This window comes from Bradyrhizobium sp. 138 (assembly GCF_023074075.1).
Classification (GTDB): Bacteria; Pseudomonadota; Alphaproteobacteria; order Rhizobiales; family Xanthobacteraceae; genus Bradyrhizobium.
In genome coordinates, this window is record NZ_JADPKT010000017.1 from 1 (window position 1) to 57,671 (window position 57,671).

Below are 57,671 nucleotides of genomic sequence, written 5' to 3' on the forward strand. Positions count from 1 at the left end.
GGCAGATCGAGCTCTCAGACGAACAAATTAGTCAGCTGCGTAATCGGGTACGACACACCAAGCATTCGAAGAAGGAGGCATCATGAAGTCATCGGCTCGCCGAACACGCTCGGCCATTCGCCGAAGGCGAGATTGGTGGTCACGATGACGGAGGCGCGCTCATAGAGCCGGCTGACGAGGTGGAAGAGAAGCTGGCCACCGGACTGGGCGAAGGGCAAATAGCCGAGTTCATCCAGCACGATGAAGTCCATCCGGGTCAGATGCTCGGCGAGCCGTCCTTGCCGTCCGTTGCGGGTCTCGGTCTCGAGGCGATTGACGAGGTCGACTACGTTGAAGAAGCGGCCGCGGGCACCGGATCGGATGCAGCTTCTGGCGATGGCAATGGCCAGGTGGGTTTTGCCCGTGCCGGTGCCGCCAACCAGCACGACGTTGCGTTGTTGGGCGATGAAGCCGCCGCCAGCGAGATCATTGACGAGAGTCTGATTGATCGGCGTGCCGTCGAACTGGAAGTCGGCGATGTCCTTGGCAAGCGGCAGCTTGGCAATGGTGAGCTGGTATTTGATCGACCTGGCTTGCTTCTCGTTGATCTCGGCGTTGAGCAGGTCGCCGACAATGCGCTGAGGTTCGTGCTGGCGCTTGACGGCAGTTGCCATGATCTCGTCGAAGGCAGCCTTCATGCCGTAGAGCTTGAGTTCGCCCATGAGGTCGAAGATTTGGGTTCGTTCCATCAGATGGTCCTCCGGAGGTTGTCGTAGCGGGCACAATCTGCGATCGGTGCATGACGGAGCGTCAGTGCGGCCGGCGTCATGATGTTGGCCGGTGGGGCGGGTTCACGTTGACGGGCCAGGATATTGAGCACGACATCGGAGGAATGGACGCTGTGACTGAGCGCTTCGGCACAGGCCGCTTCCACCGCGGACAGATCGTCAGTCAGCACCGCGTTGAGGATGTCGACCATCTGCCGATTGCCATCGTCGGTGCTGGCAAGCTTGCGCCGGATCCGCTCGATCGCGGCCGGCAGCACCCAGTCTTTGAAGGGAGCACCGTTGCGCAAGGCGCCGGGTTTGCGGGCGAGCACCGGCACATAATGCCAGGGGTCGTAGACGGTATCGCCGCGGCCAAAGGATCGCGGGTGCTCGGCAACGATGCGTCCATCCTGACGGATCACGATGCGATCGGCATAGGCTTGAACCTCGACCGGTCGTCCGACTGCGCTGGCTGCGACCGAGTACTTGTTGTTGTCGAAGCGCACCAGGCAGGTCTTCGAGACCGATGCCGTCACCGCATGGAAGCCGTCGAAGCGGCCGGCATAGGGAACGAGTTTGGGGCGTTCGGCTTCGAACACGTCCCAGATCGTCTGATCGACCAGCTCCGGATGGCGATGAGCCTTGGCGTAGGCGATGCATTTGTCGAGCAGCCAGGCGTTTAACTCGTCGAGGTTTTTGAACCGCAGCCGCGGCGTGAAGAAGCGTTCCCTGACCAGCCCGACCTGGTTCTCGACCTGCCCCTTCTCCCAGCCCGACGCTGGCGTGCAGGCGACCGGATCGACCAGATAGTGGCTGCACATTTGTAGGAAGCGGCGATTGTAGAGACGCCCTTTACCGACGAAGATCGTCTCTACGGCGGTCTTCATGTTGTCGTAGATGCCGCGGGTGCAGGTGCCTTTGAACAGGGCGAACGCCCGGTCGTGGGCGTCGAACACCATCTCCTGCGTCTCCCGCGGATAGGCCCGCACGAACAGCATGCGGCTGTGACAGAGCCGGACATGGGCGGCCTTCACCATCACCGTGGTGCCGCTCAGCAAGACCACCTCGTGGCTCCAGTCGAACTGGTAGGCTTCGCCTGGGGCAAAGCTCAGCGGGACATAAGCGGCCGCGGTCGATTGCCCGCGTTCTTTGCTCCACCGCCTGGCGTAACGCCGCACCGCATCGTAACCGCCGTCATAGCCGCGGCCGCGCAGCTCTTCGAAGATCCGGATCAACGTCAGCTGTTCACGAGCCGATTTAGCCGCGTTCGCCGCCAGCAATCCGTCAAGCTCTACTGCCCATCGTCCCAGCTTTGGCCGCGGCTGCACCTGCCGCTCGTACTCGAAGGAGGTCTCTCCCGACCTCAGCACCTTCCGAACCGTGTTCCGCGACACCTTCAGGTCACGGGCGATCTCCTTGATCGTCTTGCCCTTGATGAAGTGCTCGCGCCGGATCCGGGCCATCGTCTCCACGATCAGCATCCCCCACCGCCTGCTTCGTTCCAAAGCAGGCAGCGCAACAGACCAATCTGTAGGGGGTCAATTTTGGACGCCGATCCCCCGGCTTCGGGGGGTCAATATTGCAGGCCGAATGACAGAAGCGCCGCGGCGGCGTTCAACATGTGCGCCCGCATTCGTATCGCCATCGCCCTCCGCAATCGCCTGCACGATGGAATCATGCTCGGCGCGGGACTTGCGGATGCGATCTCCCTGGCGCAATTGCGTGCGGCGGAAGGCGCCGAGACGCGCACGGACCTCCTGCACCTGCGCCGCCATGAACGCGTTGCGCTGTAGATGCCCCTGTGGAACAGGCGGTTGAACCTGTCGTAGGCATCGACGTCGTTGGCGTCGACCATTTCCGATAATACTGGTGAAACAGTGCCGCCATATCGACCGAAATCTCCTCAATGGGGGCGTTCGACGGCAGGTTTTGAGAGAAGTTGGAATTGGAAGAAAACAATTATCCCACCCAGCAGACAACGATCCGATCCCTGCATCCGCTCCCACACCATCAGGGCGGTCAAACAAGTCGATCCGCTCCTGATCAAGTCGGCCCCGGACGATGGTGGCGATGCCGCGACAGTTATTCCGCAAGGGTAGCTTCTCAAAGGTCTTGCCCAGGCGGCGAAAGCCGCGCGGCAGAGGCGCTGTCGGTCCCGCCGACGCGCAAGTACGAGAGCGATGGCGGCCCGGCATGGTGAAGCTTCTTGATCTGCTCAAAGGCAGCGATACCCCTCTGAGGATTCGTCAGTTTGCAGGAAATGCCGGCCTTACACCTCGGCGATGCTGTAGTGGTTGTTCGTCCCCAGCGACATTGCGAGCTTCATTTGCTTGCGCTGGATTTGGCCTGTGGTCGAGACGGGCCCCACCGCAGCGCTGGTTGACAGCGTATTGGCTCGGAACCTTGATGGAGCTTTTGTCTCTACATCGGGATAAGCGATCCCGTAATGGGTGAGCAACGTTGCACAGAACAAGGAAGGGTAGCTCGAATTTCCTCACGGCATACATAAAGGGGGCATACGTGATGGCGAAACGCTGCATCCTTGCGCCGAGTGGTTCGCACGGAGGCTCGGCACAAATTTCCGGCTGTTGAAGAAAATGGCTTCGACGAACTATTTGCCGACCTCGGAAGAACTGGTAGGGCACGACGGCTGCACAGCCGATTAAGCGATGCGTCTGCGCAAGCTTCGCGGGTGCAGGCGTTTGACGAACGCGTGGTCCTTAAATTGGCTGCGAGTCAATCGGAGCTTCCTGTTAAGCAAGGTTGCACGCCCCTCGGATGTCATCATGAGGACGGATGGAAAGGACATACGGTCCCAGCGTGCGCAGATGAAGCTGGCGCCCTCGAAATCTGGTGGCAAGGCGACGGCTCGATCGATACCGAAAAGAGCGAACCATTCATCTTCGTTCCTGCGTTCAAGCACGAGGTCTCCACTGGCCGGGTCGGCCCGCAGACGAAACACGTCATGGCCAACTATTTGCTGCTCCTTCGTATCGATTCGTAGCGGTGCAATCGGTGCCGGACCGGGAAAGCCGGCATCGGCAAGCCAGTCGCAGTCCTCTATGGTCACGATCAATGCCTGATGTGTGCGTGGGCCACCTTCCGGAGCTCCCATGGGCACCCTGCAAAGAATGGGCCGGACCGTGAAATCGAGTGCTTCGAGCGCCAAGCCAAACAACTTGTTCAATTCGAAGCATAGCCGCCTCGCCGGGCATCGATCAGTTGGCCCAGATCGACTTTTCAGTCAGATCGGGGATATCGCCTAGCAGAACATCAAAGTTCTCATAGGGGATCGCACGCATTTGAGCCTGCTGTAGCGCGAGAAGGCCATCAAGCGTTGTCGGGACTTGAGCAAGGCCGATCCGATCGAGATAGGTCGCAATTTTAAATGCCATGGCACGTCCTTGATATCTGGATTCGTGTGATTAAGGGGCCGGACGCCCGATGACTTCGCAGGGCAACGTGAAGAAGGTGGCCATCTCTCCTATAGAAATGAAACAGCCTGAGCACTCCGCCGACAGCCTCAGTGCCGGTATCGAGCCAACGGGCCATTTGTGCACGGCCAGAACAGCCCGTAGGACTTCCGATCCGCGGCGGTTTGCAACGGCGATCTTCCAGCCTTGCGAATCATGTCATCTCGCCTCGCCGCGAACGCTCCGCGTTTCCCGATCCACAGGGCGCCTGGTTGCCAGATACAGGCGTGGCGTTTACGAATTGCTTGCGTTGAGCTCATCAAATATCCTAGCCGGGCGCTTTGCTTCGCTCTTGCGCGAACAAGTTGATCTGCGGGCGCTTCTGCATTTCGGCAATCCACATGTTCCCCCCTGGCCGTCGGAACGGCCGCTTGTCGCCACCTGATCTGCGATTACCTGCCGCGCTGGCCTTGAGATCCTGGATGATTTCGAGATTTCCACCGTGTGGGCAATATGGCCGGTCGCGCGATGCCATCCATTGTGTTGCGTAGCGCCGCCAACGTTCGAAGAATGACGGAGTTGCTCGATAGAATAGATAGCTTTCATCTGGACTCTTGAATCGTGACGGCGAGAGACCGCTGTTCTTGAAATGCGTCGTCCTTCACCGTCGCTGCAATCAACATGCCGAAAGCCGTCATGCTAGTCTTGCTGCAAGACAACAACACCATGTGCTTTGCGAGCGCGCGCGGAAACATTTTGGCCTGATGTCAGCGGCCGGGCATGAACGTCTTCAAGACGACACGGCTGAAAACAAACATAGGGGAGTCAAAACATGATACGGTCCCCTTGCCGACCTCGCTCGCGTCTGCGCCATGTGCCTGAACTACATTCTGTGAAGTCTAGCCCAATCGTGCGAGCTTCGTTCACAAACGCCTCCTCATTTATGTGACGCTTCAATAGCCTTCACTTTGCGCATCGATGCCGTCACGGAGCGTTTACCCCTTCAAAGCGGCAACAACGGCGGACAGCGCTGTTCGCTCCGTGACATCAAGGAGATCGGAGCGCGCTCGAGTTCAAACAGCAAACAGGGCCCGATGGTCCCTCGGTGGGGCGTCCAGTTCGCTGAACGTCTTCGTTCTTCAGCGTACGGTTGGGACTGCCGCTTGAGGATTGGACAAAGATATTCCCGCCGCGGCAACAGTCGCGTAACCCTCTTTGCTGCGGCTTCTAGGCGGAGCACCGCGGGATAGCGCCCATCAGGCACCGTGCCCACCAAAGCTGACTTTTGGTGGCCGCCATCTCGGAAGTCCGGCAGCCGGATCAGGGCGCCTTTTTCGAATCACACACTTCGTCTGCCAATCTCGGCGAAGCCTCATGCGCGCGAAAGAGGGCTTGGTACGAGCCTTGCTTGCTGAGGCGCGAAACCATGTGCTTCTCGCGAGCCGACGGATTACCTCCGCTCGGTGTCGGTTCCAGACATTGGATGTCTGCAACCGGACAGGGTGGAAAACAACAACGCGCAACGCGCGATATCCATAATCGTCGATCACGGAGACATAGCATGTCCGGTGTTGCAGGCGCATTTCTGCTGCCTTCAAGCCGCTCACAAAGGACGGTTTACGATCAGCTCAAGCACATGGTGCCGAGGCTTGAAAACCGTGGACAGGAGGGGTTCGGCGTTGCCGCGTTTATGCATGAAGAACGGTTTCAACATACAAAGTCATGCCGGCCAGCAGGCAAACTAGCAGGTGTTGATTTCACTGAGCAGGACGAGCATTTCAGACCGCATGTAGCTATAGCACACGTTCGCACTCCCTCTCACAGAGAGAAGAGTGACGCCGACTTTCAGCCCTTTGACAATCATAAAACCTCCTGCCGCCGTTTGACGGTTTGTTTGAACGGGGCTCTGGTCAACGCTGATGAACTTAGGAAAGAACTGCACGCCGAAGGTCATTCCATCAGCTGCAACACCGATGCGGAGCTCTTGCTCAAGCTCATCGAGAGCATTTGTCAAAGAGATTATTGGCAGCACGGTCTGCCGGTTAACTACCAGAAGGTCTTCCAAGACATTGACAAGGGTATTGACGGAGCCGTCAGTGCACTCTTGTTGGATGGCCTAGGAAATCTGACCGCCTTCCGCAATCGCAGGGGTTTGCGGCCTTTGGAATTCATGCAAACCGAAGATGGCTTTTTACTTTTTGCCTCAGAAAACAGTGCTTTTTCTGGTCTACAAGGCCGAGTCGACGAAATTCGGCCAAGTCACATCAAGCATGTGAACGGCAGAACGGGAGACTGCCTTGATCACTTTGTGGGCCAGGCTCAGCACAGTCCCAAGCTTTGCGCCTACGAAACGCTTTATCTGGGAAATGCAAGAACGTTGGTGCAAGGGCAATCTCATCTAGCAACTCGTAATGATATAGGCATGACCTTGGGCCGAATTGTCTGGCCGCGATTAGCGGTCGAAACAAGCTCCGCTCCCATAATCGTTTCTTCCATGCCGCGCACCGGGACACCGTATGCCGACGGACTATTTGCATCGCTGGCCAAGCAGCAAAGTGCGCTCGTCCAACGGCACGAGGTGATCGCAGTAAACCGCTCTCAGCGCACACTTATCGGGTCTCTTGGCGAGCGCAACTCGCTCATCTGGCAAAAGTACCGCGTCGAAACGAACGACGTCAGGGATAGAATCATCGTCGTAGCCGATGAAGCTCTTATTCGTGGCGATACAAGCCGCGCAGTGACGGAGATGCTCCTTGCCGCTGGGGCAAAGGCTGTGCATTGGGCAATCGGTTCGCCGCCTATCGTTGCACCAAATTACTACGGCATGGGTATCGAGACCATAGATGAGCTAGCGTTTTGGAAAATATGGAAAAGCCTGGCACCCGAAACGCGGCAGGATAGCTTGCGCTTTCATAGGATGGCGCCGCAAACGCTTCGGGTGATCGAACGCAAAATTGCTCTATCGATCAACGCTGCTACCATTACGTATTTGCCCTTTGAAGATCTGCTTTCCTTGCTGCCGCGGGGACATGAGGGAATCGATTTTTCTGCGTTTACGTTCGAGATGCCGACCCCTGGCGGGCAAAAACGCGCAGACGAGAATTTGAATAGATTGATCGCCGATCTCACCTCAACGAAAACGTCTGCAACATGAGGCCATGATGAAACCTGCTCTTGTATTCGACTGGAACGGCACCCTCCTCGACGACGCCGACGCCTTGCTACAAACGACGAACACCATTTTGGACCGCTTAGGCCGGGCTGCCATCGATATGCAAACCTTTCGGGATCATTTCGATGTTCCACTTTCGGTTTTTTTCCGCAATCTAGGAATGTCGCAGAGTGAAATAGAAACGGTGGATAGCCATGACAGTGCTATTTTCCACGACACCTACGAACCACTGGCGAGCAACGCCGCTCTGCGCGAAGGCGCGCGTTGCATTTTGGAAACGGCACGTCAACAACACGTTTCCAGCATTATTGTCAGTAACCATATAGTCGACCCCCTTGTTACCCAATTGCGAAGACATGGAATCGAAGATTGTGTCGCGGAGGTTCTGGCGTTTGAAAGCCGCGCTACTCAATATAAAGGCATAAGCAAAGGAGAGCGGCTTCGTCTGTATATGCGAGCATACAATCTGGACCCCAGCTCAACTTTCATCGTCGGGGACATGCCGGTCGAAACGGATATTGCACGCGAACTTGGCTTGATCAGCGTAGCCATTACAGGCGGATTTGTTTCCGAGACGCGTCTGCGAGCGGCGCAGCCGGATTATCTCATCGAGAACCATCATAAGCTGCTGCCCATTCTGCAGGAGCGTGGCCTTTTTCACAACTCATAACGACGCAGAGCATGACTGAAACTCCGTCAACTGAAACGCCTGGGAAAGTCGGACAACGAATCGGCCTAATCGGCGCAGGGCGCATGGGAACAGGCATAGGAATCAGTCTTTTGCGTCATGGCACTGAACTTCATATCAAAGTCAACAGAACCCGTGTTGGCGCGGAACGCTTGACTGGCATGGGTGCTCATGAGCACACCGCAATTTCCGAATTGGCCCGGCATGTAAGTGCCGTCGTTTTATCCCTGCCCTCAAGTTGCGAGGTCGAGGAAGTCTGCCTTGGGCAACATGGGCTATTTGCACATTTGCCCCGACAGAGTTTGATACTTGACTGCACCACGTCCTATCCTGCTTCAACCCTCACTCTAGCCGAACAGGCCAAAAAGCATGCATTGCACTTCATAGATGCCCCCGTAACACGAAGCCCTGAACAAGCAGAGCAAGGGCGTCTCAACGCCATCGTTGGATCTGATCAGAACACGTTTCCTATGGCGGCTCGTGTTCTTACCGCATTTTGCGAGAACATCGTCCATGTGGGTGATATTGGACAGGGCCATAAGCTCAAACTTGTCTATAATAGCATGACGATGGGCATGGCGGCGGTGGTAACGGAAGCTTGCCAGCTTGCCGATGCCATTGACGTCGACCTCGCAATCTTACGCTCCTTGGTCAGTCGCGGCGCGACCAACAGCGGGATATTCCAAAACTTTGCAGCCTTTTTGTTGGACGAAAAGCCGGATGCTTTGGCAATCTCGATCAGAAACGCCAAAAAGGATATTGACTGCGGCGTGCGATTAGCGAACGAAACCGCGTTGAAGGTGCCAGTTCTGACTGCCGCCGCGCAAAAGTTCCAAACCTGTCTCGCCGAAGGCAAAGGTGAATTGACCTTGCCTCATCTTGCGCTTTCGTCAAGGGATGACGAATCACGGCAGAATTAGCAGCGACGCACCCAAAACAAATCTCTACAGTCCATGTCTTCCTGTTCTCCAGCGTCGCCTTCACAAGGATGGCGAAAGCATCGGCTAGATGCTTTTGTACTTCAAAGCGATGCTCGATCCCGGGCTGCTGTTTTGAGCACGCAGGCCCAGCCATCGTTCCCGCTTTCTCCAAGCTCTTTGAAGAATACCAGGCGATCACGAGAGAGGAGATCGCGATTTGGCGCAACAGCCACATACGGACGGTGAAAGAGCCTCGAGGACGTCACCGGCCACAAAGCGGTTGCATAACTTTCTGACGAGGCCGGGTAGACTATGCGGAATGGCCCGCGAACGTGTCCTGGCTGATGCGGTCGTTGAGGCGAGCGTTTGGAATATGTCGATGGACATGTTTAGCCGGATGCTCAAGGAGCTGAGCATCAGACATCTCTACCGCAAAGCTTTAAGGAGTTGAGGGTTGTTTGACGTCAGACATTGTGCGCGGCGGCATTCGATGATCACTGATGGCCCATCATCGATGCGTCAAGACCATCATTGCGCAGCTCGGTGGTCGTTCCGACAGGCAACCTTCGGAAGGGTCTGATGCCTTCAACGCCTTCCGAAGTTAGTCGACGATGCCCAAGATCGGAACCCGCTGCTCATGGACCGTGGACGCGCATTTCGTTCTCGGGCGCTTTGCCAAGATCTGCACTAACTGCGCTCTTTGATGCGAGCCGCCTTCCCAAGTTGGGCAGCTAACTCCCACGTGCCTGAACCAATACGCGCATCAACGTTAAACTTCTGGAAATGGCGGGATTCTAGCTCCAGTACCTAACGCAACGTGAGATTAGGGCGATTTCGTTTCTGAGGAATGTTGTGATGAAGTTACAGCAATTCACGATGATGTTGCCAAGACGCGCAGAGCCGGGCTCAAGTGTGGAATAGCAATCCAATGAAGAATTTTCTGCTTCTGACTGCAAGCATCATCGCAATCAACGCGGCGGACCCGCACTTGGCGCGGATCTCGCTCCACAGCCTGTCCAAACCAACGCGCCGCAGCTGTCGGTCGCTCCCGCGATCTGTGACTGGACCGGTTACTATATGGGCATTAACGGCGGCTGGGTTCGAGCCATAACTGCTAGGATTTCGCAGGCGTTACTCCCGAAGGCTGCCATGGTACGACCGCCGGCACTATCGGTGGCCAGATTGGCTATCGCTGGCAGATCTTCAATGTGGTCTACGGTCTTGAAGGCCAGGGCAACTGGGCAAACTTCAGCGGCTCCAAATATCAGCACCGCTTTCCCGTCGAACATCAATCGAACCAAGACGGATGCGTTCGGCTTGCTCACCGGCTAGCTCGGCTACGCTTTCAAAACCGTGCTGCTTTAGGCCGAGCGCGGTGCTGTGATGACCAGCAAAACAGACCAGATCAACTCCGACGGTCACTGGGGCGGAGCTTGCTAAAAGCGATAGCGCGCGCCGTAGGGGCTGGCCTGGAAAGTTAACTTCGCCCCCAGCTGGTCAGTTGGCGTCGAGTATGATCACCTGTCATGCCGGAGAGCAACGTGACCTTCCCGCTGTCGGGACGGATCGCATTCACCAGGATGTCGATATGACGACCCTTCGGCTTAACTACAAGCTGTTTCCAGTGGTTGGAAAATGGCGATCTCAACGTTTGCGGCGGATCGAGGAGCCCCGACCTTCGGCCGGGGCTTTTTCTTCGGAGTGCTCTTTCGCGCAGCGCTAACTGGCCGCTTTTGCCGAAGCGCCGCCTTTCCAAGTTACGCAAGGGATATGATCTTCTGCACTGACGCCGGCGACATGCGCCCCGTCGGCTGCGGCACACTGGGTGTACGCGCCAGATCCCAGCCTTCGACTTTCGACGGCGTGGTGTGTACGGTCAAGGCTAATGACGCGATTGTCAGGTTCGAGATATCGATGTTTCCAATCTACATGAGGCGACCTAGAGAACCTTCAGTTTTCAAACGGCACGCTGCTTGCTTCATTTCGTACCGCCGTCACCGATGCCGGCTGCCCGGCGCTTGGCTAAAAACCGGATGCGCGCAATGGAGTGTTTGATGTGATCTGGTGTTCGTCCTTCCGGAGCCGCGATGATTGCGCCCATCGCTAGCTGCGAGGTCAATTCGGCAGGCCTTGGCCCAGCGATAAAGCTGACGCCCGTTCTGTGGAGCTGGTCAGAAGATAAGATGGCGCGCAGCCGGCGACGGTTACGGCCGGTCGTCCTTCAATAATCCTTCGCCGACTAGCGACGTCGCCCCCTTGTTTCTGGCGGCGGTTTGCTCGACAAGATGAAGGTCAGGCGCAGTATGCGAAATGATTCGAAGTAGCAACTGCCACCCGGATCTCTCACCCCGTACAGCCAACGCTCGGATCAGACTCCGGTTTGAGGCGCTGCTGCGCTGGAACGATCCGCTGCTTGTCCAAACCGTGCTCTCGAAGCACATGCGAAACTGCCCCTTAAAAGGAAGAGGCTTGATGGCAAGTCGCTACATGCCACATATCGGGATGGTCGCTTTGGCCAGTCAGCAGTATCTGGCCATCGCGTTGATCTATTCGGCCATTCCGGTGATCCTTTCGGGGCAACGGCGCCAGCCTGGAACTGGTCGGCTTGTATGGCACGGTCTTCTTTGCCTTCACGGTTAACTTTCTTTGGGCCCCATCGTGGATCGATGGAGCCTCAATCGTCTCGGGCTGAGGCGGTCATGGATCCTGTTGACCCAAATCGCCACTACCACTGCGCTGGCACTGATGGCATTTTTGAACCCAAAGACCGATTTCGTGCCGGTTTTTTTTGGTTCTCTCGCCTTTGCGACCGTCGCGGCCACACAGCGGATCGCAACATTGGGCTACACAGCGGAAGACCTCGGTTCCGGCGAGCGTCCGCTCGGCGCGGCGCTGCTGGGCTGGGGATGGGTCGTCGGCCACGTGATCGGTGGCGCGGTCTGCCTCCAGCTGATCGAGATTGTCGGTTGGCGTCCGGCCTTGCTGGGCTTAGCGCTGCTGCTAGCCGTTTTCGCTGGATGGGTGTTCGCGATTCCTGAACCGCTCCATTGCATGAGCCGAGTGCGCTCACCGCAGCGTCCGTCTATCTTCCCGATCCTTCTCAACAACGGCATGTGGACAACGGCTGCATTGGTCGCGCCCGGCGTTATCAGGATCGCGCTGGCGTTTGCAATGGTGCAGTTGCGGCTCGTCGATCTCGGCTTTGCCGCGGCAGATATCGGATGGATTGGAGCGCTCTCGAACGTAGTCACGTATACTATCATCGCGCCAGCGACCAGCGCGATCCTGACCCGAATGGCGCCGAATCGGGGCGTGATCTGGGGCTGTGCAGTCCTGGCCATCGGTTTTGGAGCGCTTGCGATTATCGATCGCTATGTCGTCGTTCGCGTGAGCGCCGCCGCGAGCGTCGGGATCGTGTTCGCGGCACTCGCAGTCCAGCATGTTATATTCACAAATTGGTTTCTCGCGCTCGCCCGGCCGGGCAAAGCTGGCACGGATGGCGCGTTCTGACTTCGGTGATGTCGGCGTTCGCATTGATGGGCTTCGCGGCGAGCGGTTTTGTCGCGGCGAGATTTGGCTACAGGATCACGCTGATATTGCCGGGTCTCGGCTATGCTCTCTCAGCCTTGCTCGCTGCGGCATTCATCCGCGCCGCCGATCTGACACCGCAGCGCGTGGCGAGAGACTGATGATCTGACTCACGCACTAGCCAGTCTTCCTGAGTCACAGCGTCGCGGTCGACAGCAATCCGTGGTGCCAGCCCTCGCGGCGGAGCAGAACGTGGACACGGCGATAGCCGTAGCGAACGCGTGCATGACAGATCTCCTTGATCCGATGTTCGAGGGCAGCCTGGCCGGAGCGACGCGATTTGTAATGGTAGGTCGACCGATCGAACTCGAGGGCTTCGCAAGCCTTGCGGATCGAGACTCGCCATTCACAGCAGTTTTCATACGCGAACTGGCTTCGATACAATCATCGTCCCATCAAGATGCTCACGCAACATGGACGTCAAAGATAAGGTTGAGGCGGATCGCCACAATGGCGGCTTGGATCCGGCTGGTCGCGCCCAGCTTTCGCATCGCGTTCTTAAGATGAAAGTTTACCGTATTCTCGCTGATTTGTAATATCCTACCGATTTCCCATGACGATTTGCCCTCTGCCACCCACCGTAGACAATCTAGTTCCCGCTGCGATAACGCAACTCTCATATTGCAGTTATCTTCGGCCGGACGTGTGATCTCCACACAAGCGGTGTGAAAGTGCCAGGCTAGTGCGTTGAGATGGCCTTTGGAATGTTGAGGATCGGCATCGTCGAACCGAGATGCAAACGATACGACGGATAACCGACCCAATGGCCCAAACAACGGTACACTCATGCCGTGCTTGAGACCGGCCTCTCTGGCCTCATCAAGTACGCGCCGTTCGTCGGGCTGTAGTTGATATTGCTCGGCGAGTTGATCCCACAGAAAGGGCCGCGAAAGCGTCGGTGTCCGCCGGACTACCGGATCGATTTTGTGGTACTTTCGCTTAAAATATCGTTCACACCATTCGGGCGGCCACTTTACGGCCACCGCCGGTGGCGGATATTCCGGTAGACGAAGTGGCTCCACGAAATTGAGCGCTCCGTAAGAGACTTCGCTGAAGCCTTCGTCGCTCGCACAGCTCACGAGAAGCTCGAAAAGCGATCTGAGGCATTGTGTTCGCGTCGCACATTCGGTGAAGCTGAAAAGATCCATTTTTTGGCGCCTCAGCAGGCTGGCCCAAAAGGTCGGTATTGCGCCGCTCCATTGAGCTGGTTTTGAGCGGAAGCAAGTTCCAATCCGTCGCCGAGCCGCTCCGTGATCCCGAGCTCAAGGAGCCCGGTGTCACCGCCGATGTTCGGCTTGCCGGCGAGCATGAAAATTCTGCTTGGTGCAGAGGGCACCTTGCATACGCATCTCCGGAAGGGCGAGAACCTGGGGATGAGAACAGCAAGTGTTGTACCAGTTGCACCGCTCCAAAAAATCGGATTTAACGACAATGACTTGAGAGAATTGGGATAGATGTCGCGGGCGCGTGCGTTGAAGAATTCGCGACATCAGGAGGAAAGGCGACAGCGCCATTTGGCTTAGTTGTTCGTGACGATTGCCTGACTGGATTTTCTCTTGACGTCTGATCGGTACCTCTTGTGCAAGGCACCGCTGAATCGCTCATTATTGCCTGTCGCTTGCCAAGAAACTCGAAACAAGCGGAAAAGTTCAAGGGCAACGCATGCAGGCTATCTGACTCATCTATGAGCCGAATCCGCTCTGACCGACCAATACATGCAATTCTGAGGCACCGACAGGAGATGAGGCGCAGATGCTCGTTGGTACACTTGCGCGCCGACGCTTCAATCCGTCACTGCGGATTTAGCGGCTTAGCAACGTTTCTCAGAACAGCGGCGCGGCAGTTGACAAACATCTTCTTCGTGTAATTCCCGCCGAAGTAATCCAGTACGAAGGTGCCGGTATAATCCGGATCATCGCCCACGCTGCAGATTATGCTGTCGAGAATCTCGCCGATTTCGGGAATGCGCTCGCAGTAACGGGCACGGAGAACATTAACAGCGTTCATCGAGTGAACTGCCTCGTCGGCAATCACCTCTGTCAGGCAACGAAAGAAGCTGCTGCCAAGTCCTGCATAGAACTCTCTATCCGCAGCATAGGCGCGGCAAGTACACATCTCATCAAATGCGATCATAACGATCACAGAGAATTCGTCCTTCAAGTATTCATTTATTGCAGAAAAACTATGCGATCGAGCTTCCAATCTGTCTCGAAGATCTTTTTCGGATTCACCAGCGACAAGCTCCATGATCCGGATGAAAGCATCGGTGTGACGCTCTTCATCCGCGGCCCAGGCACTAAAGAACGCCTCAGCTTCGTTGGTGGCGATCAGATTTCGGTTGAACAATTCTTGTTTTAAGTGCCTCGCGTCGTATTCAGTATACAACTCAGGCCACAACTTGTCCCGACGTGCGCGCACAGCCGATGGTCCGGCCGTGAACATCGCCGGCGTCAACTCATCGAAAAAGTCTTTTGGATTCCAGTTACGTCGAATCGGCGCAATCATCCGACTGTCCTTCTCTGCGAGCGGCCTAGCAGACGACGCTCGGAAAGCATACTTGCCCCACAACAAGTATGCTGTCGCCCCCTTGTTTTGGTGGGCAATTTCGAGACGCAACTCATCAAACGGTTTGAAACTCGCGATCATCAACAGAAGCTCATAGGGGCCATCAACGGTTTTGGAGTTCGCGTGTAGTGTAGGCTGCGGTATCCCATCGCTTTCTTGCAAACCGCTCCCTTTGATTGCGCGGCGGGGCGAGTCGAGGAATCTACGATTTGGCTCAATACACATCCGTATAAGATCGGCTGTGTGTTGTAGCTGCCAACTTCCCGGCAGCCCTGTGTATTAGGACGCATGCTCGAAGTCTGCCAGACAGACACCTTCGGGAATTGGCTCCGGGCGCTGAAAGATGCGAATGCCATTGCTCAATTGCCGCCCGCATGCGCCTTCTCGAACTCGGCAATCTTGGACAATGTGAGACCAGTTGAAGGCACTTCCGAATTGCGGTTCGACGACGGCCACGGTAATGACTTTAGTTCCTTCAGCAGGGCAACACCGGGTCGTGTTCCCGGTGGTGGTGTAGCTCGGCAGAGCAAAGCCGCCCGGACGCGCCCCCAATAGCGCCGTAGCGGGCGGGCGGTCTTGCGCTGGTGACCGGCAGTTCTCCGGTAAGATCGGGTTGCGACACGCCAACGCAACCGAGGAACCACCGATGACCGACGACATGATGAACCTGCGCATACTCGTAGAGAAGACCCTGATGCCGGTCTGCTGCGCGAGATGATCGGCTTTGCCGCCTAGCGTCCATGGAGTTGGAAGTCGAGGGCCAGACCGGGGCGAGCTACGGCGAGAAGAGCCCCGAGCGCCTGCCCAGCGCAACGGTTACCGGGAGCGGATCTGGGAGACCCGCGCCGGCACGGTCGAGCTGCGCATTCCAAAGCTGCGCAAAGGCTCCTAGTTCGCGGGTTTCCTGGAGCCGCGCCGCATGGCCGAGAAGGCGCTCACCGCCGTGGTGCAGGAAGCTTATGTGCAGGGCGTCTCGACCCGTTCGGTGGGCGATCTGGTGCAGGCGATGGGCCCAAAGCCAGGTCAGCCGGCTGTGCGGCGAGATCGGCGACAAGGTGAAGGCCTTCCTCGCCCGCCCGATCGACCGCCGAATCTCCGGCTGAAGTAAACCGCGCCGTGCTTCCATGCCCCGAAGGAAGCGACTCCATAATACCCTCAGCGCGAACATCATTCCGATCCTCGAATTAAAGCTGGCTGAAGAGCTCTCTTCAAGTTCGGGGCACTGAGCCACCAATTTTCTCAGTACGCCACCGAGGCGTCTCCCGCCCCTAAAAAGCGACGGGTATGCCGCCGCTGCGGGGATCAGAATTTGGCGCACTGCGCCCTCCCCAAACCTTAGGCGCGCGCGTCCACAATGAATTCGCGCCCTGACTTGCTTGAGCCCGCACTCTCGAGAATGCTATCGACTTCAGAAGCCTTCGCGCAGATCGCGCAGTCTCAAAACCGCGTGGACAAATGCAAGATTGATGATGCCGTTGGTCGGCGCCTCGACCAGGGCACAACTGTGCTTTCAATTTGTGCCATCACTCAAATGATCGGCGGAGCTTATCAGTGATTCTCGAGCACTCCGAGACGGAACACGTTTGCTGGCCCGATCAACTACCAACCCTCGTAATTGATCTAGACGACGGAAGCATATCACCTATCGATTGATGAAATCGGCCGGTCTACACGTTACGCCGGTCATCACAAGGAATTGGCATGCAACACCGATTACCATCTGTTCTCGCCAACGGCCCTGATCAATCCGCCGGTTCCTCACGTGCTGAAATCCTGCGCGCCGAAATCTGCTCCCGCAGAGAGCTATCGTTCCTCATGGAAGCGCATGATGGTCTCTCCGCCGCGATCGCTGAGCGCGCAGGGTTCAAAGGCCTCTGGGCGTCTGGCCTGTCTATTGCCTGCTCCCTGGGCTACCGCGATGCCAACGAAGCGTCGTGGAGCCAACTCGTAGACGTAGTCGAGCGGATCGTGGAATCGAGCGAACTGCCTGTGCTCGTTGACGGAGATGGCGGCTTCGGGAATTTCAACAATGCACGCCTCGTGACACGCAGGCTTCGTCAGCGTGGAGCAGCCGGCGTCGCGCTCGAGGACAGCTGCTTTCCGAAGATGAACTCGTTTGTTGGGGATCGGCACCCCCTCGCCGACATAGACGAATTCTCTGGCCGCCTCCGGGCAGTGAAGGATACAGTCGCGGGCGACTTGATCTTGGTGGCAAGGATCGAGGCATTGATCGCTGGGCATGAGATGGACGAAGCACTTTCGCGCGCTCACGCCTACGCCGACGCGGGAGCCGATGCGATCCTTATTCATTCGCGAAAGAGCACCGCGGACGAAATCCTTTCGTTCGCACACGCTTGGCAGAACAGATTGCCGGTCGTGATCGTTCCGACGAAATACTATCGAACGCCGATCTCTGCATACCGCAAAGCCAACATCTCTACGGTGATCTGGGCCAACCACTCGATGCGAGCGGCAACGGCGGCAATGCGTCAAGTCTGCGGTCGCATCATCGCCGAGGAAAGCACCGCGAGCATTGAGCCGCATATTGCTACTCTCGAGGAAGTCTTCGAACTGTTCAAGTACGACGAACTGGCCCGTGCGGAAACGCGCTATTTGCGGCCCGACGCTGAACTGCGCAAATAGGGTTTCGTCGACACAGGAGCGCATAGTCATGGTCGAAGACCTACTGTCCTGGACTTCCTCCTAGCTGGCCAGGTTCGATGCAATCTCAAATCCCTAACCATTGCACTGAGATGTCCTTAGATGGCGTAGCACGCCTCACTCAACCGAAATGCGCACTTTGCCATCTCGGCAGCTCGAGGCACCGGATCCAGCGCCTTCCTTCTCTCTGGAGAAAGGATCGACGAGGACCATTTGCCTGTCTTCACGCTTGGGCTCCATTTTCAGATGGCTCCCGCAGACCTGATGTCGCTTCAGCATGCCTACGCTTGCGACGAAGAAGCCGTCGGTGTTTCACCTTAGAGGCGCGACGAAAAAGGAACTAAACGGTGATCGATGCTCCCAAGAACGCCGTCATTCTCGCCGCTGGCTGCGGCTCTCGCCTGCGTCCTCTGACAGATCTGCGGCCGAAGTCGCTGGTCGAGATCAACGGCACTTCGATTCTTCACAACGCTCTGCGCAATCTGGAATCTGTCGGCGTGGAAGAGGTGACGATCGTGGTGGGTTACCGCAAAGATGCCATTCAATATGCCTGCGGTAGCAACTTTGGCGAACTCAAAATCAAATATGTCGAGTCGACCGTCTTCGACCGCACCGGAAGCGCCTATTCTTTGTGGCTGGCGCGCGACGCTCTTCTCTCCGGAGACTGCTTTCTTCTTGAGGGCGACGTCTTTTTCGAAGAGGATGCGCTGCGACACTTGATGGTTTGCCGGGGGACTGACGTAGCTGCAGTCGTTCCCTTCGATGATTCAATGGAAGGGTCGGCCGTTCTGTTGTCGCAGAACGGTTTCATCTCAGGTTTTCGATTGAAGCAAACCGCGGCAAATCTTGTTGCGGATGGCCCACAGCTTTTCAAGACGATGAACCTTCTACGGCTTTCGGCGTCGACACTCAAGGCAACGGTCGTTCCGACACTGGACGATATCATCGCCGCTGGAGCTCGGCAGACCTACACCGAAGAACTTTTTGGTTATCTGATAGAGAGGCGAGGCCTACAGCTCGCCGCGGCGCGATGCGATGGCCTCAGCTGGTACGAAATTGATAACGCTGACGATTTGGAGATTGCCGAACGCATTTTCAAGGACCGAACGAAGGCCTACACGGCGAGACGTGATTTGCAAACGAGGTGAGAGTTCAATGCTAAAATACCTTTGGGATCCAGCGAACGCCATAACGATCACAGGTCTTCTCTTTTCCTCCGCCAGCCTGTTTTTAGCTCTCTCTGATCGCCTTGAGCTATCTGTGGCAGCAGCGCTTTGGGCTGTTCTATCGGACCACCTCGACGGGGTTGTGGCAGGTCGCACGAAAGGTCGCGATCCAGATGTCGCAAAAATGGGAGCGAGCCTCGATGGGTTTGCAGATATCGTCTATGGAGCCGTTGTGCCTGCGGTAGTTGTGGTACAAGTCAGCCAAGCTTCACAACTCGCGCTTGCGACCGCAACCGCTCTACTGGTGACGGGAGCAATAAGGCTTAGCTACTTTGCGAACTTCGGCAGATCGCGCGATGGACGCTTCTTGGGCGTCCCCTTGTCGTACGACGTGCCGCTCCTGGCGCTCCTATTTCTGTTTAAGCCTCTTATTCCTGCTGAAGCATTTCTTGAGGTCGTGAACATTGGCTTCTTGCTGCTCGCTACAGCGCATGTCGCGCCTGTTCGCGTGCCACCGCTCAGCGCAGCAATGTATACGGCAATAAGCATCTTCGCCGTCGCGTCATCGGTGGTTTTAGCCAGTCGCTCCTTTTAAGTGTGGATGGAAGTATGATTCAGCGACTGCTCTTCTCCGTGTTGGCAGCTTCAGTACCATGCAAGTCACAGATGACGCGGAATCTCGCCGACTGCAGTGTGTACCAGACTTGTCGTCGGGCACATTTCCGCACGAATGGGCACTGCTCGATGCTTGACGCCGAGAGGTCGGGATCGTTCTGGAATTTGCCTTGCCCCTGAGACGTTTCAGTTCAGCGCAGTCATGAACAGCACAGCACAAATCGACGTACCCCTCAAACCTGATGACGTCCCTGATCTCGTCAACCGATTCCCGGGCGGCTATTGGAAATATGACATCATAGACTTCGTCCTTCTGGTGAATCCTTATTTTCCGCCGCAAGAGTTCCTTGACGAACTCAAGGAGGCTCTGCCGCGGCTTATTACCTGCTATCCCTCTCCTGATGTGCAGATGGTTCAACTTCTTGCGGATGCGGTGAAGACTCCGGCGGACAATCTTGTCGTTTGCAACGGCGTGTCTGAACTGATTCCCATCCTCCTTGGTCGACTGGGTATGAGGATCGCCGTCCCGGTCCCAACCTTCAATCCCTATGAGACGACCGCCCTGCCCGGGCGGTTATCGCGCTTTTTCCTGCCACCGCCAGATTTTGAGCTTGATGTGCACGCTTATGCAGCTTTTGCGCGCACAAGTGGTGTCGACGCTGCCATCGTGATATCGCCGAATAATCCTACTTCGCGGATGGTCCCCTATCCAGATTTGCTATATCTTGCCTCCGCGCTTCGAGCTCAACAGCAACTCCTATTGATCGACGAGTCATTCATTGAATTTAGTGAACTCGGACGAAGTGCGAGCCTGGAAAATCACTTGCTCGAATTCCCCAATTTGATCGTTCTTAAAAGCTTAGGGAAGATTTACGGGGCATGCGGTTTGCGGATCGGGTATGCGGCATCCGCAAATGAACAGATTATGAAGGAAATTAGAGCGGCCCTCCCCACGTGGAATGTCAATACGTTTGGCGAGTTCTTTCTGAGCAAGCTCCCTCACCTCGCGCACGCGGCACAGCAGAGTTGGATGAGGGTAGGCAGCGACAGAAACAAACTATACGCAGACCTGCGCGGCATCGACGAAATGAGAGTTCTCAAGCCCGACGCAAATTTCGTATTCTGCGAACTTCCGCCCCACTGGCCGGATGGGGACGTGATCGCCTCAAAACTTTTAAAAGATAGACGAATATTGATCAGGCACAATGGCGGCAAGACGCTTCAAAATGGCAAAAGGTTCTTGCGCATCGCATGCCGCACAGAAGCGGACAATAAGGTTTTGGTGGAAGCACTGAAAGAAGCCGCTGATTAGAGCAACTCGGTCGACCTTGCTCCATGTGTGGAACGGCCCTCGTGACAAGAGCTATTTTGATCCGAGGCCGGCAAATGGGACCTTGTTAGCTAGAGCTTTTCGCACTAATTCCCGGCTGTGGAGGAGTGAGTTCAAGCGCGCGGCCCTGAAGAGCGATCCGGGCCGCGACCGTATTATTGGTCGATTTTCAATTCCTGAAGGCCAGATCTGTAGGCGCTAATTGCCGCTTGCCCAGCCTGCCCGAGCTCATGTTCCGATAATCTCCAATTGGAGATTTTCGATGAATAAGACGAGAGCAGAGTAACGATCAAGCACCGGCGGGCCCCGCCTCCAAAGCACCCGGTCGACCCAAAAAAGCTGGCCGCCCGAGGAAACATCGTGCGCTTAAAGTGCAAAACTCGGAGGACCAGCTCTATCATCCGGCGCAAGATTCTTCACACCCGGAAGATTCCACGAACCATCGGTGACCAATGGACCCGTCGATCGTCCAAACGTAGTGACCTATCGATCACGCTGCGTTTTGAATGACCTGACTTCTGTGGCAGTCCCAAATCGCACAGCACGCGAGGGCCGCGGGGGTTAGTGCCCGGGCATCGGCGTTGAGGAGCATGCGTCGAGGACAGATATGCAGGAAAACGACCCCATTCCAATCAGGCCGCATGGACATCTGACCAAGCGTCCGAGATCGCCGTTAGACCGCTCCCAGAGCGCGGATAATGTTTATGCTTGAAGACCAGTCGGTCACGGGCACGGCAAGATAGGTCACCAGCATGCCAAACATTCCATTGGTAACGTGAAACCGGCTTTGATTCGATCCAGGACGACGACAGTCTCAAGACGTTTTATATCTGGATTTTCGCTTATCAAGCGCCGGGTGAACTTCTCGTATTCTTCCATATTGTTTGCAGTTACTAAAAGGATGAAATCAGCCTGGCCTGTGACGTAGAATCCGCTCATGACCTCGGTCATCTTGCGGACCCCCCGCTTAAAGCGATCAATGATGTCTGCGCGATCGCGCTCAAAGAAAATGGCTACCAGCATAGTCACGTTTCGGCCGATCGCTTTCGGCGAAATGATCGAAACGTCAGACTCAATCACGCCTTCCCTCCGTAGCCGCTTCAGTCGGCGCTGAACTCCGGATGCAGATAAGCCCACCTTCGCGCCGAGTTCTTCACTGCTCAGGCGATTATTGCGTTGAACCAGATCAAGAAGACGAGCATCGATTTTGTCGATCATGGCGGCATTGCGGACCATGGCATGCGACCGCCTGGTCCAAGCGTAGGACGCCGTTCCATTGTGCGAATCTGCCAATCCCAAACCTCCTCCCGAGCACCTCTATGAATGTACGTCTTCAGCTCACTATGTGCGCACGGCGAGTTGAAAGGCCCAACTCTTTTCCGGCGACATCTAGTGATCCCGCTCGGACCGTGTGTTGATGCCTCCGGCCGGCTTTCGTCGAACGACCTGTATTGTTTGAGTTGGCCGCTGAAGCTCTTTCCAAACGGCCGCTATTTGTGGACGCCGTTGGTCGAATGGTCGGTTACGGCACCTCTCTTGATCACAGCAGTTGATCGGTAGTTTGTTCGGGGAGCGCCGATAGATATCCATGCCAGTGCGGTCAGGAGCAGCCATGTAGCAATCGCGTACCAAACGATTTCGTGTTGCGACGGCTTCAGGGATCGCGAGCTTGGCGGGACAGAGACGTTCCCGTCGGTATCGCCACCGCATAGAAACCGACGAAGAAGGCGAATGCGTTCGGCAAGGTGTTAGGTGGTCTGCATCTGTCCAAACGGCGAAAGGGTGTGTCGCTTCATTGCATCGATTGAGGCTCGACAGCCCCGCGAACCAAGACCGTAAAACAATCGAGCCCAACCAGAAGCCACGTAGCGGTCAAAAATGAGTTCTTCGCGTTGAGCGGCCATGGCCTGGGCGGCACGCACGCCCTCGCTTTTGACCTAGTCAGTCCGTCCTACTAGATCCGGCCCGTAGGAACGAGGCCGGTAAGGATCACAAGAGACTCAAACAGGAAGTAGCTACCGAATATCAGTTCTGCGTCCGGCGCTGTGTCGATATCGCGTGCGTCGGCTTTTCGGGTGAAGCATCCCCCAGTGAGCATTCCAAGCGGGCGCCGGTCGCCGGGGCCGATGGGCGTCAGATATCCGCAGGCCAACTGAGCCACGGTACGTTCCGCGAACGCCTGGTACTTGGCGCCGTCACCCGGTCCGAGTGCGGACGCAAGTCGCAAGGATGCCGCCGCTGCGATAGCGGTCGCGGCGGTATCCCTGCTGGTAGTCGGAATTGCCGGGTCATCAAAGTCCCAGTACGCAACGAGGTCCGCGGGCACGTGGTGGATCCACCAGTCTAGCACGCGCACGGCATATTGGCGCCACAAAGGCTGCTTTGGACGAACCATGGCAGCGTGAGCGGTATAGAGCATCGCCCAACCCTGCGCTCGTCCCCAGGTGCTAACATCACTATATCCCTTATGCGTATGCGTTCTCAGCACTTTCCCTGTTTGCGGGTCTAGCGTTGACGATTGGATCACCGAATTATCGGGGCGTACATGGAGCTCCAACACCCTTCGCATGTGGGTGTTGGCGACCTCTTCCATGTGCGAGTCACCCAGCTGGTCCGCGGCCCAGTAAAGCAGGCCGGTGGCCTGGAGGGAGTCGATGCTGCTTTCGGCTATCCCCACGGCGCTGGCCTCCTCAGCATCCTGGCCTAGCGGGATCAAGCCCAGTTTCGGGTCGAACATCTGCTCCAGAGACCTCGCTGCCGTGAACGCAGCATCACGGGCCGTTTCCTCCCCGAAGAGGATACTTCCAAGCGCCGCACCGTGGTAGAATCCGAAGCCTTTGAATGCGGTCCGGCGCTCGGCGCGAGGCAGCATCCGGGCCAGCGCAGCCTTTGCGTCAGATATCGGAAAGCGCAGCGGATCGGCCAGATGGGCGAGCCAGAGTTGGCCGACGAAGGCTCCGCCGGTCCAATCACCATCGGATGTGAACGTCCATTTTCCATCCACGGTTCGGGCCCAATGCGGCAGGCCCGCTGTGGAAGCATCCCGCGTTTGCGCGATGCGCACCAACATGCGTTCGCGTGCGGATATGAAATCGCTTCTCGACATGGTTTCTCCCAAGAAAACTCTCGCGCTCCACGGAGGGCTAACACATCACTCGCCGATGTAGACGTGGCCTCGCTTTTTCGCGACGTGATAAACAACAACGCTCAGCACCGCGACCACTGATCCATAGACGGGAAACATCCAGGCCATCTGCGCATGCTGCAACCACACCAGCAAATAGGGTGATGTTCCGCCAAACAGTGACACCCCGAGCGCATACCCGACAGCGATACCGGTCGTACGCACCGCACGTGGCATCAGCGTCGTTGCGATGAAGTTGTAGAGGGCCATGTTGAAGCCGACGACTGCGCCGCCAAACACCATTACGAAGAAGAACGTGGAAATGCTCTTCTCCGAATAGAGTAACGTGAGGAAGAAGCACCCGACGAGCAGCAGCCGCAGCAGTGTGAATGCGCGCGAAGGTCTGATCTTGTCTGCAAAGGCGCCCACGAAGGGAGCTGTGACGATCCAGATCAGGCCCATGAGAGTCGTGATCCCGTACACCCAGGTGCTGTTCTCCTTGAACACCCCGTTGGCCAAGTTCGGCAAACCGGCATTCCAGGCATAGTTCGCGATCTGCACCGCTCCGACGACCAGGATGACGGCGAGCAGCGAGAGCCGTACGCTCCAGAGCGTCTTCCACACGTCGCCTGTGGTCTCCTGAGTGCGCGACAGTTCATCGCGATGCATGACGTGCTTGATTAAGGTCTCCGGCAGTTTGCTACGTAAATAGATGATCAGCAGGCCGAGTGCTCCGCCGAACGCAAATGGCAGCCGCCAAGCCCATTCATGCATTGTTTCGGGAGCTACAGAGGCACTCACGAGAAAGGCGACCAGGCTGGATGCGAAGACGCCGAGCTGGATAAATGTACCACTGATCAGACCGAGATACCGTCCCTCTTTGCCCGGCGGGGCAAGTTCGATCGCAATGGAATTGGCAACGCCCGCTTCAGCGCCGGTGGCGAGCCCTTGGATGAGCCGGACCAGTAGCAATATCACCGCCGCTGCGACACCAAGCTCGTTATACCCGGGCAAGACGGAAATCACCAGTGAGCACAACGCCATTGCGGTGATGGAGATCATCATCACCCGCTTATGGCTGATGCGGTCGGCAATGGGACCGAGTACCGCTGCTCCCACCGGTCGCGCGAAGAAGCCCGCGCCGTACACGGCAAGTGCGGCGAGCAGCGAGGTCGTAGGGTCACTGGAGGGAAAGAAGAGCGGCGACAGAAAAGACGCCATCATTCCATAGACGGTCCAGTCGTACCACTCCAGGGCAACGCCACCGCCCAGAGCAATGGTCATGCTCCTAGTAGCAACCTGTTTTTCACGCGACGCGCTCGGCGCCATGCCTTGCGTGGCTGGAGCGATGGGCTCAACGATAGTGGTCATTCATTCCCTCCTTTTTTATGTTGAAAACGTTTACATTTTCGCACGACCAACCGCCGTTGAGTGTTGCCGCGCGGATGACTGCTAAGGGCGTGGACGATCTGAGTACTGCCCGTTCGTCAACGTCCGGAGAATAGTGGCGGCCGCTTTTCGACGAAGGCAGCCATGCCCTCCTTTTGATCATCGGTGGTGAACGCATATCTGATCGCGCGCCGTTCGATCGCCAAGCCGGCCGACAGCGGAGTTTCGTAGGCTGCCTGAATCGATTCCTTGGCCAAGCGGACGGCGATCGGCGCACGATTGGAGATGACACGCGCTATCGCGAGCGCGCGTCCAAGCATCTCGGATGCTGGCAGCATTTCGGACGCGAATCCCGCAGCCACCGCCTGTCGTGCGCTGATTGGCTCACCTGTCAACACCATCTGCATGGCGAGCGACTTGCCAACTATCCGTGTCAACCGCTGCGTAGCGCCATCACCGGGAATGATCCCGATCCTGATTTCCGGTTGCGCAAGCACGCAGTCTTCGGCCACAAGCAGGATGTCAGCGAGCATCGCGAGCTCGAGACCGCCGCCCAGGCACACGCCTCGAACGGCTGCAATGAGCGGCTTGGGGAAGCCGGCGATGATATCCCATGCATTGTGCCGTGAGGGATCGCTCAGCGCCTCGAAGCCGTGCTGCTGCATCTCGTTGATGTCAGCACCAGGGGAGAAGGAGCGTTCATCACCACTGAGAACTACGCATCGCACAGACTCATCGGAACGAGCCGCGCGCAGCGCATCGGCAAGCTGACCCAGGAGGGCCACACTCAGTGCATTTCTTTGTCTTGGGCGATTGAGCCGCAGCAGGAGTATGGCTGGGTCAGGCCGCTCGGCGAAGATGAGGGACTGGCTAAGCTGGTTCATTTCATTCCCTGCAAACAACCTGGGCGTCGGCGGTCTTCTTCGGAAGAAAGCGTTGCATACTCGCTCGTGCCGTCTCGTGGAGGATGTCCTGAGCAAAGTAGCGATTCGCCAAGTCATCCATGACTTCTGCTCTCGCGGTCACCGATGTTGAAAAGAATTGTTTCGTGGTCAGCACCGCGTGAGCCGGCATTGCCGCCAAGCTCTTGGCGTAGTGGAGCGCCGCCTCGCGAGCAGTTTCAGTTGGAAGTGACAGGATGTCAGCCAGCCCCAACCTGTGAGCCTCCACACCATCGATCGCGGTCGGGCTCCAGCTCAAGGAACGAGCTGCAAACGGTCCAACGCGTGCAGCTAAGGTATCCAGCCCGAAGCCAGGCAGCCAGCCTAGAGAAACCTCCGGCAAATGCCAGCGCGTTCCTGGAGCCGTTACGACAACGTCGCACGACGCTGCGAGCATGAAGCCGCCGCCCAAGGCAAACCCATCGACAGCACAGACGACAGGTTTTCTGACAAGAGCGAGGGAGCGTACAAACGCGCCCAGTCGGCGATTCAGGTCGAAGGTGTCGTGGATGTCACCGGCCGAAAAATCCTTAAGGTCTGCACCGGCTGAGAAACCGGGGCCGTTTCCGGCGAGCAATATCACGTTGACGTCTTTATCGTTGGCCGCCCTGTCTACTGATTCAAGCAAATCTTTCAGAATATCTAGGCCCAGAGCGTTGCGCCGCTCTGGCCTATTCATTGCGAGGATCTCGACCTTGTCCACGTAATCTCTTGTAACGAATTTCACGTCGGCCCTCCCTTACGCCTGTCCGGCGCTATCGTGGAAGCGGGCGGCCAAATTCATTGGCTCATTCTTGAAGATCCTCCCATCCATCAGCTTCAATTCGGGCGACACGGCTATCTCGAATTCAATGTTCGGCAACACGTGCTTTTCCACTGATATGCCAGGCGCAACTTCGGTCAGCATCAGGCCGTTGGGCGTCAGCTTGAACACTGCTCGCTCGGTGATGAATACGACCTCTTGCTGACGCTCTTTCGCAAAAGCGCCACTAAACGTGATCTGGTGAACGTCCTTCACCCATTTTATGACCGTTCCCTCATTTGCAATGACGAGAGAACCGCTGTCCGGGAACGCCTTCAATCCCGACGCCGTGAGGGTGCCGGAGAAGACCACTTTTCGAGCGCCCTGACTGATGTTTATGAATCCGCCAGGCCCTATGATCTTGTCGCCGAAGCGGCTCACATTGACGTTGCCGTGCCGATCAACTTCCGCGGAAGACAGGAATGCGATGTCGAGCCCGCCGCCATCGTAGAAATCGAACTGATCCGGTTGCGGCGCTATCATGTCGTAGTTCGTGCCAGCTCCGGCATCCTGTCCGGGCGCAGGGATGCCGCCGATCACCCCCTGCTCTGCCGTCAGTGTGACCGAGCGGTATATGCCTTCTTCGGCCGCGACGACCGCAATTCCGTTCGAGATACCATAGCCGATGTTGACGGTCGCTCCGGGGGTCAATTCAAGCGCCGCGCGGCGTGCGATTACCTTTCTCACATCGAATGGCAGAGAGGCGATTTTGCCGTCCGGCACGCGCATTTTCCCTGCATAGGCCGGGCTATACTCCGTGGCATAAGTCTGTCGCTGATTGGGATCGACGACGAGGTAGTCGACCAGAACACCAGGTATTTTTACTTCTCGTTGGTTTAGCGTATTGGAAGCGGCGACCCGTTTGACCTGGACAATGACTATTCCGCCCGAGCGGCGCGCTGCAGCCGCGATCGACATACTTTCGCCGACATATGCCTCATCTTCGAGCGAGATATTTCCCTTCTCGTCCGCAATGCTGCCCCTGAGGATCGCGACCTGGATCGGGAAGGTCTTATAGAGCAGGTGTTCTTCTCCTTCGATATCGACAACAGCAACCATATCCTCTTTGCTGCACTCGCTCTGCCTGCAGCCGCCGATGCGAGGATCGGCGAATGTCCGGAGCCCAACTTTCGTAATCACACCGGGGCGCCCGGCTGCGTTTTCACGAGCAAGCTGCGCCAAGACTCCCTGGGGAATAGTGTACGCTTCAATTTCATTGGCCAGCGCCCGGCGTCCCAGCGCTGGACAATTGTTCAAACCGCTCGCCACAACTCGGCGAACGAGCCCAGGGGCTGCCAATTTGTTGAACCCGGTCGTGGCCCAATCACCGATGGCCACCGTACCAACCAGCATCAAGTTCTTAGGAGATGCCTGCTCGGAATGAACGTCGCGGAGCGCGTCGATGATTAGCTCGGGGATAGCGACGCCGGCTGAACCACCGAAATAGACGCAATCCCCATCGGAGATCAGCGATACGGCTTGCCTAGCCGTAACAATTGGCACCTCGCCCGTCCGTTTGTCCTTCGCTTGCATGCCTTCTCCACTGCCCAACCGCCGGCTCATTACGTCTGACCACCAAGCTTGGCCTCGCACTCGCGGATGCCGAGTACACCTGCTCGGAGGAGGTCGATTTATGAAAAGGTTTACATCGAGAACTTTCGCTGCGCAAGAGGAAAGTTCTACGCGAGCGAATAACGGCCCGCTTCGTGCAGTTACAGGGCTTTTTGGCTGGCTTTTTCAGTTCCCTAGCTCGATATGATATGGTAACGATTTCACGGAATGATCTGGCGCGCAGCCTTTCAGGGCTCGCGGTGAGGAAGAAATAGGCTCATGGCTTTGGAAAAAATGGCTCGTGTTGACCAAAGGCAATCACTGACCGTCGTGGAGATAGCCAAGCGGGCCGGCTGTTCTATCGCCACAGTTTCCCGGGTGTTGAATCGACCGGAAACGGTCGCGATCGGTTTGAGAGGCCGCATTCTGCGGATCGTTGATGAGCTCGGCTACGTTCCCAACGGATCAGCACGCGCGCTGCGATCCTCGCGCTCCCGACTGATCGGCTTGATAGTTCCGACACTAGACAGCGCGATTTTCACTCGAATGCTGGAAGGCTTGGAGAGCCGGCTAGCGCCGGCGGGTGCGTCGCTGGTCTACTCTGCAACAGGTTACGATCTGGACCGAGAGATTCGCGTTGTACGCAATCTCATTGAAAAAGGCGTCGATGGCATTGTTCTCGTGGGCACTTGCCATCGAAAGGAAACTCTCAAGCTGCTGCGCGAACACAAGGTAAGATTTGCTGTCACCTATGCCCTCTCGGAAGATGATTCGATTCCCAGCATGGGTTTTGACAATCGCAGTGGTGGGGCTTTGGCAGCAAACTACCTTGCAGACCTCGGTCACAAGAATCTTGCAGTCATAGCTGGTGTAACGCGCGAGAACGATCGTGCATCCGGTCGCCTTGAGGGCTTCCTCGCCATGGCTGAACGTCGTGGAATAGACCGCTCCAGCATTGTCGTTGTGGAATCGCCGTATGAATTCAGCCGTGGCCGAGCCGCAGCTAAGATCATTCTCGATCAAAATAGACATGTATCGGCGATATTTTGCGGGAGCGACGTGCTTGCTGTCGGAGCTTTGCACGGCTGCAAGGATGCTGGACTACGCGTACCTCAAGACATATCGATGATTGGTTTTGATAATCTTGATATTGCCGAATACCTCACGCCCGGCCTTACGACGGTTGACGTGCCCGCTCGCGTGATGGGCGAACAGGCAGCTAACTACTTTTTGGCAGATCGAAATTCGCTGGACATATATTCCAGAGTGGAGCTCGAAACGCGGTTGATCGTTCGAGAATCAACTGCGCCGGCGCGAGATAGGCAATGACAGAAGACGCACCCGCGTGTTGTCCGGCCGGTCGTATCGGAATGTACGTGCCATTAAACTCACGGGTCGAACGACAGTCGTTCGTGGCGCTTCGCAGGCTCCTTATCGGTGTTGGCGCCACCTGCGGCCAATTGCGGCCGAACAGCAGGAGCGCTGACCGTTATTAGCCCACCCAAGTATCGCCCATAGTAATGACTGGCAGATTGCTCGGTGGCCAAGGCTGAGGCCATTTCTCACATACTGCTCGAGCCATATAACATTCGCGATACCGGATCGATGCTCCCTACACCAGCTGCTCGTGCCGATGCTCCTCATTCCCAAAGAGAGATCTTTGCTCATGCAATCTCAAAAAAGTGCGCTCTATAATGGCCTGTTTCCCGTCGCGCCAACGCCATTCACGGACTCTGGCGATCTTGATGTTGAGGGGCAACGGCGTGTTTTAGATTGCATGATCGACCAGAAGGTCGACGGAATTTGCATCCTGGCCAATTATTCCGAGCAGTTCCTGTTGTCAGACGAGGAACGCAGATTGCTCGTTGACCTCTCCCTATCACATGTTGCCGGCCGCAAGCCGGTCATGGTGACCTGTAGCCATTTCAGCACTCGTATCGCGGTGGAGCGCGCGCGCTATGCAGCCGAAAGAGGCGCAAGCCTTCTCATGCTGATGCCGCCTTACCACGGCTCAGGACTCAAGGCTGACGAAGCCCACATGATCGAGCATTTCGCTCGCATTGCTGATGCGGCAAGGATCCCGATCATGGTTCAGGATGCGCCGCTCAGCGGGGTAACGCTTTCGGTACCTTTTCTCGTGCGGCTAGCACGAGAGGTGCCGCTCGTTAATTATTTCAAGATCGAAGTTCCGTATGCTGCAGCGAAGCTGCGAGACTTAATTGAGGCCGGAGACGCTGCCATAGCTGGTCCGTTTGACGGAGAAGAAGCCATTACCATGATAGCAGATCTCGACGCTGGCGCGACCGGAACGATGTCGAGCGCGCTCTGTCCCGATTTGTTGCGCGCTGTTTTCGATCATCATAAGGCGGGTCGGAGCACGGACGCGGCCGCTGCGTATGCAAAAGTGCTGCCGTTAATTAACTACGAGAACCGTCAATGTGGCCTTCGCGCGGCCAAGAGCGTGATGCGGGAAGGCAACGTCATCAGATGTGACGCTGTGCGGCATCCCTTGGCGCAAATTCACCCCAAAACGAAAGCCGGGCTGATTGAGCTTGCCCGCGGCGTCAACCCGTTGGCCCTCCGCTGGGGACGCTGAATCCCTCTGCTGAAGTCACTTACGCGGCGACATGATCTGCAAGGCCGACGTTTATGCACATACACAATCGAATCCGAGTTTAGAGCTTATCGATGACAAAGAACTATATTGCTGGCGAGTGGCTTCCTGCGGCGGAGGCCTCTCCAAACATCAACCCCTCGAACACCAACGACATTGTGGGCGAGTATGCCCGCGCCTCGGCCATCGAGACTGAGCGTGCGATTGCTGCCGCTTTTGATGCTTTTCCCGCTTGGTCGCGCTCCACCATACAGGCCCGGCATGATACCCTAAAGGCGGTTGGTGACGAGATCCTAGCTCGCAAGCACGAGCTCGGCCACCTGCTCTCCCGCGAGGAGGGAAAGACCTTGCCAGAAGGCATCGGCGAGGTCGCGCGCGCCGGACAAATCTTCCAATTTTTCGCCGGCGAGTGCCTCCGCGGGGCGGGCGAGAAGCTGCCGTCGGTACGGCCGTCTGTGGAGGCGGAGGTCACTCGCGAGCCAGTCGGGGTCATCGGGCTCATCACTCCGTGGAACTTTCCGATCGCAATTCCAGCGTGGAAGATCGCGCCGGCGCTTGCCTACGGCAACACCGTCGTGTTCAAGCCTGCCGAGCTCGTGCCGGGTTCGGCTCATGCGCTCGCCGAGATTATCATCCGCGCCGGAGTGCCGACAGGTGTGTTCAATCTTGTCATGGGCCGCGGAGCGGTCGTCGGCGAGGCGATGCTGAGCAGCTCAAAGGTTTCCGCCATCTCCTTTACGGGCTCAGTGCCGACGGGTCGCAACATCGCCCGGACCTGCATCACTTCTGGACCGATGAAGAAGCTGCAGCTGGAAATGGGCGGCAAAAACCCTATGGTGGTCCTTGATGATGCCGATCTGAAGCTGGCAGTGGAATGCGCGGTGAACAGCGCCTTCTTCTCCACCGGCCAGCGCTGCACGGCCTCGTCGCGGCTGATTGTGACAAATGGCATCCACGATCGATTCGTAGCCGCCATGCAGGAGCGGATGCAGGGGCTTGTGATTGACGATGCCTTGAAAGCCGGTACGGATGTCGGCCCGGTCGTCGACCAGAGCCAACTCGACCAGGACCTGAAGTATATCAGCATAGGCCAGGCCGAAGGCGCCAAGCTTGTTGCCGGGGGCAAGCTCCTGAAATGCGAGGCGCCGGGATTCTATCTCGCACCTGCGCTGCTCACGGAAGTGAGCAACCAGATGCGAGTGGCGCGCGAGGAGATTTTCGGGCCAGTCGCCACCGTGATCCGGGCCAAGGACTACGACGAGGCGCTTGAACTCGCCAATGACACGCTGTTCGGCCTTTCGTCGGGGATCTGCACCACGAGCCTGAAATACGCCAGCCACTTCAAGCGAAACGCAGAGGCCGGCATGGTCATGGTTAACCTGCCGACGGCCGGCGTGGACTATCACGTGCCATTCGGCGGCCGCAAAGCCTCCAGTTACGGATCGCGCGAGCAAGGCCGCTACGCGCAGGAATTCTATACAACGGTGAAGACCGCCTACACTTTCGACGGCAACGGTCCTTACGTCCACAAGGCCAACCCGAAGGTGTAAGTGGTCAAAGCGGCAGGTTCCCATCCGAGTTGACCAAAGTCACGCCGGAGACAGGCACTTGAGTAGTCCGACGATCAGAGACATTGCGCGCGAAGCAAATGTCGGTACTGCAACCGTCGAGCGGGTTCTCAACGACCGCGGCGGAGTGAGGACCGAGCTAGCCGAGAGAGTTATCAAGGCTGCAAAGAAACTAAAATATGGCGATCGCAGATTGAGGCCGCACAGCGGCATCATCCGGATTGAGGTGCTTCTGGTCCAACCGAAGGCCGAGATGTTTTATGCCGATCTCAACGCTACTTTCCAGCGAATTTCTGCCTCGCTGGACCCAGCAGTTCTAGTTCACCGAACGTTCGTTCGCGAGGACGATATCGCCGCCATTGCCGAACATATTGCAAAGCCCCCTCTTCGCCGAGCGGGTCTCATCGTTCTGGCTCCAGACCATCCGGAAATTACAGAGGGCATCCGCCAGGTCCGCATGTCGGGCGTGGAAGTTGTGCAGTTGCTGACGGGAAGTGCCGGCGAGGATGTGCCCTATATCGGCATCGACAACTACGCAGCGGGAAGAACCGCCGCCTACTATATGTCGCACATGCTACAAGGACGCAGCGGCACTTTCCTCGCCATGTGCCACAGCGGAACCTACCGGGCACATAGGGAGCGAATACGCGGCTTCTCCGACTACCTCACGCAGCACACGAATGGCGATGCCCATTTCCACCTTGTCATTTTCGGACATGACGACAATTTGCTTTCGGCCGAAAGGCTCACGGAAGCATTGCGTGACGACAATCGCGTGATCGGACTATACACAGTGGGCGCTGGCAAGGAAGGAGTCGCGGCGGCTTTGAATGCGCATCCCACCAAGGTATTCTGGATTGGCCACGCTCTCAGTCAAAGCACGGCAAAATGTCTCCGGTCTGGCTTGATGGATATCTGCATCGATGGTGCGCCGGAGACCCAGGCGCGCCGCTCGCTTGATACGGTGCTTCGCCGTCTCGGGCTAATCGATGTCGACGTGAGCAACGCTCCTGTTCAGTTTCTCACCATCACCGCGCAGAATCTTTCGATCAGCATCTGAGCGTTTCAACGGCATTGCTCCGCGCGCAGGGAGAGGGTGTCGTGCGGCCCGAAGGCTTGCTCGTCGTACGCCTGGGCCTGCAGGACAAAAAAGAGGCCGCTGTTGGACTGTCCAACAGCGGCTAAGGGGCAGGGAGGAAGCAGACGAGCCCGGTCTGCCAGCGGATCGCTGATGCCGGCTGATTACGGATTCCGCTCACCATTCCATCCAAAGTCTTGGTCTGGAGGCACCGCAGATCGCCCGGTAGGTTTAATCTGGTCCTTCGCAAGGCTTCTTCATCGGTTTATCGACCGTTCAATGATAAATCGTGTCGCATTGACAAACTCCGCCAGAGGTTGGCCGGCACGGCGGTATACCTCCCGATCTAAAACCAGGTGACGGTGCCCTGCGCGCTTCTCGCAGTGCTCATTGATAAGCAAACCGCCCACCGGAGTTTCTCCTTCGTGAGGCACCGCCTCTCGGCACGTCCACCCGGCTTCGCCATATCGAGCTCTCAATATGAGTGCCAACAGATATGCTTTCTTACGCCAGAAGGGACGTGCGTTCGGATCCGTGTCGATCCGAATACCTTGCAACGCGCCGCTGCTGTCGACGAGTCCCATCAGCAGCACCGGGTGTCCGCCCAGCTTCGTACCCTGATATTTATCGCTCAGCACCGCTAGTGGATTGAGGTCGTCATTGAATCGAAACGAGAGACCGTGCAAACCCATCTGATCAGCTGGACACGCTTGGAAGTCGTTCCAGCCAACCAGCTTGGCTCCTTCTTTGCCGGCACAAGCAAGGTTGATATACTCCTCAGGCGGAATGCTGGCGACCGACATCCCAAGGCTCAGGTCGCGCAAGTCGGCCACCTGACCCGAGTTAGCATCACCACTTGCGGCTAACAGAAGTATCAGTGGCAGCATCCAGATCGATGGTGTTCGGGTCATCGCTTCTTTTCCGTCTCGGCTGCCTGCGAGTTGATCGAGATGTTCTTGTAGACTTCGCAGGCCTTTGAGCCCTCTCCGTAAAAGTCAGTGCAGTCTTGATAGCTTGTTGGCCCCTTGCCCTTGATATGCTCCAGAACATAGTGAACGACTTTCTCGACCTCCATCGGCCGGAGAAATGTAGCTGCATCCGGAGGCAGATCCTTGCCGAGATCTTGAGACGTGATGCCCGAATAGCATCGGTAGTCCTTGTAGGCGTCACGATCAAAGCGCGGCATTCCTGTTCCTGGCCGCCCACAATGGACGACCTCGATGATTTCATCGCGGGTGAGCTGTGTTGCTCGCAATGAGAGGGCTGCGCCACCATAACCGCCGCCTCCACCCCCATGCCATTTGTGGCAGCCGACGCAATTTGCCCTTTCGTAGATGCGCTGCCCTTCATCAAGCGCACGGTGCACTCCGTTGATCACCGGCCCCGGTACGGGCGTGCCACCTTCACCCCGAACCAAATCTGATGTCGCGAGAAGCGCCAGGCCGCTGCCTGCGATCAACATCAAACCTTTTGCGCCAAGGCGCAGCGCGCTGGGAGTCCTCTGGTTCACGCGCACAACCGTCGATTCCATTTTTTCCTCTTGAACTCTTGACGAAGTGGGGCGCGCTGGGCGCCCCACTTCACCAACCAGCGGATCACAATGCGAAAACGTAAAGCATAGAGCCCGGGGGGACCTTCTCCAGGCCCTTTGTGGAATCGAGGTTCCACTTGTCCCAGGCGCCGCCCAGCCCCACCAGAATTGCGATATATTGCTTTCCGTCGACCGAGAACGTCATGGGGGGAGCATTGACGCCGCCGCCGGTGTTGAACTCCCATACCTTGTTCAGAGTCTTGGCATCGAGAGCGTAGAGCTCTCCGGAGGGGTGGCCAGCGAATACCAGCTCCGGTGTTGCAAGTAGCCCGCCCAGCATTGGATACTTGGTCTCATACTTGCCCGTGATCTTACCTGTGGTCGCGTCGATAGCGGTCACGCTTCCTGTAATGGGCATCTTCACGACTGGACCACCCCCTGTGAAGAATTCACGAGCCTTCCAATCGCCAGGCTTGGTCTCCTTGTTATCCAACTCGTCACAGCTCTCGATGACCGGGATGTACCAGGTCTTCAAGTCCGGATGGTATGCGGTCGGCGGCCAGTTCTTGCCACCGTTATGTCCCGGACAAATGGTGACATGGATATTCTTCCGGTTCAGCGTCGCCTGAGGATCGTAGGTCTGCACCGCTTTGCCGGAATCATACTCAACCGGTTTTCCGGTCTCAGGGTTGATGCCCTTGGTCCAGGTCACCTTCTTGACGAACGGGGTGGCCCAAAGGAAAGAGCCGTCGGTGCGGTCGAGGGCATAACCGAAGCCGTTGCGATCGGCTTCAAGTACCACCTTGCGCGTCTTTCCCTTGAACGGAAGGTCGACGAGAACTCTCTCGGCAACACTATCATAATCAAATGGATCGTTTGGTGTGTGCTGAAAGTGCCATTTGACCTTGCCGGTGTCCGGATCCAACGCGAGGGTGCTATCAGTATAAAGGTTATCGCCTTGACGGTATTCGGAATCAAAATCCGGCCCGGGATTTCCGACGCCCCAGTAGATCAAGTGAGCTTGAGGGTCGTACGACCCAGTCACCCAGGTCGATCCCCCGCCCGTCTTCCACGCATCGTGGTCATCCTTCCAGGTTTCGTTCCCCGGTTCACCCTTTGCTGGAATCGTGTGGGTTCGCCACACTTCCTTTTGAGACTTCAAGTCGGTGGCAGCAATCCAACCTCGGATACCGTACTCGGCACCCGCGACACCAGTAATGGCCATGTTCTTGACGATTAAAGGCGCGCCAGTGATCACTTCGCCCTTGTCGGGATCGGCAACTTTGCGCTCCCAGGCGACCTTGCCATCGTCCTTATTGGTTGCAACCAAACGACCATCAAGGGTGTGGGAGATGACCAAATTGTCCCATAGTGCAGCGCCTCGATTGTTGACACCGCAACAAGCAATCGCGCCTGCCCAGTCGTGGTCGGTCTTCGGGTCCATTTTCCAGACCAGATTTCCGTTCCCGCCGTGGAGATCGATTTTGTAGACAGATCCCCACCCGTCGGTCACATACATGAAACCGTTCTCGACAATCGGAGTTCCTTCGAGACCGCCATGACCCCAAATACCGCCACCCTCGATACCGCCCAGAGCCATTGTCCAGGCAACGTGCAGCCACTTGACGGTATTGCGGTTGATCTGACTCAGCGGTGAGTAACGCTGCGCCGTGTAGTCGCGGTGGTGATGCAGCCAGTTGCTCGTTTCCTGCGTCGCATCGAGAAGCCGTGCTTCGTTCGTTTCATCGGCAGCAGCGGCCGCACTGCCGAGGACGCCTGCCATTAGGCCCATCCCCACGATCGTGCTGACGGCCTGCCATACTCCAACTCGCGCCCTGCTTACCTTGGACATCCCTTCACTCCTCTAGTGGTCAATTGTTTTGGTGATTGTGCTCGAACTCATTTGCTGCTCAGGACGATGGTCTAGACGCGGATCTGATCGCCTAAAGCCTCGACACTCATCTCCAGATCTCATCCAGATCGCGCGGTTGATGGCTTCAAGCCGAGCGATCGACAATTGTGGACAGCGATCGGTCCGGGCGGGCGCAGCACTTCCCCGCTTCAAGACGCGCAGTCTCGCAGCTATCCGCAGCAGTCAATCGGGTTGAATAGGGAGCGAGGCTCGTCGTTCGAATATCGATCGGCCGCGCAAAGGGACGCCTTTCGTCTGCCCTCCCATTCTTGTCTTTAGTCGTTTGAGCTCTTTCCGAGGAAAGCGCTAGCTTTTATGATACAGAAGCAGCGGCTTACAATCCCGTTCCGTGCTGATCAAAATCCATCAAAGGCAATTTGCGAGTCCAGCGATCAGGATATTGCACGCGAGGCGAATATCGGCACCATCACTATCGAGCAGGTTCTCAACGACCGCGCCCGTAAGGACCGACTTTGCCGAGAGGAGCAGCAGGGCCGCAAAGACTCTAGAATATGGCAACCGGCTATGCAGGCCTCACCGCGACGACCGCGCTCGACATATTTCGACGCCCTCTTCACCGAGCCGGCCTCATCGTTCTGGGCTCCAGATCATCCGGAATGCATCCCTGAAGCTGCATGTCGAGCGTGGAAGTCGTATATACGGGAAGCGCGCCGCCAGGTATGGGCCCTGGCATTTGAGAGTTCGGAATGGAGCCGGAGGAAACGCGCTAAAGCGGCAGCCAAGAGGAGCCATTCGATTGCAAGCCGACGTCCAACTCGTGATTGGTTGAGATTTGGACCGAGCCCAGACCGCCTCGTGTGCGTAAATGGCGTGACGACACCATCGGGAAGATCGCACGCTTCGATGAAGGTCGCGGAGATATCGGATTACGGTGGCCGGTCTGACGAGGATTAAGCAGCGGCCTTTTGCTGGCGCTGGCGCTCCGAATTCCAGGGCAGAAGTTCGTTGAGGCGCTTGGCGCGGCGGTCCTCTAACCGCGCGAGGACGTCGGCGAGCCAGGCGTGAGGATCGACGTCAATTACTGGGGGGACCAAAGTGTAGAAGTGCAGCGATCTCCCTCATTGGAATCCGAAACGTCCAGCAACCGCGACCGACGGATGGGCCGGATCTCCCGCTCAGCAGCTTTGTTTGGCACGAACAGCGCTCATCGTCGAGATGCGCGTCAGTGGCCCATCGCGTTAGGCGAGCTTTGCACGGCACCCCGCAGTCAAGCTTCATGCTACCATGTGTGGACGACTGCCTTCGGTTGCGCACGTATAGCTGCTCCTGTGGCGTCAGCCCATTGGTCTCGCGCTCGATGGCAAGCAATCACGATACGTTTGGCCGCCTCGATCGCGATGGGCGTATTTTGCGAGGCCACCTCTCCGGGGAGAAATCGAGATCGAAGGGGCTGTGCCGCGCAAGCGGCCCACCCGCAAACGTTGGTGCAACTCCGCTTCATAATCTCATTAGGAACGGCTCTACCTTTTGTGAAAGGATGTCAAGGCCGATCCTACCCTCGATCGAGGCGATCTATCATGCCGAGAATGCGACGCCAGCTCTGCTCGGAGAACTTAGAAGCCAAATAGGCAAGCGCTAACCCGCGATTGGAGCGGCATGGCGGGCGAGTCGGAGCGCCTCATCCGGGTGACTTGGGCGATTGCTCTAGGTCGCTCGCTCGAAGATGACGTTGATATCAGACCTTGCAGCAAGCCGGTATGATCTGCATTCCATCAGATTAATAATCCGAGCGCTGTTGCCCTTTAGAAAATGCTCACTCGGCTCACACTGGATGACGCTCGGCCTGATGCGCTCGTAGTCGATGGCCTTGACGAGATCGTGATCAAGCCCTTCGCAATCGATCGACAAGAAATCGATCTTGTTGGCATAGGGGGTCAATAGCTCATTGATACCGAGAGCACTTACCTCGATATGTTCTCGGATACCTCCTAGTCCGTCGAAATCGCCGAAACTTTTGACATGCGCTTCATCCAGTGAGGAAAGCTCATGCGCGTTTCCGATAAAGAGCGTGGCAGATGCTTGCGGAGCCGGCAAGACAACAGACGGCACGAGAACGTCTTTCGGGCGCACAGCCCTGATCAGTGCACCCAGTTCAGGATTGGGTTCGACTAGAACACCTCGCGCGCCTCTTTGGTACATAAGATACGTACTCGAGGTAGAAACAGGATGATTAGCGCCAATCTCAACATAGAACACACTGTCCCAAGTTCTTTGGCTTTTGTAGAGTCTTGCAGCCAAGATTCCTTCAACAATGACGTCTTCTCCGGCCTGTGCGTAGCTGACCGGGGCGAAATGCTCGATCCGAGAGTTTGGAATGTTCAGTCTTTCGATCTCTCGGTTTATGGACCTGTTTTCAAACTCGGACAACATGGGCAGGCTCACCCTCCAATGTAATGTGGGATCTTGGTAAGGCCGCCAGGATCGGTTTACTAGGGCGGCTCTTACTGATCATCGTAGCAATCGGCGTGCCATCCGTAGATATGATGCCCGCCTGCCTAATTGCCCCGCGTGCAGGAATGTCTCCTCGAATGGCCGCTACACTTTGTCGGGCTCGCGACATCCGCGCGATCAACGTCCATGATTGATAAACATGGAAGCTTAAGAGCACTATGAGGTACGAAACAGCGATGTCACATCGAAGAGCTCGCGGCTTGCGCTTCAAAGACGGACATGCAGTTAGAGCCATGTACAAACGCAGCTACGGTAGCGTTGCGGGCTATCCGGTGTGATAGAAAGTATTGCGGGCCCACCAGCTTCACGTCTCCATAGTGACCATCCCTACTCGCTCCGCGAGCTAGAGCCCAATTCGGTCGGCATCAAGAGGCCAGCCTCAGGATGGATCAAGTAGTGTCAGCTCGTCTTCTCCCAGCTACGGAGACTATTTCTTGTGCGCGGCGGCGGCCAAGACCGCCACCTGCAGTTCATCTGCCATTCGCCTGGCGCGCTCAATTGCGAAATTCGCAATTGAGATTGCTAGAACATCTGGCTTCGCGCCCGATAAGAAGGTTACAGCGCCGATCATCCTGCCGCCGCTGAAGGACGCCGGCTTTGACCTGATCGGGCGATCGTGATGGAGATCGGCCCGATCCATCCGCCGGCCGCGCTCAATATCTTCCGCGCCATAATGCCGTTCGAAGCTTAGAGCGAGGAGCAAGCAGTTTTGTTCAATATTTGTAGGAGCCCTGTAAGAACGTGCCCCATCGTTCCATGCGATAGTCCGCGGGAAAGGGGCCGTGGGTAACAGGAAAGTGGCCTGCCTCGGCTTGGGTGGAGAGTTGCATTCGCTGGTTTGGAGTCCACATGGCCCAATAACGGCCACCGACGCCGACGCTGAAGTTCTTGGTGATGAAGTAGGATAAGACTGCCTCGACCTGTACACCACCGCCACCACTCCCGCGTTGATCGGCGAAGGTCGTAAAATGGCGCAGCAGATGGTTGTCGCGCCCCTGGAAATCCGTCCAGGGCAGGTAAGCAACATCGGCACTCATGCGCCAACGATCAAGCAAAATGGTCTCAGCGCTAAGGCCGATGCGCAGCGCATTCCAATCAGTGTCTTGGCTGCCCACTATCCTTTTATCACCTGGCGCCAGACATGGAGCGTAGAGCGAGGCGATCTGAACGCAGCCTATCGTATCAGACTTATGGCCGTAGTAGCTCCAGCCCATAAACCCACCGACCTTGGAGGTGCTGCTGCGCAGGAAATCGTAGCCGGCATCGGCGGTGTAGTACGTGAACCTTCCGTTGGCCTGACCCGATATTGTGTTGCGATAAGGGAGCGGGTCCACGCCCCAATCTTCATCGTTCATATTTCCGCTGTTGAAGCGTCCGAACCCGATGTTGCCCTTCAGGAAGATCCCCCAGGGGCTGTCCAGCCGTTCGAACAACTCACCGGAGATCCCGTCCAGCCTATGATAGGTGAGCCTTGAAATCAGATCAGTATCCCCGACGTCCCATTGAAACCTTCCTCGGCTTAACCACAGCCGTGTGCCGCTTTCCAGCGACCACCCATCACCGAAGGCAATCGGCGACGCGCTGCCAGTCGGCTTTGTCGCGTATAGCGCCGTATCTGCCCATCCCGGCGTCCATGCGTCTGTGTTAAAATGGTAGTTCAGTGCAAGCTTTCCGACGTGATAACTACTGGACAGGCCCGTGGTGTTGGCGGGGACGGTTGCAAAGGGCGGACCTTGTAGAGTCGGAGGGGTCGCGGCGCTTGGTCCGTTGAATTTCAGATAGTCGTACTCTAGCGTCAAGGACCATGCGTTCGTGAGGGCTTGTTCGACGCCCAGGCCTATTGTGCCACCGACACGATCATAGTCGAAATGAGTGGCATTCTGTGGCGCCAAGCCAAATGGGCTAATTGGGCTACCGAATTCGTTGTTGTTGGCGACAACCCCGCTATTGTGCTGCCAGGCCAAGCCTCCCTTGAGATAAACAAGCGTTTGGCCATGCGGGCCGAACGCATACCCAACGCGACCCGTCCCGGTGACAAACACGCTTGGACTGGCGTTGCAGTTTGCGCTGATGACAGAGCTGGAGGCAGCAAGACAGGTGTTTTTACCGTCAGAGACAGCGCGACTAGCATCCAGTTCGACGCCAAAAACCCAGCGCTCCCTCTGCCAGTTGTAGCCGATCTGACCTCCAGCCAGGAACACAGGGGTGTCGACAACGTCCCCATAGAGTGACCGGCCATAGGGATCGCTGAATGATGTTCCCCCGTAACCCCCGCCGACGTGCCCGCCTATATATCCTCCGGTCCAGCGCCAGATGGCGGGTGGGACCTTCACTGCCGGCTTAAGATCGGCCGAATTAACGGCACCGCCTGCAACGAGCGCAGCTGTTGTGACGGCGTAAAAAAGAAGTTGGAATTGCATTTCGCCTCACGAACACAGAACGCGCGCCACCTTGCGACGAAGACCGAATGGCCGACGGCGCAGCTTCCACGGCGGTTGTGGTTTGCAGGATCTAGGCCAGCGGACCAATGCGCATTCCCTGCGGTTTTCGATCGCGGTGTTGTCTTCGCAACAAGATCGGTGAACTTTGAAGCAGGCTGCGCGTCCAGGATCGGACACGAAGCTCATGCTGCACAGCTTCGACCGATTGAATAAATGAATGCTGTTGCGAAGAGCCCTTCTCGTGCTCGAGGTCCCTGGCCCTGGCACCGCCCCCGGGCAGCGCCTGGCTCGTACGGAACGGACGGTACCTTTCTTCACAGCCTGCGATAGCAGGCTCCGGAGATCTTAAAACTGGAAAAACCGGATCGCCCAATACGTTCGGGAGAAGAGGGCGTTGCGTGTCCCGCTGAAGAGACTATCGCGACGAGAGACCCAGCCCGATCGCCCGTCCTACTTGCTTCTTACGAGCAAGAAGAAACGTTTCTGCGGTGTTACCCTCTGATGCGGCCTGCGGATCGATGCTCGATTTTTGTCAGGTTGCTGGGACGACCCACCACGTCAGCAGAATCAAGGTAGACCGCCTCACCGACGTGTACACGACGAAGCTGCTGGCGATATGGGCCGCTGCTGGTCTCGTATACCTTTTCGATCGTCCGAGGCACGTCCCCTCCCTCGTCGATGAAGACCTCAGTGAGGGCGCGACCCGTCATCGTTGCTGGCCGTGAGATGCCCAGAAGACTGAGTACTGTCGGCGCAAAATCGCAAATGCTTGAAGGGACTTTTGAGACGAAGCCGCCTTTGACGAGCGGTCCTGCCAAAATGCCGACAGACGACATTTCCTCGGTATGCAGCCCGCCATGCACTCCGAAGCCGACTTGCCCATCCGCACTCCAACTTCGACCGACAAGACCAAATGGATCGAGGCCGCCATCGGATCGAAACGAGAACAGGATATCTGCCGATCGGGCATGGTCGGCGAACACGAGATGACGGGCGAAGCTGCCGGGTGCAATGCCATCGACCGCGCCGCCAGCGGTGAACACCGGACCGCACCAGGGCCGTTCGATCATTGCCCCGACAGCGCGGCGGATAACGGTCTGCGAGGGCTCGGCGAGGTAAATTGCTCCGACCTGCCCAGGTATGACGATGGCGTCGATCCCAGCCGCCGGTGCCGGGCCGCAGCGCAGCCCCGCAGCCTCAAGCGTCTGCAAGAGATCGGCCCGCGCATGCACCGTCACGTGCCCGTGATCGGAGGCTGCGATCAGGTGCACGCCCTGGCACATGCCTTCAGCTTCCCACCAATCGAGCACGCGGCCAAACTGCCGATCGACAAAGCTGATCGCTTCCAGAGTTCTTGGCGCGCCGGTTCCACAATCGTGGGAGGAACTATCGGGTTCGCCGAACGAGAGAATTGCGACGTCGGGCCGAATTTGAGGCCAGATGACGTCGAGAAACGCTGAAGTCAGAAAGGCTTGAGAGGCAAGTTCCGGGGTGCCGGGGGGTGGCGTCGCAGGCGTCGGCCCAAGCAGGCTCTCCACCTGTCTGAGCATCTCGGCCGAGGTCGCGATAGAAGGGAAGTGGCCGGAGAGCGTCACCTGGCCGAACTTTCGGGCCTTATGGTTCAGCAGACGGGTTGCCCCCGCCGAGTTGGATGCCAGGACTGACAATGTCCTGCCGTTCGCCGCGAGGATCTCGCCAAGTGACGGCACACCGAGTAGATGGCCGTCGCTCGCGGCATCGAGGTCCTCGATCAGACGCGCATTACTTGTGTCGACCAAGCGCGGTGCCGGAAAGTGCCGGTCGAGATACTGATTGCCAACAATGCCGTGGCGATCCGGCGTTGCGCCCGTGATGAGGCTCGTGAGCGCTATCCGTGTTTCGCTGGGATAAACGGTGCGCTGCCGGGCCAGCACCGCACCGCGGCGCTGAAGCCTGACCAGATTCGGCGTCAGCGATGGTTTGACGAGATCCGGCCGAAGCCCATCAAATAGCACGATGAGAACCCGATACCGGTCCGGTCGGTTGAACATGATCGTAAGCTTTCGTCTAGCTGGGACGTAGCGGGTCGGCACCGGCCGGGGCTTGGCTGACCTGACGCAGCCCAGCGCCGTTGTCTTGGGGATGGACGCTGATCGCTTGCGCGAGGGTGATGCCGGTATGGAGCTCCCAGTCATGCCGACCAACGCCTGGCCGGCGTGCCGACCGGCACCGTGCCGGGATCAATGGCGTGCGAGCGCCAGCAGCTCTCCTCAGTCGTAGACTGGACCGGGTGAGATTGGACAGCGACTGCATCGCTAGCGGCTTCTGAGCGAGGACGTCAGGTGAGACATCCAACAAGCCAAGGGCAGCATTGCCTCGCAAACAAAAATAGCAAAGGCTTCGTCGAATCAAGCCTGCTCCGCGCAGTAGCCGATCCTGATCTGGTCGACATTGCGGTTGAGCCCGGCGTCGTGACTGCTGCTGCCGCGGATTGTGTGGCAGCTTGATTCCGGCGATTGCGATATATCGCGGGTGCTTGGCAGGAATTCCGCGGCTGCGGAGCTCGCAGTCAACCGTGGGCGTGTGGAAAGTCGTTATGCCCTGATTGAGAGTCATCGCGTCAGCGCGTTCCGCATGTGGCTGAGCCCCATGACCTGTCACAGCAACGCTTTCGAAGGGATGACCCGTTGAGCCATTCTGCCGGGGGTGACAAGTTGGAAAGCTCGCGAATTGCGAAGGACGCCTTGAGGAGTCCTACCAGCTCCCGAACAAGCTAACCACTTTGCGTATCGCTTTTTGGAACGGAATGATCGAATAACGCGATGCTAGGCGTCTCTTTACGCTTGCAGTCGCGCCATCAGCAGCAACGTCCAATTTTCAGCCAATCTCGAGTTTCGACCCGCTCGTATCGGCCAGTGCAAGTATCCTGGCATATCGTCGCCGCTTGGCATCAGCGATACGCCCGCATCAGTGAGCGCGGCTTGTCAAGTTGCGGAATCGCAGGACGAGAAGCGCCGCATAGATTGTCGTTCCGGTCGACAAGCCGATCCATATACCCGTGGCGCCAAGACAGACCTTCAAACCGAGCCAATAGCTGAGGGAAAAGCCGATCAGCCACCAACCAATGATCGCAAACAGAAGCGGCATTCGCGAGTCCTTCAGTCCGCGCAGGCCGCCTGCCGCAATGCACTGGACAGCGTCAGTGATAAACAGCGTTGCGCCGACCACGAGGAGCTCTGCAGCCAGGCTAATCGTTGCCGCCGAACCGGCCGATCTGCCCAGAAAGAGCTCGACGATCTCAAAACGCGCGGCGATCAGTGCGAGCGTTAACGATGCAGCTATCACAATACCGATCAGCATCGCTGCCAGATATGCCCGCTTGGCGCCTGCAATGTCGTTGCGGCCGGCCGCATAGCCAACGCGCACGGCTGCGGCCGTGCCAACGCCCACATAAATCATGAACAGGATCGCGGCGATCTGTACAGCGATCTGATGTGCGGCCAGTGCACTGGTGCTGATCAAGCCCGCCAGAATCGATGTGGCCCAAAATAGTCCCGACTCGATCCATGAAGCCATTGATATCGGCACACCGATTGCGATGAGCTGCCGCATTGTGCGCCAATCGAAACGCCAGAGATGTGCAAGTACATGGTAGTCACGGAACGGACGACGCAGTGCGGCGAACCACAAGCCGGCTAAAAACATGCTGCAGTTCACCAGCGTGGTCGCAAGTCCCGCCCCCAGCAGCTCCAGCCGAGGCAGTCCAAGCTTTCCGTAGGCCAGCATATAGACCAGCAAAGCATTCAGGGGAGTCGCTGATAGCGTAATCCACAAGACCGGCTGTGGTCGATTGACCGCGCCCATGAAACTGCGGATGGCCAAGAACGAAAGTGCCGGCGCGGCGCCGAATCCTAATCCGAAGAGGTATTGCTGAGCGAGCCGCGCCACATCCGGGGCTTGGCCCAACGCAAGCAGTATTTGCTCTGCTCGCAGCGCCACAGCAATAATTGGGAAAGACAGGATCATGGCCGCCCATAACCCCATGCGCAGCGCACCCCGTACCGTGGCTAAATTATTCGCGCCAAACGCCCGCGCCGCCATGGGCGTGATGGCACTTAGTAGCCCAGCGCCGAAGGCGAAGCTAATTAGATAGAACCGGCCTGCCAGCGCGGCCGCAGCAAGCGCCTCGGCGCTGATCCGACCGATCAAGGCAACATCAGTCGTCATCATCGCGATCTGCCCAACCTGCGTCAGCACCATTGGCCACGCGAGCTTCGCGATTTCACCAAGCTCGACAGCTGTAGCCGCCCGTCTCGTCAGTTCTGGGCGCAAATTCGATGTCGGCTTTGTCTCGGCTATTTTGTCCATGTCATCATGCTGCCGCTTGCCTCGGCGAGCGAAGCACTGCCTCTTTCACGAAAGCATCCACTTCCTGACGTGAACTCGTGGTCACTCCGCGATACTGGCTCAACTGCAGCCTCGTGCGGCCACAAGTTGATTGGCCCAAAATGGACCCCGGCTTGGCGCTGGGGCTTCGACCAGCGCGGCCAGGATTGTCGCATGTGATAAGTAGAGGAGAGCTTGCAGATGCCGTCTCAAACTGTTGGCCGATTACCACTCGCGCAATGGTGACGGCGCGCATCGGAGTCGAGCGAGGTCGATCAAGGAGCCGAAATCATGCGCGAGTCCCTGAGTTGATGCCAAAGGCTGGACGACCCGAACTCGGACCTGATCAAACCGATGAACTGAAGGCTCATCATCTCCTAAGCCATTCCTGCATTCCTGAGCAATCGATAGAGATTCCAACCCTTCAAGGCTCGTGCCAACTTGCGACACAGCTGGATGCTTGCTTTCATCCCAAACCGACCTGTCGGCGGATCGACAGAATGTCGTAAATAAGACGATCGGCATCGCACGTTCAGCCTGAGTGGGCGCAACGCACCACACAGTGAGTGACGATTTTCATCGGTTATGAAAACCTGCCGGGATGATCATCACGAGCTCTGAATGTTCGCGCTTGCTCGACTGGATCACAGATATCAATATGCAGTCATATCGATGAGCTGCGCGGCCTCGCTGACGGCCCGTCGAAGGCGAGCAGGGGATGGGTCTTGTCTGGGGCGAACCAGACTGGCATCTTCCCTGTCGTCAATCGCATCGTATTGGCTGAAAAGCTGGTGAACGGCATGAGCCATCGGTGCTGCTGACCAAAGTCAGCGGCTCCAATGTGCGCTGTTGACGCAAACGACTGTCTTGCCGTTGACTTCGAGCTCCTATTTCTGGGTGGGTCTAGTAGCGCTTGATGCAATTGCGGCATGCTCCATCGCGCACGACGATCTCGCACCCGTCGGCGATGCGATGCGCCAGCTTGCGGGTCGACTGCCGAGGCCACGAGAACATATTACGAAGGAAAGAGTCGGGTCCCGATCGGCAGTCTCGTGAGGCAACGCGCAGCTCGGCTCCGACAAGCAGCACGATTCCGAGCTGCGAGGGCACATGAACGCTCGAAAGCTGCATATGAAATGTGGTACTCTGGCCCCTTGGTTAGCCTACCCGGCAATTGAAAATCGATGATGTGCGCTACGTGCGTCGGGTAGCGCCGGCATTGTCTTGCTTTCATTGAATCGTTACGTGTTCACATGAGCTTTCAGCTGTCCATCCTCAAGATACTTGCCGGGCAGCCCGGCGGCCGAGCCAGTCTTGAACTCGTCAAACAGCACTTGGCGATCTTTTACACCAGCGGGCCCGAGTGGCCGGCGCGCATGAAGCGCATTGCGAGCCGCGAGCCGAACCTCGATATCTTCGGGCAAAGGCTGATCGAGCGGGAGGAAGGATATTGGATCATCACTGCGCAGGGACGAAAGATCCTCGAGAGGCTTGAGGTCCTTGACGCCGCTGAGAAGCTCGATCACTCTGTGGCGGAAGGCCAGCCCCAGGGAGAGGCCGAGAAGCAAGCGGGCGATGAGAGACTGCCGTTACCGGCTGCGCCGCCACGACCGATCGCTCGCAGGAAGCGTCCATGGCGCAAACGATTGTGGACGCGTGAGGGGCGCTCAGCGTGAGACGTACAGTTATGGGACAACCAACATCTGGAACGTGAGCGGCGAACGACTTGGTCCTGGGCCGAGAGCGACGCTGTGATGCCTTGGCCAAAGTCCGCGGTATAGGTGAACTGGTTCACGCCGGTAACCCAGCCGCCGCCACCGGGTAGATCGTCATATTCATTCGCCGGATAGTTGGTCCAAGGCGCGGAGAACTGCGAGACCGCCTTTCTTACGGTGAAGCCGGCGAACTGGATGAACGCGGAGTAGACGCCGAGCGATCCCTGTGCGATCGCTCCACTGCCCTGTCCTCCGGATACAGCTGCGTTATAGGTGGCTGCGCCTCCACCGTCGCCTATACCGGCACCCACGTAGCCACCCGATGTCCAGCTGAACACGCCTTGCAAGAAGGTGCGAACCGAACCGTGGTCGCTTGCAGTGCGCGTGTCGATATTCAAGCTCTCCCGCGACCGCCAGGTGTAGTAATTACTCAGACAGTTTCTGGCTCCCGCCACACCATTCGCTGCTGGGTCAAGTTGCTGTTGCTGTTCAAGACCAAGTCGGCGCGCAAGTAGCCACCGAGCTTGATGCATGTGTCCGTGCCGGGAATGTGGTAGAAGCCGGCGCCAGATAGCGCGCAAACCTTCACGTACTCGACCGCTTTAGCCTTAACGGGAAGATCAGCTGCTTGTGCAGCTTCCAACGCAAATAGGCCTGCCGCCGACGTCAGTACAAGCCGCTCGATCATTCGATATGGAGAGCTCAAATTTGAGACTGTCATTGCCCGATCCTCCAGGTCAGACCTTGTGCGGGCTTCGGAAACTAGTGCGGTCTGGCGAAAATGCCGCCGCCACTTTGGCCGAGACCGACGACGACATGCACGGTCGATTCGGACCTGCGCTTCTGATGTGCACGACCATCGCCTGAGACAGACACAAGACGTGCCATAAGTCGCGTTAGGCCTCGCGACAATGTTTTGTCGATCCGGTCGCGCAGCCAATCGCCGACGAGCGAGATCGACAAAGTCGTGAGAGAGATGACTAGGGAAGCGAGCACGACACAGCCGAGGATGACATGCCCTACCCAGCCGCGGAAGTGAGCGGCCAAAAGGCCAAGGGTGATGCCAAGAATCGCGCCGATCGACGTCGCCCCGAACGCAATGAGGAGGCTGATGCGGATGGACATGACCAGGCGCGCGAGCACGTCCCGGCCGAGCTCATCCGAGCCGCAGGGATGCGCAATGGTTCCACCCAGGCCAAGTGGTGCAGCGAAGCGATGATGAAGGTCAAGGCTGCATAATCACAACGAGCGCGATCGACCCGGGCGAACCAGCCCAAGGCGCTCTAGTCGCCTCACCTCGGTTGAGGTGCGTCACGGCGACCACAGGATGCGAAGACGTTATAGCCCCGACGCGAGAGAGACGGATCGTGAAGGGCAAGCCGTCCCGTACCGCCAATTTCGGTTGGCCTTCGAGTAGTGAAGAAACGAGAAGTCCCGTTTACCTTTTCTCTGATAGCAGGGCTAAGCCCGTCATGTGAGTTTCGATATTCTCCGCGATCTTTGTGTTTATGGGCAAGTCCTTTTTCGCCGCGGTCCATTCATCCCGGAACCGCGTCACCGTCTCGGACGCCGTATCGACGATCAGCTTCTCGGGAAGCCGCGCTTTCGCAGCAAGATAGCGGAGCTCGTCGAACGAGAACTCGCTCATCCGTTTGGTTCGGGCGTATTTGATCGCCGCGAAATCGTCCGCGATATAAGGAATGGTCGAGACAAAATCGTATGCGGGTGCGAGCGTAGCTGTTCTGCGGTCGGGATAGATCAGAGACCAGTTTTTTAGGTGCATGTCGGCGTTGCCGATGAGTGTATTGAACACTAGTCTGCGCACGAACTCCGCCGCTGCGTCGTCGCCCGCTTCGATGCCAATTACTGTCGCGATGGTTCGTGCGCTTGCACGTTTGTACTTCTCTTCGGGCCAGACGCCGAATACTTGCGCGAAGTCCTCGATATGAAACGGTCCGGCTTCTGTTCGGTCGAAGCGCCGGACCGCCAATGCCTGGCCCTTCAGATGACCGATGGCCTCGGGAAGTCCTTGGATCGCATCCAGATCGAGGAGCTGCACTTCCGGCACGTTCATTCCTAGCCTTGCCGCAAGCGTCATCATCGAGAATTCGTTTTCCGGCACGGCAGCATACCGCTCCGACGGAAGCTTCACGACCCACGAGCCGCCGACACCTTCTGCCGGGATGGTCAGGCCGCCGTTCTTCCCAGCGTTCTTCACCGCCGAAAATTTCAGTTGCACACCAGCGAGGGAGAACCTCAGTACGTTGCTCGGGCGCTTACTTCGAGCTTCATCGGCTTGCCTGTCTTCACTCGGGGGCAGCGCTTCGCCGTCTGCCGGACGGATCGTCAGCGCGCCAGGCAGGTCCTGACCCAAGACCCACAGCAGGAAGAACTCGCGCTTCTCGTTCACCCCTGCCTGTTCGGCAAGATAGTCACGAAGAGGGCCTTCCGGCAGCAAGTTTGCAAAGAACTGCGGCACTCGCGTGTTTGTAGGCGGAATGTCCGTCAGCAGCTTCCCAAACTGGTCCTTGAAGGAGAGGCTCAGCGTGGGTCGTTCAGCATTGTCGATGTACGTCTTGTTGAAGGCGAATAGCGTTCTGGTTCCTTGGACGAGTGTCAGGGTTCCGATTTTCTCCCCATACAGCAGAACATCGAGAACGGAAACGTCAGGCATCGTCCTCCTCCTCGTCGAGTGCGTAAGCCGGGCGCGGCGCTTCCGGCAAAGCGTGGGCGATGCGGTTGCGCAACTCTCTCAATTGCTTTGAGGCGCTCTGGATCATTGCTAGCGCGTTCGACCCCGTTGGCAGCTTCATTAACCGGTCGGTGATGCGCCGGATCGCTTCAAGTTCTGAGCTTCCGAGTTGGAAATTTGCGAGTTCGCGTAGGGCTTGGTTCAGGCCTTCCAGGCCCGGCGCATTTTGATGCAATCGATTTAGCCTGGTTACGGCTGCCTGCGCGCGGTTCAGCACGCTCGAGCGCAAGCGCGCGTCATCGGAAAGTGCAGACGAAGCGTTCCGGACGATAGCCTCGACCGCCGGCAAAAGCTTGCGCGGCACCAGAACCACTTCATGGTCGAGCGCGCGCGCGAGCTCGACAAAGCTGGAGAGCCTCAGATCGGCGCCGCCGCTTTCGATTTTGGAAATGTGACTCTGCGGTACTCCGATCCGAACGCTGAGATTGCGCTGACTCAAGCCGATGGTCTCCCGGGCCGTCCGGAGGATATGCAGAAGTTCGTCAGTAGAGTAGGCCATGATATGCCCCGGCGTATCAGATCGATCAATTGATATAGTTTTATATATCACGAACCCAAAATTGGTTGCAAGTTCGATCTGTAAAAATAGATCATCACTGGCGAACGATCTGCTATAATAGATCGACGGAGCTCGGTCAGGGCAAAAGGATTTGAACCCTGCGACCTGGCGGAAGTTTTCAGGAACCTCCTGAACCGTGTTGACGTTGTGTGCACAAATGCAATATAAAGAGGTCCAGAGAGACAGTGAGGAGTAACCGCAATGGAAGCAGCAGTACTGGAGCGCCCTAGGGCGCGGGTAAGGTCGCGCCGCGTCCGGAGCGAAACCAATATCCACATTCGTGCTACCGCACAGGTAAAGCATCTGATCGATACTGCCGCCGTTGCAGTCGGTAAGACGCTTAGCGAATTTATGCTGGATAGCGCGCGGCAACATGCCATCGATGTGCTTTTGGATCAAAGATTGTTCGTTCTCGATCCAGAGAAGCACGACGCCTTCTTGAATGCGCTTGATAATCCGCCTCCGGCCGGAACCAAGTTGAAGGCACTGATGAAGCGTAAGCCGCTTTGGCAGAAGTAATCGAACATCCGGGGAAGCGTGCGGGCATGACAGCCCCCACGCTTCTCAAGCCTACGCACGACTTCAGCCGTTTTGACTGTGGCAATGAAGCGCTGAACGATTGGCTCAAAAACCGCTCTCTCGAAAGCGAGGGCAAAACTGCTCGCACATACGTGGTGTGTGAGGACAATGTAATCATTGGCTATTACTGCATAGCATCTGGCAGCGTTGAACGGGCAGCGATCCCAAAGCCTCCGATGAAAAGGCATGGCCTGCCAAATCCAGTGCCTGTCGCCATCATAGGACGGTTGGCGCGCGACATTACCTATAAGGGTAAAGGTCTTGGCCAAGACCTGCTTCAGCACGCGCTACATCAAATCGTACACGCATCAGAAACGATCGGCATCCGCGCTATTCTGGTGCATGCCATCGATGAAAAGGCCGCCGCCTTTTGGAAGGAGGCCGAATTTATCGAGAGCCCGATCGGATCAAGAACGTTCTCTCTCCCGATAGAAACGGCAATTGACGCCATGCCCTCGTAAGGCTGCGTCATATTCAAACTGACCCATTACCTCCCATTCAGCCATTGATGAAAAGCAACGCAAGGCGCGCCCGGCCAGAATACCGAACAACCGCGATGAGCGCCACGAGTCGCGTGGCATGCGCCAAGCCTCGAGAAGGCTGGCATTGTGCAGTTCTCGACCGGCAATTTTGCGCAAGGCTTCACTGGTTCTTTCGCATCGAGCCCCACTCATAATGCGAAAAGCTTGTCGAAAGAACAGGACCGGCGCAGGTTGTGGCTACAACAGCATGTAAATCGAGATCGAGGTCGGCACGAAGCAAACTCGCTTTGCTGCACGTTCAAGCCACCTGAGCGGTATTGTTGATGAAGATTCATTGTCGAACTGATACGCACGGAAAGGAACAAGCCCGGCTGGTGAGACACGCGTCTTCAGGTTACCAGCCAGGAAACTCCAAGCCGAAGCGGACGCCTCGCGCTCCTCTTACCTCGCCATTGCGAGAACAGATCACCTTGAGACGTGAAAGATCCGACGAAGGCATGAACTTCTCTGCTATGTTGCCGAAAGAGTATGATCGTCAGCCATGCGAGCAATGAGATATCTCTGATCTCGCTGTTTCAAAGTCTCACGATAATGTTTTGTCGATCCGGTCGCGCAGCCAATCGCCGACCAGCGAAATCGACAAAGTCGTAAGCGAGATGACGAGCGAAGGGAGCACAAGGATCCAGGGAGCACGGGTCAAATAGTCACGACCATATCCGACCATATTGCCAAGAGAAGTCAGAGGCGGCTGCACACCAAGTCCAAGGAAGCTAAGGCCGCTCTCGAGCAGAATGATGTCCGGAAAGGCGAGCGTCATGGTGACGATCAAGGTCGAAGCGATGTTCGGCATGATGTGGCGCAGGTAGAGACGCCATGGACTTGCGCCAAGCTGGCGTACGGCGATCACGTAGGCTTGCTCGTTGGCACTCATCGCGAGCGCGCGGGTGACGCGGGCGTAGCGTTCCCATCCGTGGAGACCGATGAGCCCCACGAAAAGGAGCAAAGAATTGCCGAAGAAAGCAAGCACCGCGAGCGCCAAAACGAGAAAGGGCATGCTTGCCTGAAAATCGACACAGCCGAGAATGAGCTGCTCTACCCAGCCCCGGAAGTGAGCAGCCAAAAAGCCAAGCGTGATGCCAAGGATGGCGCCGATCAAGGTCGCCGCGAAAGCAATAAGGAGGCTGATGCGAATGGATATGACTAGCCGTGCCAGTACGTCCCGGCCGAGCTCATCTGAACCGAAGGGATGTGCGATGGTTCCGCCGAGGCCAAGAGGTGCAGCGAGGCGATGATGAAGGTCAAGGGCTGCATAGTCATAAGGAGCAAGGTAATCTGCAAATATCGCGACGAGAAGCATGAGAAGCAGCCAGGTCACCGCTATTCCGATCGCGCGGTCGCGCCACCACCACACCTTTCGCATCTTTGAGGAGGGCAGAACCTGGTCTGCGAAAATGCGCGACACTTATCGCCTCCCAGAGCGCAACTGGCGCAAACGTGGATCGAGCATGCCATAGAGCAGATCGATCGTGAGATTGGTGGTAATCATGGTGGCGGCCACGACGAGTAGGATGCACTGGACGACAGCCAAATCGCGACTGGCGACTGACACGACCAACAGGCTGCCAAGGCCTGGCCACGAATATACACTCTCCACGAGCACCGTTCCCGCGATGAGATTGCCGACCATGAAGCCGACGATGGTCAGCACTGCTATCGCGGCGTTGGGCAGAGCGTGACCGGTCACGACGCTGGCCCAAGGCACGCCCTTGGCGCTGGCCGCACGAATATAGGGCTGTCCAAGCACCTCGAGCATGGCGCTGCGGCTGAATCGCGCCAAAACGGCCGCGCCGCCCAGACCGAGCGTGATGACGGGCAGCACCACATGGTGCCAAGTGCCGGCGCCGCCGGAGGGGAACCAGGGGAGCTCGACTGCAAAAGCGAGTATGAACAGGAGGCCGAGCACGAAAGATGGCACAGTGAAGCCCACGACCGCAACCATCATCACCAATCGATCCCCCAGACTATCCCGCTTGAGGGCCGCGTAGATGCCGGCCGGAATGCCGATCATCAGATTGAGGATCAGCGCCGGCGCAGTCAGCATCAAGGTGACCGGAATCCGCTCGCCAACGACGGTAATCGCGGCACGTCCGTCGCGCATCGATTGGCCGAGATCGCCATGAACGACCGCGAAGAGGTATTTGACGTATTGCACCCAGAGTGGTGCATCGAGCCCCCAGGCCTTTCGGAAGGCCTCCACCGCTTCCGCCGGGGTTTCCGGCGATAACAACGCCAGGGCGGGATCGCCAGAGGCGCGCAGCACCACGAATGCGAATGTAACCACAACTCCGATGGTCAGGAACGCGCGTGCGAAGCGGACCAGAATAAAGCGCGCCATCATGTCTCCTTGTCGAGTTCGGCACCATGATCGCCAATCAGATGGCAGGCGACGCGACGCCCGTCAGGCGCGGATCTGAGCTCTGGAGCGAGCCGCGCGCAAAGCGGAAGAGCGACCGGACAGCGAGGATGAAATGCACAGCCGTCCGGTCGCGCAGCCGGATTGGGCGGATCTCCTTGAAGGATGGTGCGAGAGCGATGTCGGCCGGGCCTTGGCACCGCGGAAATGAGCGCCCGCGAATAAGGATGCAAAGGATCCAGAAGAACCGCCTCAGACGATCCTTCCTCGACGATGGTGCCGAGATACATCACAGCAATCCGATTGCTGATCAGCCGGACCACTCGCAAATCATGGCTGATGAAGATCATCGCCATGCGTCGTCGCTCCTGCAGGTCCCGCAGAAGATTGATTACTTGCGCCTGGATTGAGACGTCGAGTGCCGATACTGGCTCGTCGCAGACAAGGAGATCCGGATCGGTGGCCAGCGCACGAGCCAGGACGCCACGCTGGCGCTGGCCGCCCGAAAGCTCATGCGGAAAGCGCGCAAGGTGGTCGGTCCTGAGCCCCACATCTGTAAGAAGCGCATTGACCCGCCCCTCTCGTTCCGACTTGCTGCCAAGCCGGTGAATTTGGAGCGGCTCGGCTATTTGCGCGCCGATCGTCAGGCGGGGATCGAGCGCAGCTAGCGGATCCTGGAAAACCATTTGGATTCGCATCCTAAGGCGGCGCCATCGACTATCGCCGATAGCGGGAAAAGCTTCGCCGCCGAAGGTCACCTTGCCGGCATCCGGCCGGTCCAGGCCGATCAGGAGCCGGCCCGCAGTCGACTTGCCGCAACCGGATTCGCCAACCAGTCCGAGGGTCTCGCCGGGAGCGAGCTGCAGGGAGAGCCCATTGACCGCCTGGACTATCGCTGGAGGTTGGAAAAGGCCCTGCCGCAATCGATAATTTCGGACAAGCCCGTCTGCTTGGAGGATCTGCGGAGCAGCCCCGGTCATGCAGCCACGACCTCGCCCGCGGGCCGTTCGCTCGTGACATGCAAGCAGGCAGCCCTGTGTCTGATGTCGCCATCCAGCGAGGCGAGCTCAATTGCCCATTCATGACAGCGTCCGATCCGCCGATTGCATCGAGGGGCGAAAGGACAGCCTGGCGGAAACGCGGCTGCGTTTGGCACGACACCGGGAATGGCTAAGAGGCGTTGCCGCGGCCCATCCAGGCTTGGAAGAGCCGCAAGAAGACCCTTCGTATATGGGTGGGCAGGTCGGTCGAAGAGACTGTCGGCGGGCACTTCTTCGACGATGTGCCCCCCGTAAAGGACCATGACACGTTCGCAGATCTCGCTGACGACACCGAGATCATGCGAGATTAGGACCAGCGCCATGCCCGTCTCGCGCTGGATTTGCCGCAGAAGCTCAAGGATCTGCGCTTGAATTGTGACATCCAGGGCGGTGGTAGGCTCATCAGCGATCAAGATGTCGGGCTGTCCTGCAAGTGCCATGGCGATCATGACGCGCTGGTTTTGCCCCCCGGAGAATTCGTGGGGATAGGCGCCAAGCCGGCGCGCTGCATCGGGGATGCCGACCTGGTCGAGCAGACGTCGCGCTTCGGCCTGCGCCGTGCGGTGATCCATGCCACGATGAAGCCGCAAGGACTCGATGATCTGATCGCCCACCCTGTGCACGGGATTAAGCGCGCTCGCCGGGTCCTGGAAGATCATGGCGATCTGCCCGCCCCGCACCTTGTCCAGGCGAGAGGCTGGTGCATGGAGCAGTTCCTCTCCAGCCAGGCGTACGCTACCCGTTACTTTAGCGCGCTGCGTCAACAGTCCAAGCGCAGCAAGCCATGTCACCGATTTGCCGCAACCGCTTTCACCGACCATGCCCAGCGACTCGCCGCGCGCGAGCGTGAGATTGATTCCGCGCAGCGTCGGCACACCGTCGAACGCGACACATAAACCTGCGATATGAAGAAGCGCTTCCCTGCGAGGCCCCTGCTCTTCCCTCATCAGAGAGGCCGCATCCGCTTTAAGCCGATTCAAGGTGTGCGTCATCGCGATTCTGTCCGGATCAGAGCTCTGTTGAATGGGCCGAAATTGAGGTCGAGCGTCAGTCCCGGCAGCCATGGCACATCGCGGCGCTTGCCATAGAACTGACCTGAGACGTGCAGGATCACGCAAGGGGGATCGACCTCGTTGATGATCTCGAGCATGCGGCGGATAATCGGCCGGCGCTGTTCGCTCTGCACGGTGTCCAGGAGCTTGGCGCCGAGCGCAAAATATTCCTCGTTCCTCCAGACTCCGATCGATCTTGGCAGGGTGCCGCTGGGTCCGAATTCACGCCAGGGATGACCAAGATGATCCAGAAACAGCGCCGTATTTGACGTATCGAAGATGGCACGCACCGGCTGGCGCTGAACTTGCGCGAAGTTTTCCATCATCTGGATCTTGACGTTCAGGCCAACCGCACGCCACATCTCGATCATGATCTGCGCGCCAGAGACCTGATTGGGGTAATAATTGTTGAGCAGACGATAGGTGA

General features: G+C 57.5%; 43 protein-coding genes and 7 pseudogenes (1 of these 50 running past the window's edge). 18 read left to right on the forward strand and 32 right to left on the reverse strand.

From position 1 onward, the window contains the following. Positions 1-101: 101 nt before the first annotated feature. The 5 genes and pseudogenes from istB to IVA79_RS36720 all read right to left on the reverse strand — a co-directional run. A pseudogene (gene istB, locus IVA79_RS10200) lies at positions 102-728 on the reverse strand (IS21-like element helper ATPase IstB); the annotation flags it as partial. Between the two features lie 8 nt (positions 729-736). Next, positions 737-2,227: pseudogene (gene istA, locus IVA79_RS10205) on the reverse strand (IS21 family transposase); the annotation flags it as partial. Positions 2,228-2,319: 92 nt separating this feature from the next. Beyond that, positions 2,320-2,604, reverse strand: a pseudogene (locus IVA79_RS10210) (FCD domain-containing protein); the annotation flags it as partial. Between the two features lie 804 nt (positions 2,605-3,408). Next, the gene (locus tag IVA79_RS10215) at positions 3,409-3,933 is read right to left on the reverse strand and encodes an arylamine N-acetyltransferase (protein WP_253075257.1); all 525 of its coding nucleotides are present in this window, start codon (positions 3,931-3,933) and stop codon (positions 3,409-3,411) included. Between the two features lie 31 nt (positions 3,934-3,964). Next, positions 3,965-4,141, reverse strand: coding sequence for an arylamine N-acetyltransferase (locus tag IVA79_RS36720; RefSeq protein WP_253075258.1), 177 nt, complete (start codon positions 4,139-4,141; stop codon positions 3,965-3,967). A 1,579-nt stretch (positions 4,142-5,720) separates the two neighbouring features. Between IVA79_RS36720 and IVA79_RS10220 the strand changes: the two genes are divergently transcribed. The 5 genes from IVA79_RS10220 to IVA79_RS10245 all read left to right on the forward strand — a co-directional run bounded on the left by IVA79_RS10220 (position 5,721) and on the right by IVA79_RS10245 (position 12,628). Further along, positions 5,721-7,313 carry a hypothetical protein gene (locus IVA79_RS10220; RefSeq protein ID WP_247552460.1) on the forward strand — a complete coding sequence of 531 codons (1,593 nt, stop codon included), beginning with the start codon at positions 5,721-5,723 and terminating at the stop codon, positions 7,311-7,313. A gap of 4 nt (positions 7,314-7,317) precedes the next feature. Continuing rightward, on the forward strand, positions 7,318-8,001 hold the full coding sequence (locus IVA79_RS10225) for an HAD family hydrolase (protein WP_247552462.1): 684 nt from the start codon (positions 7,318-7,320) through the stop codon (positions 7,999-8,001). 11 nt (positions 8,002-8,012) lie between these two features. Continuing rightward, positions 8,013-8,939: an NAD(P)-dependent oxidoreductase gene (locus IVA79_RS10230; RefSeq protein ID WP_247552464.1), complete on the forward strand. Its 927-nt coding sequence runs from the start codon at positions 8,013-8,015 to the stop codon at positions 8,937-8,939. A 2,658-nt stretch (positions 8,940-11,597) separates the two neighbouring features. Further along, on the forward strand, positions 11,598-12,449 hold the full coding sequence (locus IVA79_RS10240; protein ID WP_346658165.1) for an MFS transporter: 852 nt from the start codon (positions 11,598-11,600) through the stop codon (positions 12,447-12,449). Positions 12,450-12,457: 8 nt separating this feature from the next. Then, on the forward strand, positions 12,458-12,628 hold the full coding sequence (locus tag IVA79_RS10245; protein WP_247552469.1) for a hypothetical protein: 171 nt from the start codon (positions 12,458-12,460) through the stop codon (positions 12,626-12,628). Positions 12,629-12,695: 67 nt separating this feature from the next. Here the strand turns inward: IVA79_RS10245 and IVA79_RS10250 are convergent. From IVA79_RS10250 to IVA79_RS10265, 4 genes and pseudogenes are all read right to left on the reverse strand, one after another. Continuing rightward, a pseudogene (locus tag IVA79_RS10250) lies at positions 12,696-12,881 on the reverse strand (IS3 family transposase); the annotation flags it as partial. A gap of 50 nt (positions 12,882-12,931) precedes the next feature. Continuing rightward, positions 12,932-13,675, reverse strand: a complete 744-nt coding sequence (locus IVA79_RS10255; protein WP_247552471.1) for a LuxR family transcriptional regulator — start codon at positions 13,673-13,675, stop codon at positions 12,932-12,934. A gap of 11 nt (positions 13,676-13,686) precedes the next feature. Continuing rightward, positions 13,687-13,836, reverse strand: a complete 150-nt coding sequence (locus IVA79_RS10260) for a hypothetical protein (RefSeq protein WP_247463599.1) — start codon at positions 13,834-13,836, stop codon at positions 13,687-13,689. Positions 13,837-14,318: 482 nt separating this feature from the next. Next, on the reverse strand, positions 14,319-15,173 hold the full coding sequence (locus tag IVA79_RS10265) for a hypothetical protein (RefSeq protein WP_247552473.1): 855 nt from the start codon (positions 15,171-15,173) through the stop codon (positions 14,319-14,321). Positions 15,174-15,738: 565 nt separating this feature from the next. On the opposite strand from IVA79_RS10265, the pseudogene IVA79_RS10270 reads away from it, so the two are divergent. From IVA79_RS10270 to IVA79_RS10290, 5 genes and pseudogenes are all read left to right on the forward strand, one after another. Then, positions 15,739-16,177: pseudogene (locus IVA79_RS10270) on the forward strand (transposase); the annotation flags it as partial. 685 nt (positions 16,178-16,862) lie between these two features. Beyond that, positions 16,863-17,735, forward strand: coding sequence for a phosphoenolpyruvate mutase (gene aepX, locus IVA79_RS10275; protein ID WP_247552544.1), 873 nt, complete (start codon positions 16,863-16,865; stop codon positions 17,733-17,735). A gap of 365 nt (positions 17,736-18,100) precedes the next feature. Continuing rightward, positions 18,101-18,901: a phosphocholine cytidylyltransferase family protein gene (locus tag IVA79_RS10280; protein WP_247552475.1), complete on the forward strand. Its 801-nt coding sequence runs from the start codon at positions 18,101-18,103 to the stop codon at positions 18,899-18,901. A 7-nt stretch (positions 18,902-18,908) separates the two neighbouring features. Next, a complete protein-coding gene (locus IVA79_RS10285) occupies positions 18,909-19,514 on the forward strand; it encodes a CDP-alcohol phosphatidyltransferase family protein (protein ID WP_247552477.1) in 606 nt (201 codons plus the stop codon). 222 nt (positions 19,515-19,736) lie between these two features. Next, entirely contained in the window at positions 19,737-20,846 is a 1,110-nt protein-coding gene (locus tag IVA79_RS10290; protein WP_247552479.1) for a histidinol-phosphate transaminase, read from the forward strand. A 762-nt stretch (positions 20,847-21,608) separates the two neighbouring features. Here the strand turns inward: IVA79_RS10290 and IVA79_RS10295 are convergent. From IVA79_RS10295 to IVA79_RS10320, 6 genes are all read right to left on the reverse strand, one after another. Continuing rightward, positions 21,609-22,082, reverse strand: coding sequence for an Lrp/AsnC family transcriptional regulator (locus tag IVA79_RS10295; protein WP_247552482.1), 474 nt, complete (start codon positions 22,080-22,082; stop codon positions 21,609-21,611). A gap of 736 nt (positions 22,083-22,818) precedes the next feature. Then, positions 22,819-23,970, reverse strand: coding sequence for a hypothetical protein (locus tag IVA79_RS10300; RefSeq protein WP_247552484.1), 1,152 nt, complete (start codon positions 23,968-23,970; stop codon positions 22,819-22,821). A 45-nt stretch (positions 23,971-24,015) separates the two neighbouring features. Further along, positions 24,016-25,359 carry an MFS transporter gene (locus IVA79_RS10305; protein WP_247552486.1) on the reverse strand — a complete coding sequence of 448 codons (1,344 nt, stop codon included), beginning with the start codon at positions 25,357-25,359 and terminating at the stop codon, positions 24,016-24,018. Positions 25,360-25,475: 116 nt separating this feature from the next. Next, on the reverse strand, positions 25,476-26,261 hold the full coding sequence (locus tag IVA79_RS10310; protein ID WP_247552488.1) for an enoyl-CoA hydratase-related protein: 786 nt from the start codon (positions 26,259-26,261) through the stop codon (positions 25,476-25,478). Between the two features lies 1 nt (position 26,262). Beyond that, entirely contained in the window at positions 26,263-27,045 is a 783-nt protein-coding gene (locus IVA79_RS10315; RefSeq protein WP_247552490.1) for an enoyl-CoA hydratase/isomerase family protein, read from the reverse strand. A gap of 12 nt (positions 27,046-27,057) precedes the next feature. Then, positions 27,058-28,653 carry a CoA-transferase gene (locus IVA79_RS10320; RefSeq protein ID WP_247552492.1) on the reverse strand — a complete coding sequence of 532 codons (1,596 nt, stop codon included), beginning with the start codon at positions 28,651-28,653 and terminating at the stop codon, positions 27,058-27,060. Positions 28,654-28,950: 297 nt separating this feature from the next. Here IVA79_RS10320 and IVA79_RS10325 point away from each other — a divergent pair, with 297 nt between their 5' ends. The 4 genes from IVA79_RS10325 to IVA79_RS10340 all read left to right on the forward strand — a co-directional run bounded on the left by IVA79_RS10325 (position 28,951) and on the right by IVA79_RS10340 (position 33,913). Beyond that, positions 28,951-30,000, forward strand: a complete 1,050-nt coding sequence (locus IVA79_RS10325) for a LacI family DNA-binding transcriptional regulator (protein ID WP_247552494.1) — start codon at positions 28,951-28,953, stop codon at positions 29,998-30,000. Positions 30,001-30,337: 337 nt separating this feature from the next. Continuing rightward, the gene (locus tag IVA79_RS10330; RefSeq protein WP_247552496.1) at positions 30,338-31,267 is read left to right on the forward strand and encodes a dihydrodipicolinate synthase family protein; all 930 of its coding nucleotides are present in this window, start codon (positions 30,338-30,340) and stop codon (positions 31,265-31,267) included. Positions 31,268-31,359: 92 nt separating this feature from the next. Next, entirely contained in the window at positions 31,360-32,835 is a 1,476-nt protein-coding gene (locus IVA79_RS10335) for an aldehyde dehydrogenase family protein (RefSeq protein ID WP_247552499.1), read from the forward strand. Between the two features lie 58 nt (positions 32,836-32,893). After that, positions 32,894-33,913: a LacI family DNA-binding transcriptional regulator gene (locus IVA79_RS10340; RefSeq protein WP_247552501.1), complete on the forward strand. Its 1,020-nt coding sequence runs from the start codon at positions 32,894-32,896 to the stop codon at positions 33,911-33,913. A gap of 275 nt (positions 33,914-34,188) precedes the next feature. Here the strand turns inward: IVA79_RS10340 and IVA79_RS10345 are convergent, their stop codons facing one another. The 5 genes and pseudogenes from IVA79_RS10345 to IVA79_RS10365 form a co-directional block, all read right to left on the reverse strand. Next, positions 34,189-34,842 carry a hypothetical protein gene (locus IVA79_RS10345; protein WP_247552503.1) on the reverse strand — a complete coding sequence of 218 codons (654 nt, stop codon included), beginning with the start codon at positions 34,840-34,842 and terminating at the stop codon, positions 34,189-34,191. After that, positions 34,839-35,462 carry a cytochrome c gene (locus IVA79_RS10350; protein ID WP_247552505.1) on the reverse strand — a complete coding sequence of 208 codons (624 nt, stop codon included), beginning with the start codon at positions 35,460-35,462 and terminating at the stop codon, positions 34,839-34,841. The genes IVA79_RS10345 and IVA79_RS10350 overlap by 4 nt, the downstream gene beginning before the upstream one ends. Positions 35,463-35,526: 64 nt before the next feature. Further along, positions 35,527-37,314, reverse strand: a complete 1,788-nt coding sequence (locus IVA79_RS10355) for a PQQ-dependent dehydrogenase, methanol/ethanol family (RefSeq protein ID WP_346658166.1) — start codon at positions 37,312-37,314, stop codon at positions 35,527-35,529. Positions 37,315-38,285: 971 nt separating this feature from the next. Then, positions 38,286-38,417: pseudogene (locus IVA79_RS10360) on the reverse strand (transposase domain-containing protein); the annotation flags it as partial. A gap of 622 nt (positions 38,418-39,039) precedes the next feature. Next, on the reverse strand, positions 39,040-39,765 hold the full coding sequence (locus IVA79_RS10365; RefSeq protein ID WP_247552507.1) for an FkbM family methyltransferase: 726 nt from the start codon (positions 39,763-39,765) through the stop codon (positions 39,040-39,042). Positions 39,766-40,280: 515 nt separating this feature from the next. Here IVA79_RS10365 and IVA79_RS10370 point away from each other — a divergent pair. Then, positions 40,281-40,466, forward strand: a complete 186-nt coding sequence (locus tag IVA79_RS10370) for a hypothetical protein (RefSeq protein ID WP_247552509.1) — start codon at positions 40,281-40,283, stop codon at positions 40,464-40,466. Positions 40,467-40,559: 93 nt separating this feature from the next. Here the strand turns inward: IVA79_RS10370 and IVA79_RS10375 are convergent, their stop codons facing one another. From IVA79_RS10375 to IVA79_RS10385, 3 genes are all read right to left on the reverse strand, one after another. After that, entirely contained in the window at positions 40,560-42,266 is a 1,707-nt protein-coding gene (locus tag IVA79_RS10375; protein ID WP_247552511.1) for an outer membrane beta-barrel protein, read from the reverse strand. Positions 42,267-42,778: 512 nt separating this feature from the next. Beyond that, positions 42,779-44,317, reverse strand: a complete 1,539-nt coding sequence (locus IVA79_RS10380; RefSeq protein WP_247552513.1) for an alkaline phosphatase family protein — start codon at positions 44,315-44,317, stop codon at positions 42,779-42,781. A gap of 916 nt (positions 44,318-45,233) precedes the next feature. Beyond that, the gene (locus IVA79_RS10385) at positions 45,234-46,634 is read right to left on the reverse strand and encodes an MATE family efflux transporter (protein WP_247552515.1); all 1,401 of its coding nucleotides are present in this window, start codon (positions 46,632-46,634) and stop codon (positions 45,234-45,236) included. A gap of 1,271 nt (positions 46,635-47,905) precedes the next feature. On the opposite strand from IVA79_RS10385, the gene IVA79_RS10390 reads away from it, so the two are divergent. Next, entirely contained in the window at positions 47,906-48,328 is a 423-nt protein-coding gene (locus IVA79_RS10390) for a hypothetical protein (RefSeq protein ID WP_247552517.1), read from the forward strand. A gap of 53 nt (positions 48,329-48,381) precedes the next feature. On the opposite strand, the pseudogene IVA79_RS10395 reads toward IVA79_RS10390, so the two are convergent. The 4 genes and pseudogenes from IVA79_RS10395 to IVA79_RS10410 all read right to left on the reverse strand — a co-directional run. Next, positions 48,382-49,088 (reverse strand): annotated as a pseudogene (locus IVA79_RS10395) (porin); the annotation flags it as partial. 41 nt (positions 49,089-49,129) lie between these two features. Continuing rightward, a complete protein-coding gene (locus IVA79_RS10400; protein ID WP_247552519.1) occupies positions 49,130-49,492 on the reverse strand; it encodes a hypothetical protein in 363 nt (120 codons plus the stop codon). Positions 49,493-49,805: 313 nt separating this feature from the next. Next, the gene (locus IVA79_RS10405) at positions 49,806-51,041 is read right to left on the reverse strand and encodes a HipA domain-containing protein (protein ID WP_247552521.1); all 1,236 of its coding nucleotides are present in this window, start codon (positions 51,039-51,041) and stop codon (positions 49,806-49,808) included. Further along, entirely contained in the window at positions 51,034-51,618 is a 585-nt protein-coding gene (locus IVA79_RS10410) for a helix-turn-helix transcriptional regulator (RefSeq protein WP_247552524.1), read from the reverse strand. Before IVA79_RS10410 ends, IVA79_RS10405 begins: the two co-directional genes overlap by 8 nt. A 261-nt stretch (positions 51,619-51,879) precedes the next feature. Between IVA79_RS10410 and IVA79_RS10415 the strand changes: the two genes are divergently transcribed. Both IVA79_RS10415 and IVA79_RS10420 read left to right on the forward strand, forming a co-directional pair. Next, positions 51,880-52,197 carry a DUF1778 domain-containing protein gene (locus tag IVA79_RS10415; RefSeq protein WP_247552526.1) on the forward strand — a complete coding sequence of 106 codons (318 nt, stop codon included), beginning with the start codon at positions 51,880-51,882 and terminating at the stop codon, positions 52,195-52,197. A 26-nt stretch (positions 52,198-52,223) separates the two neighbouring features. Next, positions 52,224-52,718 (forward strand): GNAT family N-acetyltransferase, encoded by a 495-nt coding sequence (locus IVA79_RS10420; protein WP_247552528.1) that lies wholly within the window; start codon positions 52,224-52,226, stop codon positions 52,716-52,718. A 604-nt stretch (positions 52,719-53,322) separates the two neighbouring features. On the opposite strand, the gene IVA79_RS10425 is transcribed toward IVA79_RS10420, so the two are convergent. The 5 genes in view from IVA79_RS10425 to IVA79_RS10445 are tightly spaced (at most 42 nt apart) and all read right to left on the reverse strand, a layout consistent with a single transcriptional unit that may run on beyond the window. Then, positions 53,323-54,159 carry an ABC transporter permease gene (locus IVA79_RS10425; protein ID WP_247552548.1) on the reverse strand — a complete coding sequence of 279 codons (837 nt, stop codon included), beginning with the start codon at positions 54,157-54,159 and terminating at the stop codon, positions 53,323-53,325. 42 nt (positions 54,160-54,201) lie between these two features. Further along, positions 54,202-55,134, reverse strand: coding sequence for an ABC transporter permease (locus IVA79_RS10430; RefSeq protein ID WP_247552550.1), 933 nt, complete (start codon positions 55,132-55,134; stop codon positions 54,202-54,204). Next, complete coding sequence (locus IVA79_RS10435) at positions 55,134-56,132, reverse strand: oligopeptide/dipeptide ABC transporter ATP-binding protein (protein WP_247552530.1); 999 nt, start codon at positions 56,130-56,132, stop codon at positions 55,134-55,136. The genes IVA79_RS10430 and IVA79_RS10435 overlap by 1 nt, the downstream gene beginning before the upstream one ends. Continuing rightward, the gene (locus tag IVA79_RS10440; protein WP_247552553.1) at positions 56,129-57,139 is read right to left on the reverse strand and encodes an ABC transporter ATP-binding protein; all 1,011 of its coding nucleotides are present in this window, start codon (positions 57,137-57,139) and stop codon (positions 56,129-56,131) included. Before IVA79_RS10440 ends, IVA79_RS10435 begins: the two co-directional genes overlap by 4 nt. A 41-nt stretch (positions 57,140-57,180) precedes the next feature. Then, positions 57,181-57,671, reverse strand: partial view of an ABC transporter substrate-binding protein gene (locus IVA79_RS10445; RefSeq protein WP_247552532.1) — the end only. Its footprint extends 1,099 nt past the window's final position; 491 of the gene's 1,590 nt are visible here — the last part of the coding sequence; its start codon lies beyond the right edge, outside the window; it ends in the stop codon at positions 57,181-57,183.

Coding starts and splice junctions, on each gene's coding strand:
- IVA79_RS36720 (WP_253075258.1), bottom strand. CDS start 4,141: ATGGCATTTAAAATTGCGACCTATCTCGATCGGATCGGCCTTGCTCAA.
- IVA79_RS10220 (WP_247552460.1), top strand. CDS start 5,721: ATGTCCGGTGTTGCAGGCGCATTTCTGCTGCCTTCAAGCCGCTCACAA.
- IVA79_RS10225 (WP_247552462.1), top strand. CDS start 7,318: ATGATGAAACCTGCTCTTGTATTCGACTGGAACGGCACCCTCCTCGAC.
- IVA79_RS10230 (WP_247552464.1), top strand. CDS start 8,013: ATGACTGAAACTCCGTCAACTGAAACGCCTGGGAAAGTCGGACAACGA.
- IVA79_RS10245 (WP_247552469.1), top strand. CDS start 12,458: ATGTCGGCGTTCGCATTGATGGGCTTCGCGGCGAGCGGTTTTGTCGCG.
- IVA79_RS10255 (WP_247552471.1), bottom strand. CDS start 13,675: ATGGATCTTTTCAGCTTCACCGAATGTGCGACGCGAACACAATGCCTC.
- IVA79_RS10260 (WP_247463599.1), bottom strand. CDS start 13,836: ATGCTCGCCGGCAAGCCGAACATCGGCGGTGACACCGGGCTCCTTGAG.
- IVA79_RS10265 (WP_247552473.1), bottom strand. CDS start 15,173: ATGATCGCGAGTTTCAAACCGTTTGATGAGTTGCGTCTCGAAATTGCC.
- IVA79_RS10285 (WP_247552477.1), top strand. CDS start 18,909: ATGCTAAAATACCTTTGGGATCCAGCGAACGCCATAACGATCACAGGT.
- IVA79_RS10290 (WP_247552479.1), top strand. CDS start 19,737: ATGAACAGCACAGCACAAATCGACGTACCCCTCAAACCTGATGACGTC.
- IVA79_RS10295 (WP_247552482.1), bottom strand. CDS start 22,082: ATGATCGACAAAATCGATGCTCGTCTTCTTGATCTGGTTCAACGCAAT.
- IVA79_RS10300 (WP_247552484.1), bottom strand. CDS start 23,970: ATGTCGAGAAGCGATTTCATATCCGCACGCGAACGCATGTTGGTGCGC.
- IVA79_RS10305 (WP_247552486.1), bottom strand. CDS start 25,359: ATGACCACTATCGTTGAGCCCATCGCTCCAGCCACGCAAGGCATGGCG.
- IVA79_RS10310 (WP_247552488.1), bottom strand. CDS start 26,261: ATGAACCAGCTTAGCCAGTCCCTCATCTTCGCCGAGCGGCCTGACCCA.
- IVA79_RS10320 (WP_247552492.1), bottom strand. CDS start 28,653: ATGCAAGCGAAGGACAAACGGACGGGCGAGGTGCCAATTGTTACGGCT.
- IVA79_RS10325 (WP_247552494.1), top strand. CDS start 28,951: ATGGCTTTGGAAAAAATGGCTCGTGTTGACCAAAGGCAATCACTGACC.
- IVA79_RS10330 (WP_247552496.1), top strand. CDS start 30,338: ATGCAATCTCAAAAAAGTGCGCTCTATAATGGCCTGTTTCCCGTCGCG.
- IVA79_RS10335 (WP_247552499.1), top strand. CDS start 31,360: ATGACAAAGAACTATATTGCTGGCGAGTGGCTTCCTGCGGCGGAGGCC.
- IVA79_RS10345 (WP_247552503.1), bottom strand. CDS start 34,842: ATGACCCGAACACCATCGATCTGGATGCTGCCACTGATACTTCTGTTA.
- IVA79_RS10350 (WP_247552505.1), bottom strand. CDS start 35,462: ATGGAATCGACGGTTGTGCGCGTGAACCAGAGGACTCCCAGCGCGCTG.
- IVA79_RS10355 (WP_346658166.1), bottom strand. CDS start 37,314: ATGTCCAAGGTAAGCAGGGCGCGAGTTGGAGTATGGCAGGCCGTCAGC.
- IVA79_RS10365 (WP_247552507.1), bottom strand. CDS start 39,765: ATGTTGTCCGAGTTTGAAAACAGGTCCATAAACCGAGAGATCGAAAGA.
- IVA79_RS10375 (WP_247552511.1), bottom strand. CDS start 42,266: ATGCAATTCCAACTTCTTTTTTACGCCGTCACAACAGCTGCGCTCGTT.
- IVA79_RS10380 (WP_247552513.1), bottom strand. CDS start 44,317: ATGTTCAACCGACCGGACCGGTATCGGGTTCTCATCGTGCTATTTGAT.
- IVA79_RS10385 (WP_247552515.1), bottom strand. CDS start 46,634: ATGGACAAAATAGCCGAGACAAAGCCGACATCGAATTTGCGCCCAGAA.
- IVA79_RS10390 (WP_247552517.1), top strand. CDS start 47,906: ATGAGCTTTCAGCTGTCCATCCTCAAGATACTTGCCGGGCAGCCCGGC.
- IVA79_RS10400 (WP_247552519.1), bottom strand. CDS start 49,492: ATGTCCATCCGCATCAGCCTCCTCATTGCGTTCGGGGCGACGTCGATC.
- IVA79_RS10405 (WP_247552521.1), bottom strand. CDS start 51,041: ATGCCTGACGTTTCCGTTCTCGATGTTCTGCTGTATGGGGAGAAAATC.
- IVA79_RS10410 (WP_247552524.1), bottom strand. CDS start 51,618: ATGGCCTACTCTACTGACGAACTTCTGCATATCCTCCGGACGGCCCGG.
- IVA79_RS10415 (WP_247552526.1), top strand. CDS start 51,880: ATGGAAGCAGCAGTACTGGAGCGCCCTAGGGCGCGGGTAAGGTCGCGC.
- IVA79_RS10420 (WP_247552528.1), top strand. CDS start 52,224: ATGACAGCCCCCACGCTTCTCAAGCCTACGCACGACTTCAGCCGTTTT.
- IVA79_RS10425 (WP_247552548.1), bottom strand. CDS start 54,159: ATGCGAAAGGTGTGGTGGTGGCGCGACCGCGCGATCGGAATAGCGGTG.
- IVA79_RS10430 (WP_247552550.1), bottom strand. CDS start 55,134: ATGGCGCGCTTTATTCTGGTCCGCTTCGCACGCGCGTTCCTGACCATC.
- IVA79_RS10435 (WP_247552530.1), bottom strand. CDS start 56,132: ATGACCGGGGCTGCTCCGCAGATCCTCCAAGCAGACGGGCTTGTCCGA.
- IVA79_RS10440 (WP_247552553.1), bottom strand. CDS start 57,139: ATGAGGGAAGAGCAGGGGCCTCGCAGGGAAGCGCTTCTTCATATCGCA.